General features: G+C 55.1%; 52 protein-coding genes, 5 tRNA genes and 1 riboswitch (2 of these 58 cut by a window edge). Of the genes, 41 read left to right on the forward strand and 16 right to left on the reverse strand.

Annotated elements, in window-relative coordinates; all coding sequences use genetic code 11:
- The 4 genes from sucA to sucD form a co-directional block, all read left to right on the forward strand.
- A protein-coding gene (sucA, locus tag AB6731_RS10825) for a 2-oxoglutarate dehydrogenase E1 component (RefSeq protein WP_014169171.1) crosses the window boundary here: on the forward strand, positions 1-381 show its end. The gene continues 2,427 nt to the left of window position 1, outside the view; 381 of the gene's 2,808 nt are visible here — the last part of the coding sequence; the start codon falls outside the window, past its left edge; it ends in the stop codon at positions 379-381.
- A gap of 14 nt (positions 382-395) precedes the next feature.
- Complete coding sequence (odhB, locus tag AB6731_RS10830) at positions 396-1,622, forward strand: 2-oxoglutarate dehydrogenase complex dihydrolipoyllysine-residue succinyltransferase (RefSeq protein WP_025204653.1); 1,227 nt, start codon at positions 396-398, stop codon at positions 1,620-1,622.
- 85 nt (positions 1,623-1,707) lie between these two features.
- Positions 1,708-2,874: an ADP-forming succinate--CoA ligase subunit beta gene (gene sucC / locus AB6731_RS10835; protein ID WP_006809579.1), complete on the forward strand. Its 1,167-nt coding sequence runs from the start codon at positions 1,708-1,710 to the stop codon at positions 2,872-2,874.
- Entirely contained in the window at positions 2,874-3,743 is an 870-nt protein-coding gene (sucD, locus tag AB6731_RS10840; protein WP_014169173.1) for a succinate--CoA ligase subunit alpha, read from the forward strand. The genes sucC and sucD overlap by 1 nt, the downstream gene beginning before the upstream one ends.
- An 83-nt stretch (positions 3,744-3,826) precedes the next feature.
- Here the strand turns inward: sucD and AB6731_RS10845 are convergent, their stop codons facing one another.
- A complete protein-coding gene (locus tag AB6731_RS10845; protein ID WP_025204652.1) occupies positions 3,827-4,543 on the reverse strand; it encodes a GntR family transcriptional regulator in 717 nt (238 codons plus the stop codon).
- A gap of 169 nt (positions 4,544-4,712) precedes the next feature.
- Between AB6731_RS10845 and mngA the strand changes: the two genes are divergently transcribed.
- From mngA to pnuC, 20 genes are all read left to right on the forward strand, one after another.
- The gene (gene mngA, locus AB6731_RS10850) at positions 4,713-6,629 is read left to right on the forward strand and encodes a PTS 2-O-a-mannosyl-D-glycerate transporter subunit IIABC (RefSeq protein WP_371006353.1); all 1,917 of its coding nucleotides are present in this window, start codon (positions 4,713-4,715) and stop codon (positions 6,627-6,629) included.
- Positions 6,630-6,650: 21 nt separating this feature from the next.
- On the forward strand, positions 6,651-9,287 hold the full coding sequence (mngB, locus tag AB6731_RS10855; RefSeq protein WP_371006354.1) for a mannosylglycerate hydrolase: 2,637 nt from the start codon (positions 6,651-6,653) through the stop codon (positions 9,285-9,287).
- A gap of 678 nt (positions 9,288-9,965) precedes the next feature.
- A complete protein-coding gene (cydA, locus tag AB6731_RS10860; protein WP_020884962.1) occupies positions 9,966-11,534 on the forward strand; it encodes a cytochrome ubiquinol oxidase subunit I in 1,569 nt (522 codons plus the stop codon).
- 15 nt (positions 11,535-11,549) lie between these two features.
- Positions 11,550-12,689, forward strand: a complete 1,140-nt coding sequence (gene cydB / locus AB6731_RS10865; protein WP_014169180.1) for a cytochrome d ubiquinol oxidase subunit II — start codon at positions 11,550-11,552, stop codon at positions 12,687-12,689.
- 14 nt (positions 12,690-12,703) lie between these two features.
- A complete protein-coding gene (gene cydX, locus AB6731_RS10870; protein ID WP_014169181.1) occupies positions 12,704-12,817 on the forward strand; it encodes a cytochrome bd-I oxidase subunit CydX in 114 nt (37 codons plus the stop codon).
- Entirely contained in the window at positions 12,817-13,107 is a 291-nt protein-coding gene (ybgE, locus tag AB6731_RS10875; RefSeq protein ID WP_020884961.1) for a cyd operon protein YbgE, read from the forward strand. The genes cydX and ybgE overlap by 1 nt, the downstream gene beginning before the upstream one ends.
- 148 nt (positions 13,108-13,255) lie before the next feature.
- Positions 13,256-13,660 carry a tol-pal system-associated acyl-CoA thioesterase gene (ybgC, locus tag AB6731_RS10880; RefSeq protein ID WP_014169183.1) on the forward strand — a complete coding sequence of 135 codons (405 nt, stop codon included), beginning with the start codon at positions 13,256-13,258 and terminating at the stop codon, positions 13,658-13,660.
- Positions 13,657-14,349, forward strand: coding sequence for a Tol-Pal system protein TolQ (gene tolQ, locus AB6731_RS10885; protein ID WP_014169184.1), 693 nt, complete (start codon positions 13,657-13,659; stop codon positions 14,347-14,349). The genes ybgC and tolQ overlap by 4 nt, the downstream gene beginning before the upstream one ends.
- Positions 14,350-14,352: 3 nt before the next feature.
- Positions 14,353-14,781 carry a colicin uptake protein TolR gene (tolR, locus tag AB6731_RS10890; RefSeq protein WP_014169185.1) on the forward strand — a complete coding sequence of 143 codons (429 nt, stop codon included), beginning with the start codon at positions 14,353-14,355 and terminating at the stop codon, positions 14,779-14,781.
- 28 nt (positions 14,782-14,809) lie between these two features.
- Entirely contained in the window at positions 14,810-16,096 is a 1,287-nt protein-coding gene (tolA, locus tag AB6731_RS10895; RefSeq protein WP_025204649.1) for a cell envelope integrity protein TolA, read from the forward strand.
- Between the two features lie 133 nt (positions 16,097-16,229).
- Complete coding sequence (gene tolB / locus AB6731_RS10900; protein WP_025204648.1) at positions 16,230-17,522, forward strand: Tol-Pal system beta propeller repeat protein TolB; 1,293 nt, start codon at positions 16,230-16,232, stop codon at positions 17,520-17,522.
- 35 nt (positions 17,523-17,557) lie between these two features.
- A complete protein-coding gene (pal, locus tag AB6731_RS10905; protein WP_003858578.1) occupies positions 17,558-18,079 on the forward strand; it encodes a peptidoglycan-associated lipoprotein Pal in 522 nt (173 codons plus the stop codon).
- Positions 18,080-18,088: 9 nt separating this feature from the next.
- Positions 18,089-18,883 carry a cell division protein CpoB gene (gene cpoB / locus AB6731_RS10910; protein ID WP_040016950.1) on the forward strand — a complete coding sequence of 265 codons (795 nt, stop codon included), beginning with the start codon at positions 18,089-18,091 and terminating at the stop codon, positions 18,881-18,883.
- 161 nt (positions 18,884-19,044) lie between these two features.
- A tRNA-Lys gene (locus tag AB6731_RS10915) sits at positions 19,045-19,120 on the forward strand.
- A 27-nt stretch (positions 19,121-19,147) separates the two neighbouring features.
- Positions 19,148-19,223: transfer RNA gene (locus AB6731_RS10920), tRNA-Val, on the forward strand.
- Positions 19,224-19,227: 4 nt separating this feature from the next.
- Positions 19,228-19,303: transfer RNA gene (locus tag AB6731_RS10925), tRNA-Lys, on the forward strand.
- Between the two features lie 139 nt (positions 19,304-19,442).
- Positions 19,443-19,518 (forward strand) — tRNA-Lys (locus AB6731_RS10930).
- 31 nt (positions 19,519-19,549) lie between these two features.
- Positions 19,550-19,625 (forward strand) — tRNA-Lys (locus AB6731_RS10935).
- A gap of 235 nt (positions 19,626-19,860) precedes the next feature.
- A complete protein-coding gene (gene nadA / locus AB6731_RS10940; RefSeq protein ID WP_020884958.1) occupies positions 19,861-20,904 on the forward strand; it encodes a quinolinate synthase NadA in 1,044 nt (347 codons plus the stop codon).
- A 22-nt stretch (positions 20,905-20,926) separates the two neighbouring features.
- The gene (gene pnuC / locus AB6731_RS10945; RefSeq protein ID WP_086532779.1) at positions 20,927-21,646 is read left to right on the forward strand and encodes a nicotinamide riboside transporter PnuC; all 720 of its coding nucleotides are present in this window, start codon (positions 20,927-20,929) and stop codon (positions 21,644-21,646) included.
- On the opposite strand, the gene zitB is transcribed toward pnuC, so the two are convergent.
- On the reverse strand, positions 21,643-22,581 hold the full coding sequence (zitB, locus tag AB6731_RS10950; protein WP_020884956.1) for a CDF family zinc transporter ZitB: 939 nt from the start codon (positions 22,579-22,581) through the stop codon (positions 21,643-21,645). The two genes, pnuC and zitB, sit on opposite strands and share 4 nt — an antisense overlap.
- 106 nt (positions 22,582-22,687) lie before the next feature.
- A complete protein-coding gene (locus AB6731_RS10955; RefSeq protein WP_025204646.1) occupies positions 22,688-23,068 on the reverse strand; it encodes a YbgS-like family protein in 381 nt (126 codons plus the stop codon).
- Positions 23,069-23,372: 304 nt separating this feature from the next.
- Between AB6731_RS10955 and aroG the strand changes: the two genes are divergently transcribed.
- A complete protein-coding gene (gene aroG, locus AB6731_RS10960) occupies positions 23,373-24,425 on the forward strand; it encodes a 3-deoxy-7-phosphoheptulonate synthase AroG (RefSeq protein ID WP_014169194.1) in 1,053 nt (350 codons plus the stop codon).
- A 61-nt stretch (positions 24,426-24,486) separates the two neighbouring features.
- Here the strand turns inward: aroG and gpmA are convergent, their stop codons facing one another.
- From gpmA to modE, 7 genes are all read right to left on the reverse strand, one after another.
- Positions 24,487-25,239 carry a 2,3-diphosphoglycerate-dependent phosphoglycerate mutase gene (gpmA, locus tag AB6731_RS10965; protein WP_020884954.1) on the reverse strand — a complete coding sequence of 251 codons (753 nt, stop codon included), beginning with the start codon at positions 25,237-25,239 and terminating at the stop codon, positions 24,487-24,489.
- A 206-nt stretch (positions 25,240-25,445) separates the two neighbouring features.
- On the reverse strand, positions 25,446-26,489 hold the full coding sequence (galM, locus tag AB6731_RS10970) for a galactose-1-epimerase (RefSeq protein ID WP_032677707.1): 1,044 nt from the start codon (positions 26,487-26,489) through the stop codon (positions 25,446-25,448).
- On the reverse strand, positions 26,483-27,631 hold the full coding sequence (galK, locus tag AB6731_RS10975; protein ID WP_025204645.1) for a galactokinase: 1,149 nt from the start codon (positions 27,629-27,631) through the stop codon (positions 26,483-26,485). The genes galM and galK overlap by 7 nt, the downstream gene beginning before the upstream one ends.
- Positions 27,632-27,634: 3 nt before the next feature.
- A complete protein-coding gene (gene galT / locus AB6731_RS10980; protein ID WP_014169198.1) occupies positions 27,635-28,681 on the reverse strand; it encodes a galactose-1-phosphate uridylyltransferase in 1,047 nt (348 codons plus the stop codon).
- A 9-nt stretch (positions 28,682-28,690) separates the two neighbouring features.
- Positions 28,691-29,707, reverse strand: coding sequence for a UDP-glucose 4-epimerase GalE (galE, locus tag AB6731_RS10985; RefSeq protein WP_020884951.1), 1,017 nt, complete (start codon positions 29,705-29,707; stop codon positions 28,691-28,693).
- 202 nt (positions 29,708-29,909) lie between these two features.
- Positions 29,910-31,382: a molybdate ABC transporter ATP-binding protein ModF gene (gene modF / locus AB6731_RS10990; protein ID WP_032677710.1), complete on the reverse strand. Its 1,473-nt coding sequence runs from the start codon at positions 31,380-31,382 to the stop codon at positions 29,910-29,912.
- A 67-nt stretch (positions 31,383-31,449) separates the two neighbouring features.
- Positions 31,450-32,238, reverse strand: a complete 789-nt coding sequence (gene modE, locus AB6731_RS10995) for a molybdenum-dependent transcriptional regulator (protein ID WP_025204643.1) — start codon at positions 32,236-32,238, stop codon at positions 31,450-31,452.
- Between the two features lie 127 nt (positions 32,239-32,365).
- On the opposite strand from modE, the gene AB6731_RS11000 reads away from it, so the two are divergent.
- The 4 genes from AB6731_RS11000 (at position 32,366) to modC (ending at position 35,218) form a co-directional block, all read left to right on the forward strand.
- Positions 32,366-32,515: an AcrZ family multidrug efflux pump-associated protein gene (locus AB6731_RS11000; RefSeq protein ID WP_020884948.1), complete on the forward strand. Its 150-nt coding sequence runs from the start codon at positions 32,366-32,368 to the stop codon at positions 32,513-32,515.
- A 179-nt stretch (positions 32,516-32,694) separates the two neighbouring features.
- Positions 32,695-33,468, forward strand: coding sequence for a molybdate ABC transporter substrate-binding protein (gene modA, locus AB6731_RS11005; RefSeq protein WP_371006356.1), 774 nt, complete (start codon positions 32,695-32,697; stop codon positions 33,466-33,468).
- Entirely contained in the window at positions 33,468-34,157 is a 690-nt protein-coding gene (gene modB / locus AB6731_RS11010) for a molybdate ABC transporter permease subunit (protein WP_020884946.1), read from the forward strand. Before modA ends, modB begins: the two co-directional genes overlap by 1 nt.
- Positions 34,158-34,159: 2 nt before the next feature.
- Complete coding sequence (gene modC, locus AB6731_RS11015; RefSeq protein ID WP_371006357.1) at positions 34,160-35,218, forward strand: molybdenum ABC transporter ATP-binding protein ModC; 1,059 nt, start codon at positions 34,160-34,162, stop codon at positions 35,216-35,218.
- Here the strand turns inward: modC and AB6731_RS11020 are convergent, their stop codons facing one another.
- A complete protein-coding gene (locus AB6731_RS11020; protein WP_025204641.1) occupies positions 35,219-36,037 on the reverse strand; it encodes a pyridoxal phosphatase in 819 nt (272 codons plus the stop codon).
- A gap of 140 nt (positions 36,038-36,177) precedes the next feature.
- Between AB6731_RS11020 and pgl the strand changes: the two genes are divergently transcribed.
- Positions 36,178-37,173: a 6-phosphogluconolactonase gene (gene pgl, locus AB6731_RS11025; protein WP_371006358.1), complete on the forward strand. Its 996-nt coding sequence runs from the start codon at positions 36,178-36,180 to the stop codon at positions 37,171-37,173.
- 91 nt (positions 37,174-37,264) lie between these two features.
- On the opposite strand, the gene AB6731_RS11030 is transcribed toward pgl, so the two are convergent.
- A complete protein-coding gene (locus tag AB6731_RS11030) occupies positions 37,265-38,548 on the reverse strand; it encodes a putative acyl-CoA thioester hydrolase (protein WP_014169207.1) in 1,284 nt (427 codons plus the stop codon).
- A 224-nt stretch (positions 38,549-38,772) separates the two neighbouring features.
- Here AB6731_RS11030 and hutI point away from each other — a divergent pair, with 224 nt between their 5' ends.
- The 5 genes from hutI (at position 38,773) to hutH (ending at position 45,027) form a co-directional block, all read left to right on the forward strand.
- Positions 38,773-39,996 carry an imidazolonepropionase gene (hutI, locus tag AB6731_RS11035; RefSeq protein WP_371006359.1) on the forward strand — a complete coding sequence of 408 codons (1,224 nt, stop codon included), beginning with the start codon at positions 38,773-38,775 and terminating at the stop codon, positions 39,994-39,996.
- Positions 39,993-40,931, forward strand: a complete 939-nt coding sequence (gene hutG, locus AB6731_RS11040) for a formimidoylglutamase (protein WP_106503846.1) — start codon at positions 39,993-39,995, stop codon at positions 40,929-40,931. Before hutI ends, hutG begins: the two co-directional genes overlap by 4 nt.
- A gap of 19 nt (positions 40,932-40,950) precedes the next feature.
- Positions 40,951-41,685 carry a histidine utilization repressor gene (locus AB6731_RS11045; protein WP_014169210.1) on the forward strand — a complete coding sequence of 245 codons (735 nt, stop codon included), beginning with the start codon at positions 40,951-40,953 and terminating at the stop codon, positions 41,683-41,685.
- 136 nt (positions 41,686-41,821) lie between these two features.
- Complete coding sequence (gene hutU / locus AB6731_RS11050; protein ID WP_041162501.1) at positions 41,822-43,507, forward strand: urocanate hydratase; 1,686 nt, start codon at positions 41,822-41,824, stop codon at positions 43,505-43,507.
- Positions 43,507-45,027 (forward strand): histidine ammonia-lyase, encoded by a 1,521-nt coding sequence (gene hutH, locus AB6731_RS11055; RefSeq protein ID WP_041162502.1) that lies wholly within the window; start codon positions 43,507-43,509, stop codon positions 45,025-45,027. The genes hutU and hutH overlap by 1 nt, the downstream gene beginning before the upstream one ends.
- 42 nt (positions 45,028-45,069) lie before the next feature.
- Here hutH and AB6731_RS11060 read toward each other — a convergent pair whose 3' ends face one another.
- Both AB6731_RS11060 and bioA read right to left on the reverse strand, forming a co-directional pair.
- A complete protein-coding gene (locus AB6731_RS11060) occupies positions 45,070-45,546 on the reverse strand; it encodes a kinase inhibitor (protein ID WP_014169213.1) in 477 nt (158 codons plus the stop codon).
- Positions 45,547-45,618: 72 nt separating this feature from the next.
- The gene (bioA, locus tag AB6731_RS11065) at positions 45,619-46,926 is read right to left on the reverse strand and encodes an adenosylmethionine--8-amino-7-oxononanoate transaminase (protein ID WP_371006360.1); all 1,308 of its coding nucleotides are present in this window, start codon (positions 46,924-46,926) and stop codon (positions 45,619-45,621) included.
- 68 nt (positions 46,927-46,994) lie between these two features.
- Here bioA and bioB point away from each other — a divergent pair, with 68 nt between their 5' ends.
- The 4 genes from bioB to bioD are packed head-to-tail and all read left to right on the forward strand — an operon-like array spanning position 46,995 to position 50,622.
- Positions 46,995-48,035: a biotin synthase BioB gene (gene bioB, locus AB6731_RS11070; RefSeq protein ID WP_014169215.1), complete on the forward strand. Its 1,041-nt coding sequence runs from the start codon at positions 46,995-46,997 to the stop codon at positions 48,033-48,035.
- The gene (gene bioF, locus AB6731_RS11075) at positions 48,032-49,189 is read left to right on the forward strand and encodes an 8-amino-7-oxononanoate synthase (RefSeq protein ID WP_371006361.1); all 1,158 of its coding nucleotides are present in this window, start codon (positions 48,032-48,034) and stop codon (positions 49,187-49,189) included. Before bioB ends, bioF begins: the two co-directional genes overlap by 4 nt.
- Entirely contained in the window at positions 49,173-49,928 is a 756-nt protein-coding gene (gene bioC / locus AB6731_RS11080) for a malonyl-ACP O-methyltransferase BioC (protein WP_032677719.1), read from the forward strand. The genes bioF and bioC overlap by 17 nt, the downstream gene beginning before the upstream one ends.
- The gene (gene bioD / locus AB6731_RS11085; protein ID WP_063934396.1) at positions 49,921-50,622 is read left to right on the forward strand and encodes a dethiobiotin synthase; all 702 of its coding nucleotides are present in this window, start codon (positions 49,921-49,923) and stop codon (positions 50,620-50,622) included. Before bioC ends, bioD begins: the two co-directional genes overlap by 8 nt.
- Here bioD and AB6731_RS11090 read toward each other — a convergent pair.
- The gene (locus tag AB6731_RS11090) at positions 50,585-51,307 is read right to left on the reverse strand and encodes an ATP-binding cassette domain-containing protein (protein WP_104440280.1); all 723 of its coding nucleotides are present in this window, start codon (positions 51,305-51,307) and stop codon (positions 50,585-50,587) included. The genes bioD and AB6731_RS11090 overlap by 38 nt on opposite strands.
- Positions 51,308-52,058: 751 nt before the next feature.
- Here AB6731_RS11090 and uvrB point away from each other — a divergent pair.
- On the forward strand, positions 52,059-54,074 hold the full coding sequence (uvrB, locus tag AB6731_RS11095; protein WP_079231254.1) for an excinuclease ABC subunit UvrB: 2,016 nt from the start codon (positions 52,059-52,061) through the stop codon (positions 54,072-54,074).
- A gap of 86 nt (positions 54,075-54,160) precedes the next feature.
- On the opposite strand, the gene yvcK is transcribed toward uvrB, so the two are convergent.
- Positions 54,161-55,069 (reverse strand): uridine diphosphate-N-acetylglucosamine-binding protein YvcK, encoded by a 909-nt coding sequence (gene yvcK, locus AB6731_RS11100; RefSeq protein ID WP_371006362.1) that lies wholly within the window; start codon positions 55,067-55,069, stop codon positions 54,161-54,163.
- Positions 55,070-55,295: 226 nt separating this feature from the next.
- Positions 55,296-55,430, forward strand: a riboswitch (molybdenum cofactor riboswitch).
- Here yvcK and moaA point away from each other — a divergent pair.
- A protein-coding gene (moaA, locus tag AB6731_RS11105; protein WP_371006363.1) for a GTP 3',8-cyclase MoaA crosses the window boundary here: on the forward strand, positions 55,418-56,335 show its 5' portion. 72 nt of this gene lie beyond the right edge of the window; only the first 918 of its 990 coding nucleotides appear in the window; the start codon lies at positions 55,418-55,420; its stop codon lies off the right edge, out of view. (Overlaps the previous riboswitch by 13 nt.)

The following is a 56,335-nucleotide window of genomic DNA, read 5'->3' on the forward strand; positions in this document are numbered from 1 at the left end:
GAACTGGATCCGCAGGCCGTTAAGCGTGTTGTGATGTGTTCTGGTAAGGTTTATTACGACCTGCTGGAACAGCGCCGTAAGAACGACCAGAAAGATGTCGCCATCGTGCGTATCGAACAGCTTTATCCATTCCCGCACCAGGCGGTGCAGGAAGCGTTGAAACCGTATGCTCACGTGCATGATTTTGTCTGGTGCCAGGAAGAGCCGCTCAACCAGGGCGCCTGGTACTGCAGTCAGCATCATTTCCGTGAAGTCATTCCATTTGGGTCTGCCCTGCGTTATGCAGGTCGCCCGGCCTCCGCCTCTCCGGCGGTAGGGTATATGTCCGTTCACCAGAAGCAGCAACAAGATCTGGTCAATGACGCGCTGAACGTCGATTAATTAAAGGATACATAATGAGTAGCGTAGATATTCTTGTTCCCGACCTGCCTGAGTCCGTAGCAGATGCGACCGTCGCCACCTGGCACAAAAAACCGGGCGATAGCGTTAAGCGCGATGAAGTGCTGGTAGAAATCGAAACTGACAAAGTGGTACTGGAAGTACCGGCTTCAGCGGATGGCATTCTGGATGCAGTCCTGGAAGACGAAGGGACAACCGTAACCTCCCGTCAGATTCTGGGTCGCCTGCGTGAAGGCAACAGCGCGGGCAAAGAGTCCAGCGCGAAGTCTGACGAAAAAGCGTCTACCCCAGCCCAGCGTCAGCAGGCCTCTCTGGAAGAGCAGACTAACGACGCGCTCAGCCCGGCGATCCGTCGCCTGCTGGCCGAGCACAACCTGGATGCGGCTGCCATTAAAGGCACCGGTGTCGGTGGTCGTCTGACCCGTGAAGATATCGAGAAGCACCTGGCGAAAGCCCCTGCTCAGGCAGAAGCTAAAGCGCCAGCAGCGGCAGCGGCGCCGGCAGCACAGCCTGCGCTGGGTGCCCGTAGCGAAAAACGCGTGCCGATGACTCGCCTGCGTAAGCGTGTGGCTGAGCGTCTGCTGGAAGCGAAAAACTCCACCGCGATGCTGACCACTTTCAACGAAGTGAACATGAAGCCAATCATGGACCTGCGTAAGCAGTACGGTGACGCGTTTGAAAAACGTCACGGTATCCGTCTGGGCTTTATGTCCTTCTACGTGAAAGCGGTTGTTGAAGCGCTGAAACGCTACCCGGAAGTTAACGCCTCTATCGATGGCGATGACGTGGTTTATCACAACTACTTCGACGTCAGCATGGCAGTCTCTACGCCACGTGGTCTGGTTACCCCGGTTCTGCGTGATGTCGATACTCTGGGTATGGCTGACATCGAGAAAAAGATTAAAGAGCTGGCTGTAAAAGGTCGCGACGGCAAGCTGACCGTAGACGATCTGACCGGCGGTAACTTCACCATTACCAACGGCGGCGTTTTCGGTTCACTGATGTCTACCCCGATCATCAACCCGCCGCAGAGCGCGATCCTGGGTATGCATGCCATTAAAGATCGTCCAATGGCGGTAGACGGCAAAGTGGAGATCCTGCCAATGATGTATCTGGCACTCTCTTACGATCACCGTCTGATCGACGGCCGCGAGTCCGTGGGCTTCCTGGTTGCCATTAAAGAGCTGCTGGAAGATCCAACGCGTCTGCTGCTGGACGTCTAGTTTTAGCAGTCTTGCCCGGCGGCGCGTTGTCTGCCGGGCCTACAAAAGCACTACCTAACGATTACCTGAAGGATGGATAGAACACATGAACTTACATGAATATCAGGCCAAACAGCTGTTTGCCCGGTATGGCTTACCGGCTCCGGTGGGTTATGCCTGTACTACCCCGCGTGAAGCAGAAGAAGCCGCATCTAAAATCGGTTCCGGCCCTTGGGTAGTTAAGTGTCAGGTTCACGCTGGTGGCCGTGGTAAAGCGGGCGGTGTGAAGGTTGTTAAGAGTAAAGAAGAGATTCGTGCGTTTGCTGAACATTGGCTCGGCAAGCGTCTGGTAACGTACCAGACAGATGCGAACGGCCAGCCTGTCAACCAGATCCTGGTTGAAGCTGCAACTGACATCGCGAAAGAACTGTACCTGGGCGCGGTTGTTGACCGTAGCTCCCGTCGTGTGGTGTTCATGGCGTCTACCGAAGGCGGCGTGGAAATCGAGAAAGTGGCAGAAGAGACGCCACACCTGATCCACAAAGTGGCGATCGATCCGCTGGCAGGCCCTATGCCTTACCAGGGTCGTGAGCTGGCGTTCAAACTGGGCCTGGAAGGCAAGCTGGTTCAGCAGTTCACCAAGATCTTCATGGGTCTGGCCACCATCTTCCTGGAGCGCGACCTGGCGCTGATCGAGATCAACCCGCTGGTCATCACCACTCAGGGCGACCTGATCTGCCTCGACGGCAAACTGGGCGCTGACGGCAACGCACTGTTCCGCCAGCCGGATCTGCGTGAAATGCGCGACCAGTCTCAGGAAGACCCGCGTGAAGCGCAGGCTGCACAGTGGGAACTGAATTACGTGGCGCTGGATGGCAACATCGGCTGCATGGTTAACGGCGCAGGCCTGGCGATGGGCACCATGGACATCGTTAAGCTGCACGGCGGTGAGCCTGCAAACTTCCTCGACGTGGGCGGTGGCGCAACCAAAGAGCGTGTAACCGAAGCGTTCAAAATCATCCTGTCTGACGACAACGTCAAAGCCGTGCTGGTTAACATCTTCGGCGGTATCGTGCGTTGCGACCTGATCGCAGACGGTATCATCGGTGCGGTAGAAGAAGTGGGTGTTAACGTCCCGGTTGTGGTGCGTCTGGAAGGTAACAACGCTGAACTCGGCGCGAAAAAACTGGCTGACAGCGGCCTGAATATTATTGCAGCGAAAAGTCTGACGGATGCAGCTCAGCAGGTTGTTGCCGCAGTGGAGGGGAAATAATGTCAGTTTTAATTAATAAAGATACCAAGGTTATCTGCCAGGGCTTCACCGGTAGCCAGGGGACTTTCCACTCCGAACAGGCGATTGCCTACGGCACGCAGATGGTTGGTGGCGTAACGCCAGGTAAAGGCGGCACCACGCACCTGGGCCTGCCGGTATTCAACACCGTGCGCGAAGCAGTTGAAGCGACGGGCGCGACCGCGACCGTTATTTACGTTCCGGCTCCGTTCTGCAAAGACTCGATTCTGGAAGCGATTGACGCGGGCATCAAGCTCATCATCACCATCACCGAAGGTATCCCGACGCTGGATATGCTGACCGTGAAAGTGAAGCTGGATGAAGCGGGCGTGCGCATGATCGGCCCGAACTGCCCGGGCGTTATCACCCCAGGCGAATGCAAAATCGGCATCATGCCGGGTCACATTCACAAACCGGGTAAAGTGGGTATCGTCTCCCGTTCCGGTACGCTGACCTATGAAGCGGTTAAGCAGACTACCGACTACGGTTTCGGCCAGTCCACCTGTGTGGGCATCGGTGGTGACCCCATCCCAGGTTCTAACTTCATTGATATCCTGAAAATGTTCCAGGAAGATCCGCAGACCGAAGCGATCGTGATGATCGGTGAGATCGGCGGTAGCGCAGAAGAAGAAGCGGCTGCGTATATCAAAGAACATGTGACCAAGCCGGTTGTCGGTTATATCGCAGGTGTGACAGCGCCGAAAGGTAAGCGTATGGGTCACGCAGGCGCGATTATCGCAGGCGGTAAAGGTACGGCTGATGAGAAATTCGCCGCGCTGGAAGCCGCAGGCGTGAAAACCGTTCGCAGCCTGGCGGATATCGGCGAAGCACTGAAATCCATCATTAAGTAAATCCTCTCTGCTCCCTGTAAAAGGGAGCGTTGAAGTAATAAGTGTCCGTTTCGACATGGTTGGCCGCTGTAAAGCGGCCTTTTTTAATGCCTGCGTTTCGCGACCAGCGTGAATTTGTAATCGTCGCTGTTAAACACGTTACGGCTGTATTCAAACACCCGCCCATCCTTCAGAAAGCCGCGTGACACCTTTTCCAGTATCGGTTTTGCCGGATCCAGCGCCAGCGCGTCGATCGCCTCCTGTGAGGGCACGATCGGAACCAGTTCCTGTTCACTGCGATCGATAACCATCTTCTTGATCTGTTCGATGTAGTGATATTTGGAATTTTCCATCACCTCCCAGGTGAGGTCGGCGAACATCGCCAGCGGCATCCACGTCTCTTCCAGATTCACCGGTTTTTGCTTAATAAAGCGGACCCGTTTGACATGCCACACTTTGTCATCCGGGCGAATGTTAAGCGTCTCAGCCAGTTTCACATCCGCTTTGATCACTTCGAATGTTTTTACGTCGCTGTGGGTATCGACGTTTCGGTCCGCCAGTTTTTCATAAAAGCCGGTAAGCTGATAAATGTCGTAATTGACGCGCTCCTCTCTCACATAGGAGCCGCTGCCCTGAATGCTCTCGATAATCTGCTCTTCAGTGAGGAGCTTCAGTGCCTGCCTCACCGTGACGCGGCTGACGCTAAATGTCTCCTGCAGGCTGGATTCCGTCGGTAACGCATCACCGGGTTTTAACTCACCGGCGGTAATTTTCTCGCGAAGCGCATCCGCTATCTGCCGGTACATCGGTTTATTGCCCATGTCGTCTGCCTTTTAATACCTTTTCACGGAATTATGCCTCCAGCACAGGATTTGTAAATAATACAAATTAAATACAAATTGTTGGTGTTAGTGAAAATGATCACATAAAGGTATCAGTTTGTCTGTCACAATCGATCCTGAATAATTCCCCTTGAGTGTGAGGATCCTGATGAACCTGACGACCCTGACCCATCCCGACGCTGTTTGCGTGCAGGCGCAGTACACCAGTCGTGATGAAGCAATACGCCAGCTCACGATGCGGCTGGTGACGCTCGGCAAAATTACCGACGGCAATGTGTTTTTAACCGAAGTCTTTCATCGGGAATCGCTAGGCCCTACCGCGCTCGGCGAAGGGCTGGCAGTCCCGCATGGTAAATCAGCGGTGGTGAAAGAGGCGGTTTTTGCCGTAGCCACCCTGAGTGAACCGCTGAGCTGGGAAGGCGTGGATGGCCCGGAAAATGTCGAGCTGATTTTCCTGCTTGCCATTCCGCCGGCTGAAGCTGGCTCAACCCATATCCAGGTGCTGACGGAACTTACTTCTCGTCTGGCGGATGAAACTCTTCGGGCGCGCGTCATGGCGGCTACCACGGCAGCAGCGCTACTCGCCGCGCTGGACGATGTGCCACAGGAAGATGACGTTGTCGCGTTCGTGGATGCGCCAACCATCGTTTGTGTAACTGCATGCCCCGCCGGTATTGCGCATACCTATATGGCAGCTGAGTATCTGGAAAAAGCGGGGCGTAAGCTTGGCGTAAACGTGGTGGTGGAAAAGCAGGGGGCGAACGGTATCGAAGGGCGGTTGACCGCGCAGCAGTTACGCACTGCGCAGGCCTGTATCATTGCCGCAGAAGTGGCTCTCAAAGAGAGCGAGCGTTTTCAGGGCATCCCGACGCTGTCCGTGCCGGTCGCGGAACCGCTTCGCCATGCCGAAGCGCTTATTAAGCGTGCGTTGGCCTTACCCCCCGCGGAAACGGATCGCCAGGTGCACACCGGCAATGATGTGAGCAAGAGCCTTAAGACGGAGCTTAAGCAGGCCCTGCTCAGCGGTATTTCCTTTGCCGTGCCGCTGATTGTGGCGGGAGGCACGGTGCTGGCCGTCGCGGTATTGCTGGCACAGATGTTGGGATTACAGCATCTGTTTGAGCAGGAGAACTCATGGCTGTGGATGTATCGCAAACTCGGCGGGGGAATGTTAGGCACGTTAATGGTGCCGGTGCTGGCCGCGTATACCGCCTACTCGCTGGCAGATAAACCTGCTCTGGCGCCGGGTTTTGCGGCCGGTCTTGCCGCCAATATGATCGGTTCAGGTTTTTTAGGGGCGATTGCAGGTGGCCTGATTGCCGGCTATCTGATGCGCTGGGTGAAAAATCATATCCGTCTGAGTCAGCGTTATAACGGCTTTTTAACCTATTACCTCTACCCGGTGATTGGCGTGCTGGGCGCGGGCAGCCTGATGCTGTTCGTGATCGGCGAGCCGGTCGCGTGGATCAACTCCTCCCTCACGGCATGGCTTAACGGGCTCTCCGGTGCCAATGCGCTGCTACTGGGCACTCTGCTCGGTTTTATGTGCTCGTTCGATTTGGGGGGACCGGTCAACAAAGCGGCCTATGCGTTCTGTCTGGGGGCGATGGCCAACGGCGTTTACGGGCCGTATGCCATTTTTGCTTCCGTCAAAATGGTCTCGGCTTTTACCGTCACGGCTTCAACCATGCTGGCACCGCATCTCTTTAAACCGTTTGAAATCGAAACCGGCAAGTCGACGTGGCTGCTGGGCCTTGCGGGGATCACCGAAGGGGCAATTCCGATGGCCATTGAAGATCCGCTGCGGGTGATTGGCTCGTTTGTTGTTGGCTCGATGGCAACAGGGGCGATTATCGGTGCAATGGGTATCGGGTTGTCTACGCCGGGGGCGGGCATCTTCTCTCTCTTTTTACTGCATGACGCGGGGATGGGTGGCGTGATTGCGGCGGCAGGCTGGTTTGGCGCAGCGCTGGGGGGAACGATGCTCTCTACGCTCATCTTACTGTTCTGGCGACGTCTGGGCGTAAAAAAAGGCAAATACCTGACGGAAGACGTCACGCCATAAATTCATTTACAGGAAACGAAGATGAAAGCTGTATCTCGCGTTCATATCACGCCACATATGCACTGGGACCGTGAGTGGTATTTCACCACCGAAGCGTCGCGGATCCTTTTGGTCAATAACATGGAGGAGATCCTGACCCGTCTGGAGCAGGACGAAGAGTATAAATACTACGTTCTCGATGGACAGACCGCGGTACTGGAGGATTACTTCGCCGTTGTGCCGGAAAACCGGCCCCGGGTAAAAGCGCTGGTTGAGCGCGGAAAGCTGATTATCGGGCCGTGGTATACCCAGACCGATACCACGATAGTCAGCGGCGAATCGATCGTTCGCAACCTGATGTACGGGATGCGCGACTGCATGGAATTCGGTGAGCCGATGAAAATAGGGTATCTGCCGGATTCGTTTGGCATGTCCGGGCAACTTCCGCATATCTATAACGGCTTTGGTATCACCCGCACGCTGTTCTGGCGCGGATGTTCTGAGCGTCACGGCACCGATAAAACAGAATTTTTATGGCAGAGCGCAGACGGCAGCGAAGTCACGGCGCAGGTACTACCGCTGGGCTACGCGATTGGTAAGTACTTACCGGAGGATGAAGCGGGGCTGCGTAAACGGCTCGATACCTGGCTTACATTGCTGGAGAACGCTTCCGTGACGAAAGAGATTCTGCTGCCTAACGGTCACGACCAGATGCCCCTCCAGCAGAACATTTTCGCGGTGATGGATACCCTTCGAAAGATGTACCCGCAGCGGAAATTTGTGATGAGCCGGTTCGAGGAGGTCTTTGAGCATACTGAAGCGCACCGTGACGAACTGGCGACGCTGAAAGGGGAGTTTATCGACGGCAAATACATGCGTGTACACCGGACAATCGGCTCCACACGGATGGACATCAAAATTGCCCACGCCCGCATTGAAAACAAAATCGTGAATATCCTCGAACCGCTGGCGGCGCTCGCCTGGATGCTGGGCTTCGAGTATCACCACGGTTTGCTGGAGAAAATGTGGAAAGAGATCCTTAAGAATCATGCTCACGACAGCATTGGCTGCTGCTGCAGCGACAAAGTGCATCGTGAGATTATGGCCCGGTTTGCGCTCGCTGAAGACATGGCCGATAACCTCACGCGCTTCTCGATGCGCAAGATTGTCGACAATATGCCGCAAAGCGAGGCCGACAAGCTGGTGATGTTCAATCTGATGCCCTGGCCCCGTGAAGAGGTGATTAACACCACCCTTCGTCTGCGCGCGAGCCAGTTCCGGTTGCGGGATGATAAAGGCAATGAGATCCCCTGTTTTATTCGCCGCGCCCGGGAAATTGACCCGGGGCTGATTGATCGGCAAATCGTGCACTATGGTAATTACGATCCGTTTATGGAGTTTGATATCCAAATCTGTCAGATCCTGCCCGCGATGGGATACCGCACGCTTTACATCGAGCCCCAAGCTCCTGAAAAGAGGCTTCCCGCGAGGGCAAAAACGGATGCTCTGCTGGAAAACGCCTTCTGGCAAATTGATATAAATGACGATGGCACGCTGCGCCTGCGTGATAAAGAATCCGGACTTATTTATGACCGCGTACTGGAAATTGAAGAGGGGTCGGATGATGGCGATGAGTACGACTACTCGCCTTCCCGGGAAGAGTGGCGGCTCACTTCAGCGCACGGGCAGCATCATGTTGAGGTGATACAGGAAGCCTGGCAGAGCAGGGCGGTGATCCAGCATCGCATCGCCGTTCCGGCAAACCTGGCCGAGCGGTCGGCCCGCCTGTGCAATGGCGCTCTTGCGGTTGAATTTGAGGTTACTCTCAGCCATAACAGCAGGCGTGTAGATGTTGTGGCGCGTCTGGATAATCAGGCTGACGATCACCGGGTCCGCGTACTTATCCCGACGCCGTTTATGACGCAGCAGGTACTGTCAGATACGCAGTTTGGCTCCATAGCGCGCCCGGTTCGCGATGACGCGATGGCTAACTGGCAAGAAGAGGGCTGGAAAGAGGCACCGGTTCCCGTCTGGAATTTACTTAACTACGCCGTGCTGCAGCAGGAACGAAACGGGCTTGCCCTGTTCACAGAAGGGTTACGCGAATTTGAAGTGGTGGGGGAGGCGGAAAAAGCGTTTGCTCTGACCCTTCTACGCGGTGTGGGCGTGTTGGGAAAGGAAGATTTGCTGTTGCGCCCGGGCCGACCGTCCGGCATAAAAATGGCCGTTCCGGACTCGCAGCTTCGGGGCAGGCTCGATTGCCGTTTTAGCCTTCTGAGTTTTAGCGGCTCTCCCGAGAACGCCGGCGTTGCTCAGCAGGCGAAAGCGTGGCTTACCCCCGTCCAGTGTTATAACAAAATCCCCTGGGATGCCATGAAGCTTAACCGTGCGCCGTTCAGCACGCCGGACAGATACAGCCTGCTGACCCTTTCGCCGACAGGCTGTGTTATGAGCGCGATAAAAAAGGCGGAGGATCGGGACGCGCTTATCCTTCGTCTGTTCAATCCGTCGGAATCTGTGTCCTGTGATGCCTCTTTATCGTGGAATCAGGCGCTTAAAGGCTGTTGCGAGACGAATTTAAATGAACAGGTACTGGCAGGTAGGGGAGAAGAAAAGGGCATTACGGGCCTGTTCAGGCCTGGGCAATCGCGGACTTTTAGCCTGAAAACGGAAAGGTAGCGTCTGAAGTGAACAAAAGGCTGCGCTCAGGGCAGCCTTTTTTATTGAATAGTCACATTGTGGTGTTAATTTTAAGCGTGTCGCAGGTAAAATAAATGTAATTATCTGCGGCTATCGTCGCACAATGGAAAAAAAACGCGCTGACGACTACCTTTATACGTTAACGCGAATGTAAAGATGCGTTGTTCTTCAGCGTTAAAATAAATCACGTCTGTTTATATTCTTTCTTGCTTTTGATAACTCCAAATATCTCGTCGTACACATAGCATTAACAAGGTTTTTACCATTCTCACCACATTTAAACATGGTTAACAGAAACGGTGCTTTTTGATTTAAATCAAAGTTTAATCCTTGGAAAAAGGTGTCGAAAGGCGGTAAATTGTCCCCGATCAAAATGGCTGAAAAGTGGTAATTTTGCTATAAATTGATCGCCGTCGAAAAACGTAAATGTGATTCAATAAAAACCTGTTTATTGTAAGGGTTTTGCAGCGTATTATATTTGCGGGATCAATTTGAGTTTTTTATTAACGTATTTGTAACCTATCGTCATTGCTTTTATCCTTTCTCAGGCTAAGCGCGACGACATGGATGCGAATAATTTGTATTGGGGCATGTGTGTGAATCCTTTTCTAACGGGGTTCACTCTCGGAGTCTTCATGCGATGAGCAAGGAGTCATGATGTTAGATATAGTCGAACTGTCGCGCTTACAGTTTGCCTTGACCGCGATGTACCACTTCCTGTTTGTGCCACTAACGCTCGGTATGGCGTTCCTGCTGGCCATCATGGAAACGGTCTACGTCCTCTCCGGCAAACAGATTTATAAAGATATGACCAAGTTCTGGGGCAAGTTGTTTGGTATCAACTTTGCACTGGGCGTGGCTACCGGTTTGACCATGGAGTTCCAGTTCGGGACTAACTGGTCTTACTATTCTCACTACGTTGGGGATATCTTCGGTGCGCCGCTGGCCATTGAAGGTCTGATGGCCTTCTTCCTCGAATCCACCTTTGTAGGTCTGTTCTTCTTCGGTTGGGACCGTCTGGGCAAAGTCCAGCATATGGCGGTGACCTGGCTGGTGGCACTCGGTTCGAACCTGTCCGCACTGTGGATCCTGGTCGCGAACGGCTGGATGCAGAACCCTATCGCGTCTGATTTCAACTTCGAAACCATGCGTATGGAGATGGTCAGCTTTGCCGAGCTGGTGCTGAATCCGGTCGCACAGGTTAAATTCGTTCACACCGTGGCGTCTGGCTATGTGTGCGGCGCGATGTTTGTACTGGGCATCAGCTCTTACTACATGCTGCGTGGTCGTGACTTCGCGTTTGCTAAGCGCTCCTTTGCTATCGCTGCAAGCTTCGGTATGGCTGCAATCCTCTCTGTTATCGTGCTGGGTGATGAATCCGGTTACGAAATGGGTGACGTGCAGAAAACCAAACTGGCCGCTATCGAAGCCGAATGGGAAACCCAACCCGCGCCTGCTGCCTTTACTCTGTTCGGTGTTCCCGACCAGGATGCACAGGAAAACCGCTTCGCCATTCAAATTCCTTACGCGCTCGGCATCATTGCTACCCGCTCCGTCGACAAGCAGGTGACGGGTCTGAAAGAGCTGATGGTGCAGCATGAAGGCCGTATCCGTAACGGTATGAAAGCTTACGCGCTGCTGGAGCAGCTGCGTGCGGGTTCTACCGACCAGGCCGTGCGTGACCAGTTCAACGATGTGAAGAAAGATCTGGGTTACGGTCTGCTGCTGAAACGCTATACCCCGAACGTCTCCGACGCGACGGAAGCGCAGATCCAGATGGCGACCAAAGACTCCATTCCACGCGTTGCGCCACTGTACTTCGCATTCCGTATCATGGTGGGCTGCGGCATCATCATGCTGCTGATCATTGCGGCGTCCTTCTGGTCCGTGATTCGTAACCGCATCGGTGAGAAAAAATGGCTGCTGCGTACCGCGCTGTATGGTATCCCACTGCCGTGGATTGCTATCGAATCCGGCTGGTTTGTTGCGGAATATGGCCGTCAGCCATGGGCGATCGGTGAGGTGCTGCCAACAGCGGTAGCGAACTCCTCTCTGACTGCCGGCGATCTGATCTTCTCCATGCTGCTGATTTGTGGTCTGTACACCCTGTTCCTGGTGGCTGAACTGTTCCTGATGTTCAAGTTCGCGCGCCTTGGCCCAAGCAGCCTGAAAACCGGTCGCTATCACTACGAGCAGTCCGGTGCGACTACTCAGCCGGCACGCTAAGACAGGAGTCATCAAATGATCGATTATGAAGTATTGCGTTTTATCTGGTGGCTGCTGGTCGGTATTCTGCTGATCGGTTTCGCAGTCACTGACGGTTTCGACATGGGGGTGGGGATGCTCACCCGTTTCCTCGGTCGTAATGACACCGAGCGTCGAATCATGATTAACTCCATCGCCCCGCACTGGGACGGTAACCAGGTGTGGCTGATCACCGCAGGCGGCGCGCTGTTCGCTGCCTGGCCGATGGTCTACGCGGCTGCGTTCTCCGGTTTCTATGTGGCGATGATTCTGGTGCTGGCTTCTTTATTCTTCCGTCCGGTTGGTTTCGACTACCGTTCCAAGATTGAAGACACCCGCTGGCGCAACATGTGGGACTGGGGCATCTTCATTGGTAGCTTCGTTCCACCGCTGGTGATTGGCGTGGCGTTCGGTAACCTGCTGCAAGGTGTACCGTTCCACATCGATGAATACATGCGTCTTTACTACACCGGTAACTTCTTCCAACTGCTGAATCCGTTTGGTCTGCTGGCAGGCGTGGTGAGTGTGGCAATGATCATTACTCAGGGTGCGACCTATCTGCAGATGCGTACCGTAGGTGAATTGCATCTTCGCTCTCGTGCAACGGCGCAGGTTGCTGCGCTTATTACCCTGGTGTGCTTCGCACTGGCCGGCGTATGGGTGATGTACGGTATCGACGGTTATGTCATTACGTCTGCAATTAACCACACGGCACCGTCTAACCCGCTGACGAAAGAAGTGGCACGACAGGCTGGCGCGTGGCTGGTGAACTTCAACAATATGCCTGTTCTGTGGGCTATTCCGGCTCTGGGTGTGTTGCTGCCGCTGCTGACGATACTGACGTCACGTCTGGAAAAAGGTGCCCTGGCATTTGTATTTTCCTCACTGACGCTGGCGTGCATTATTCTGACTGCAGGTATCGCGATGTTCCCATTCGTCATGCCGTCCAGCACGATGATGAATGCAAGCCTGACCATGTGGGATGCAACGTCCAGCCAGCTGACGCTTAACCTGATGACGTATGTTGCTTGCGTGTTCGTACCGATTATCCTGCTGTACACCGCCTGGTGTTACTGGAAAATGTTCGGTCGTATCACGAAAGAAGATATTGAAAGCAACACTCATTCTCTGTACTAAGTAAGGAGCTGAATATGTGGTATTTCGCATGGATTTTAGGGACGCTTCTTGCCTGTGCATTTGGTGTCATTACTGCCCTGGCGCTTGAGCACGTCGAAGCGTCTAAAGCAGGTGAAGACAAACACTAATGAACATTATCGCGACGCTTTACGCGGTAATGGATAAGCGCCCGTTAAGGGCGCTTTCTTTAGTGATGGCATTACTGCTGGCAGGTTGTATCTTCTGGGACCCTTCGCGCTTTGCAGCGAAGACCAGCGAGCTTGAGATCTGGCACGGCTTCCTCATTATGTGGGCGGTGTGCGCAGGTGTGATCCACGGCGTAGGCTTTCGTCCGAAAGCGTTGCACTGGCAGGGGATTTTCTGCCCACTTATCGCCGATCTGGTGCTTCTCGCTGGCTTGATTTTCTTCTTCTTCTGAATAAGAAATGTCCGTTAATGATATGGGCTTACCCTGGCCCATAAAAATTTACTCTCCGTTTACTTTCTCCCATTCCAAACCATCTTTCCCGCGCGTATAGTAGCGAAGTTTAAAAGCTCTAACTTTTGTTGCATTACCGGGATGTAAAGTGAATACAACGCTGTTTCGATGGCCGGTTCGTGTCTATTACGAAGATACCGATGCCGGGGGTGTGGTTTACCACGCCAGCTACGTTGCTTTTTATGAACGGGCACGCACAGAGATGCTGCGCCATCATCACTTTAGTCAACAGGAGCTGTTGGCTGAGCGAGTTGCCTTCGTGGTTCGCAAGATGACGCTTGAGTATTTTGCGCCTGCCAGACTCGACGATATGCTCGAAGTCCAAACTGAAATTACATCAATGCGCGGAACCTCAATGGTTTTCACGCAGCGGATAGTCAATGCAGAAAATACGGTACTGAACTCAGCTGAAGTCCTGATCGTCTGTGTTGATCCAACCATAATGAAGCCTCGTGCGCTTCCTAAGTCTATTGTCGCGGAGTTTAAGCAGTGACTGACATGAATATCCTTGATTTGTTCCTGAAGGCAAGCCTTCTGGTTAAACTTATCATGTTGATTTTGATTGGTTTTTCAATCGCATCCTGGGCCATCATCATCCAGAGAACGCGTATCCTCAATGCGGCTGGCCGTGAAGCAGAAGCGTTTGAAGATAAGTTCTGGTCGGGTATTGAGCTTTCTCGTCTGTATCAGGAAAGCCAGGGACGCCGTGATAACCTCGTAGGCTCCGAACAGATTTTCTATAGCGGATTCAAAGAGTTTGCTCGTTTGCATCGCGCAAACAGCCACGCGCCTGAAGCGGTTGTGGAAGGTGCCTCGCGTGCGATGCGTATCTCCATGAATCGCGAGCTGGAAAACCTTGAAACGCATATTCCTTTCCTGGGAACCGTTGGTTCCATCAGCCCGTATATCGGTCTGTTTGGTACGGTCTGGGGGATTATGCACGCCTTTATCGCCCTGGGGGCGGTGAAGCAGGCGACGTTGCAGATGGTTGCCCCGGGTATTGCAGAAGCACTGATTGCGACCGCTATCGGTCTGTTTGCGGCGATCCCGGCGGTTATGGCTTACAACCGTCTGAACCAGCGCGTGAATAAACTGGAACTGAACTACGACAACTTTATGGAAGAGTTCACCGCAATTCTGCACCGTCAGGCGTTTACCAGTACCGAGAGTAACAAGGGGTAAACCATGGCCAGATCGCGTGGACGAAATCGTCGCGAGCTCAAGTCCGAAATCAATATCGTTCCACTGCTGGACGTTCTGTTGGTACTGCTGCTGATCTTCATGGCGACAGCACCCATCATTACCCAGAGCGTGGAGGTTGATCTGCCGGATGCGACAGAATCACAGGCGGTAAGCACCAATGACGATCCTCCGGTCATCATTGAGGTTTCCGGTGTAGGGCAATACAGCGTAGTGGTAGAAAAAGATCGTATGGATCAACTGCCACCTGAGCAGGTTATTGCTGAAGCGCAGCGACGCCTGGAGTCAAATCCGAAAACGGTCTTCTTAATCGGTGGCGCGAAAGACGTACCATACGATGAAATTATTAAAGCGCTGAACTTGCTACATAGCGCGGGCGTTAAGTCAGTTGGCTTAATGACTCAGCCTATTTGATCATCTGCGTAGTTTTTGGGAACCGATAGTGTCAAAGGCAACCGAACAGAACGACAAGCTTAAGCGAGCGATAATCGTCTCCGCAGTGCTGCACGTTATTCTTTTTGCAGTGCTGATCTGGAGTTCGTTCGACGAGCACATTGATGCATCATCGGGCGGCGGTGGAGGCTCTTCCATTGACGCCGTCATGGTGGATCCCGGTGCGGTAGTGCAGAACTATAACCGCGAGCAACAGCAGAAGGCGAGTGCAAAACGGGCTGAAGAGCAGCGTGAAAAACAGGCGCAACAGCAAGCGGAAGAACTGCGTGAAAAGCAGGCCGCTGAGCAGGAGCGACTGAAGCAGCTTGAGAAAGAACGTTTGCAGGCGCAGGAAGCGGCGAAAGAGCAGGCGGAACAGCAGAAGCAAGCTGAAGAGGCCGCGAAGAAAGCTCAGGAACAGCAGAAGCAGGCGGAAGAGGCGGCAGCCAAAGCCGCGGCGGACGCGAAAGCACAAGCTGATGCCCAGGCAAAATTAGCGGCGGAAGCGGCGAAGAAAGCCGCAGCCGATGCTCAGAAGAAAGCTGAAGCCGAAGCGGCGAAGAAAGCCGCTGCTGATGCTCAGAAGAAAGCTGAAGCGGAAGCGGCAAAAAAAGCTGCTGCTGATGCTCAGAAAAAAGCTGAAGCGGAAGCCGCGAAGAAAGCTGCTCAGGAAGCAGAGAAGAAAGCTGCTGCCGATGCTGCGAAGAAAGCGGCTGCTGCCGAGAAGGCTGCAGCAGAAAAAGCGGCCGCTGCTGAAAAAGCCGCAGCAGAGAAGAAAGCCGCCGCCGAGAAAGCGGCTGCTGACAAAAAAGCTGCAGCAGAAAAAGCCGCTGCCGATAAGAAAGCTGCTGCAGAGAAAGCCGCCGCCAAAAAAGCGGCCGCCGCTGAGAAAGCCGCGGATGCCGCTGGCGTTGACGATCTCCTGGGCGACCTGAGTTCTGGTAAGAATGCGCCGAAAGCGGGCGGTGGTGCGAAAGGAAACAATGCAGCACCAACAGGAAGTGGTAACACTAAGAGTAACGGTGCTTCTGGTGCAGAAATCAACGGTTATGCCGCGCAGATTAAATCCGCTATCGAAAGCCGATTCTATGATGCGTCTTCCTACACCGGTAAAACGTGCACGCTGCGTATAAAACTGGCGCCGGATGGCATGCTCCTTGATATTAAGTCCGAAGGTGGCGATCCCGCTTTATGTACTGCAGCACTTGCCGCAGCGCGTCAGGCTAAGATGCCTAAGCCGCCGTCACAGGCAGTCTACGAAGTCTTTAAAAATGCACCGCTGGACTTCAAACCTTAAGTTACATTTTCCCCGTGCAAACGGGGAAAAATAGACCAGGGTTAGTCACAGGGTTTAGTAGTTTTGTCTATTTGGGTTTGTTAACATTCTGCTAAATTATCGTGGGTAAGGTTACCCGGATAAGGGAGATATGATGAAGCAGGCATTACGTGTAGCATTTGGTTTTTTAATGCTGTGGGCAGCAGTACTGCACGCAGAAGTACGTATCGAGATCACCCAGGGGGTGGATTCGGCACGCCCAATCGGTGTTGTTCCGTTCCAGTGGGCCGGCCCTGGCGCTGCGCCTGAAGATGCCGGTGGCATCGTTGCGGCTGACCTGCGTAACAGCGGTAAATTCAACCCATTAGATCGTTCTCGTCTGCCTCAGCAGCCGGGCAGCGCGCAGGAAGTACAGCCTGCCGCATGGTCTGCACTCGGTATCGATGCTGTCGTTGTTGGTCAGGTTACACCTAACCCGGACGGCTCTTACAACGTTGCATGGCAGCTGGTTGATACCGGCGGTGCACCGGGTACCGTTCTGGCACAGAACTCTTACAAGGTCACTAAACAGTACCTGCGCTACGCGGCACACGCTGCCAGCGATGCGGTATTTGAAAAACTGACCGGCATTAAAGGTGCGTTCCGTACCCGTATTGCTTATGTGGTACAGACCAATGGCGGTCAGTTCCCGTATGAGCTGCGCGTATCTGACTACGATGGTTACAATCAGTTCTTGGTGAAACGTTCTTCTCAGCCGCTGATGTCTCCAGCCTGGTCTCCGGACGGTTCTAAACTGGCTTATGTTACCTTCGAAAGCGGTCGTTCAGCGCTGGTTATCCAGACGCTGGCTAACGGTGCTGTTCGCCAGGTTGCGTCGTTCCCTCGTCACAACGGTGCGCCTTCGTTCTCTCCGGACGGTACCAAACTGGCGTTTGCGCTCTCTAAAACCGGTAGCCTGAACCTGTACGTGATGGACATTGGCTCAGGTCAAATTCGCCAGGTGACCGATGGTCGCAGCAACAACACCGAACCGTCCTGGTTCCCGGACAGCCAGAACCTGGCATTTACGTCTGACCAGGCAGGTCGTCCACAAATCTATAAAGTGAACGTCAACGGCGGTGCTCCACAGCGTATTACCTGGGAAGGTTCGCAGAACCAAAACGCGGACGTGAGCAGCGACGGTAAATTTATGGTAATGGTCAGCTCCAACGGTGGGCAGCAGCACATTGCCAAACAAGATCTGGTAGCGGGTGGCGTTCAAGTTCTGTCGTCAACGTTCCTGGATGAAACGCCAAGTCTGGCACCTAACGGCACTATGGTAATCTACAGCTCTTCTCAGGGGATGGGATCTGTGCTGAATCTGGTTTCTACAGATGGGCGTTTCAAAGCGCGTATTCCGGCAACTGATGGACAGGTAAAATCACCTGCCTGGTCGCCGTATCTGTAAATAATAATTAATTGATTACTAAAGGAATCATAGAAATGCAACTGAACAAAGTGCTGAAGGGGCTGATGATCGCTCTGCCTGTAATGGCAATCGCAGCGTGTTCTTCTAACAAGAATGCAAGCAATGACCAGAGCGGCGAAGGCATGATGGGTGCCGGTACCGGTATGGACGCGAATGGCAATGGCAACATGTCTTCTGAAGAGCAAGCGCGTCTTCAGATGCAGCAGCTGCAGCAGAACAACATCGTTTACTTCGATCTGGATAAATACGACATCCGTTCTGACTTCGCTGCGATGCTGGATGCTCACGCTAACTTCCTGCGTAGCAACCCGTCTTACAAAGTCACCGTAGAAGGTCACGCGGACGAACGTGGTACTCCAGAGTACAACATCTCCCTGGGTGAACGTCGTGCTAACGCCGTTAAAATGTACCTGCAGGGTAAAGGCGTTTCTGCTGACCAGATCTCCATCGTTTCTTACGGTAAAGAAAAACCTGCAGTACTGGGTCACGACGAAGCGGCTTACTCCAAAAACCGTCGTGCCGTACTGGTTTACTAAGAGAATTGCATGAGCAGTAACTTCAGACATCATCTGTTGAGTCTGTCGTTACTGGTTGGAATAGCGGCCCCCTGGGCCGCTTTTGCTCAGGCACCAATCAGTAGTGTCGGCTCAGGCTCGGTAGAAGACCGGGTCACTCAACTCGAGCGTATTTCTAACGCTCACAGTCAGCTTTTAACCCAACTCCAGCAACAACTTTCCGACAACCAAAACGATATTGACTCTCTCCGTGGTCAGATTCAGGAAAGCCAGTATCAGCTTAACCAAGTTGTGGAACGTCAGAAGCAAATCTTGCTGCAGATGGATAGCCTCAGCAGCGGTGGCGCAGCTGCGCAGCCAGCAGCAGGCGATCAGAGCGGTGCGGCGACGTCGACCCCTGCTCCTGCGGCAGATGCTTCGGCCTCGACGGGAGCGCCTGTTCAGAGCGGTGACGCGAATACGGACTACAACGCGGCCATTGCCCTGGTACAGGATCAATCTCGTCAGGATGACGCTATCGCTGCGTTTCAGAACTTTGTGAAGAAATACCCTGATTCCACTTATCTGCCCAATGCAAATTATTGGCTGGGTCAGCTGAATTACAACAAGGGTAAAAAGGACGATGCGGCGTTTTATTTTGCCTCAGTGGTGAAAAATTACCCGAAATCGCCAAAAGCGCCTGATGCGATGTTTAAAGTCGGCGTCATCATGCAGGACAAAGGTGACACTGCGAAAGCGAAAGCGGTTTATCAGCAGGTGGTTGCTAAATTCCCTGGCACCGAAGGTGCGAAGCAGGCGCAAAAACGTCTGAATTCGATGGGATGATTATCGCATGACCAGAAATCGCGTTATTTCTGGTCGTGCAGCATGATTCGTAAGCAGTTAAGTGATCTTCATCGAAATTTTTGTTGCGCTGAATTCTTAAATCAGTAATATATGCCGCCGTTGCCACGGGATATCAAACAACGTGAAAACAGCGTAAAAGTGGGTCGTTAGCTCAGTTGGTAGAGCAGTTGACTTTTAATCAATTGGTCGCAGGTTCGAATCCTGCACGACCCACCACTTAAAGCAGTTCCGGTAGTACAGAGTGGGTGATTAGCTCAGTTGGTAGAGCATCTCCTTTACACGGAGGGGGTCGGCGGTTCGAGCCCGTCATCACCCACCACTCCGGGTCGTTAGCTCAGTTGGTAGAGCAGTTGACTTTTAATCAATTGGTCGCAGGTTCGAATCCTGCACGACCCACCAATTTTAATGTCTTACTCAGATGTTAAACGTGAAGGATAACGTTGCAACAGCAACGGCCCGTAGGGCGAGGCGAAGCCGAGTCATCCTGCACGACCCACCAGGTTATTGGTATGAGTAAAAATTCAGGCAACACCCAAGCGGGTCGTTAGCTCAGTTGGTAGAGCAGTTGACTTTTAATCAATTGGTCGCAGGTTCGAATCCTGCACGACCCACCAGCCTGAATAGATTTGCTGTACATCCCGCAAGGGGTCGTTAGCTCAGTTGGTAGAGCAGTTGACTTTTAATCAATTGGTCGCAGGTTCGAATCCTGCACGACCCACCAATGTAAAAAAGCGCCCTAAAGGCGCTTTTTTGCTATCTGTATTCCGCATATTTTGACCTTGCAGGTCGGCTCCGGCGAAGACGCCATCCGATGCGTGCTACGCACACCTATTTCCGGTGACTTTTTCTCGCAAATTCGCTATCTTGTTTAGTATACAAAACACATTTGCCGTCCGTTTTGCTATGTCATGCAAAAGAAAGGCAATAATGTTAAGCCAGTAAAACGAGAAGCCATAATGAGCGTGATGTTTGATCCAGAAGCCGCAATCTATCCCTTCCCGCCAAAGCCTGTCCCGCTGAGTCAGGATGAGAAGCAGTTTTACCGTGAGAAGATCAAACGTCTTCTCAAAGAGCGAGATGCAGTGATGGTTGCACATTACTACACCGACCCGGAAATCCAGCAACTGGCGGAAGAGACCGGGGGCTGCATCTCTGACTCTCTGGAGATGGCACGCTTTGGTGCCAGACATCCTGCTTCCACGTTACTGGTCGCAGGCGTTCGCTTTATGGGTGAAACCGCAAAGATTCTCAGCCCTGAAAAAACCATTCTGATGCCAACGCTACATGCGGAGTGTTCACTCGACCTCGGCTGTCCGATTGATGCGTTCTCGGCCTTCTGCGACGCCCATCCGGACCGTACCGTGGTGGTCTATGCCAATACCTCTGCCGCAGTGAAAGCGCGGGCAGACTGGGTCGTGACGTCAAGCATCGCCGTTGAACTGATTGAGCATCTGGACAGCCTGGGCGAGAAAATCATCTGGGCGCCTGACCGCCATCTCGGTAATTACGTGCAGAAGCAGACCGGCGCTGACGTGCTTTGCTGGCAGGGTGCCTGTATTGTTCATGACGAATTTAAGACGCAGGCGCTCTCGCGCATGAAGGCGCTTTACCCGCACGCTGCGATCCTTGTTCACCCGGAATCACCGCAGTCCATTGTCGACATGGCGGATGCCGTGGGATCCACAAGCCAGCTTATCAATGCCGCCAGGACGCTGCCGCACAAGCAGCTCATCGTGGCAACCGACCGCGGTATTTTCTATAAGATGCAGCAGGCCGTGCCTGAGAAAGAGCTGCTTGAAGCACCAACGGCGGGCGAGGGGGCGACGTGTCGTAGCTGCGCGCACTGCCCGTGGATGGCGATGAACGGCCTGAAAGCTATTGCTGAGGGGCTGGAGAAAGGCGGAGCAACGCATGAAATCCATGTGGATGCTGCTCTGCGTGAAGGTGCGTTAATTCCGCTTAACCGCATGCTGGATTTTGCGGCTACACTACGTACTTAATTCAATACGCCCTGGGGAAAAGATGGATTTTTTTAGCACACAGAACATTCTGGTTCATATACCGATTGGTGCAGGTGGCTATGACCTGTCATGGATTGAGGCCGTGGGTACGCTGGCTGGGTTATTGTGTATCTGGCTGGCAAGCCTGGAGAAGATCAGCAACTACGCGTTCGGGTTAATTAACGTTACGCTCTTTGCGATTATCTTCTTCCAGATCCAGCTGTACGCCAGCCTGCTTTTGCAGTTGTTCTTCTTTGCGGCGAACATTTACGGTTGGTACGCGTGGTCGCGGCAGAACAGCCAGCAGGAGGCAGAGCTGCAAATCCGCTGGCTGCCCTTACCGAAAGCCATCGCCTGGTTTGTCGCCTGCGTTGTCGCCATTGGTTTAATGTCCGTCTATATCAACCCGGTGTTTGCATTCCTGACCCGTGTCGCGGTGTCGGTCATGTCTGGCCTCGGGCTGAATGTCGCTATGCCATCACTCCAGCCGGATGCTTTCCCGTTCTGGGACTCCTGCATGATGGTGCTGTCGATTGCTGCGATGATCCTGATGACCCGTAAATACGTTGAGAACTGGCTGCTCTGGGTCGTCATTAACGTCATTAGCGTGGTTATTTTTGCACGTCAGGGCGTCTATGCGATGTCGCTGGAGTATCTAATGCTGACCTTCATTGCCCTGAACGGGAGCCGGATGTGGATTAACAGCGCGCGTGAGCGAGGCTCTCGCGCGCTTTCGAACTAATGATGGTGATGATGTGAATGTCCGGACTGCGCCTCGTTCAGGTGGCAGTCCGGGCCGTTACAGGGCTGGTACTCCATCTGGATGGTGGCGTGGCCAATCTCATAGTGATGTTCGAGAAAGTGCTGGATGCGCTCAAGCAGGCCATCATGGTCATGGGTAGGGATCACCTGGACGTGCAATGTCATGACCGGTTTCTCACCCACCAGCCAGACGTGAACATGATGCACATTGCGCACTTCGGGCACGGAACGACGCAGGTTGCGTTTAAGCTCGGCAATGTCCACGGATGCCGGCGCCCCTTCAAGCAGTTCATTCACGCTCTCCTTCAGCAGCCGCCAGGCACTGCGCAATACCAGACACGATACCAGCACGGACAGAATCGGGTCGACGGGCGTCCAGCCGGTATAAAGGATCACCAGCGCGGCCACAATAGCGCCGACGGAACCCAGTAAATCGCCCATAACATGCAGAGCCGCAGCGCGCACGTTGAGGTTCTTTTCCCCGCTGCCGCGATGCAAGATCCAGAACGCCAGAAGATTCGCCAGCAGACCTGCTACGGCGATAACCATCATTGTCGCTCCGGCGACCGGCTGAGGGTGACGAAAGCGCTGTATGGCTTCCCAGACGATAAGAAGGGTGATAACCACCAGAGCAATAGCGTTAACAAACGCCGCCAGAGTGGTTAGCCGCAGCCAGCCAAAGGTATGACGCGCGTTAGGCGGACGACGGGCAAACTGCACGGCCAACAGAGCGAAGAGCAGGGCGGCGGCATCGGTAAGCATATGTCCGGCATCCGCCAGAAGCGCCAGAGAGCCGGAAACCAGGCCACCAATGACCTCGATAACCATAAACGTTGCCGTGACGCCGAAGGCCAGCATAAGGCGTTTAGCGTTGTCATCGCCAGGAGATGGGGTGTGTGAATGCGTGTGCGCCATATCAGCTTTCCTTTTTGTTATTGTTTTTAGTGTAGCGTTTTTAATGGCTTACTCCAAAAAGAAAGGAGAGCCAGAGCTCTCCTTTTACGTTTACATCCGTAACGGATTATTGGGTTGTGCCATCCGTTTTGGTATTGGCATCGTCGCCCACTTTGTCATTCGAATTCGGACACTTACCGTCTTTGCACATGGTGTTCTTATGCATCTCATCGGTACTCATCGTGTCATGATTCATGGTGCCAGAGCCGCTACTGTCCGGATGCAACATCGTGCCTCCGGTATTGGTGTTCCCGGTATTGATCTGGCTGTTATCGACATTATTCGGGGCGATATTCTGTTTTGCATCAGGGGCGACCTGTCCCGCCGCCGCCGCGGCATTCGCGTCACCGTTGTTATCTGTTGAGCCCGTCTCAGCGGCAAGGACGCTGCCGCTTGCCAGGGTAAGGGAGGCTGTGAGGAAGAGGGTTGCCAGTTTCGTCATTTTCATCTTGGTGCTCCTGTTCTTGTCGTTACGCTGGATAACATTTTCCAACAGTGCATCTTTTTCAGAGGCGAAAGATTCCGTCATACGGACTTACGTCAGTATGGAATCGCGTTTAATCAAACAAAAGTGGTTGTTACAGTTAAAAATCTTAGGTTAGATCTCGTTTTTCGCTATTTTATGGCGATTTTTAGGTGAATTCCAGGAATTATCTGCGTGAAGTGTAAAACCGTGTTTACACTTTCTGGTCGGCAAGTTAGATTGAAAGGATTGCTTTCATTACTAAAGATATGGCAGAGCTGGAAAGAAAATGAATTATCAGAACGACGATTTACGTATTAAAGAGATCAATGAGTTATTACCTCCTGTAGCACTCCTTGAGAAATTCCCCGCCACTGAAAATGCCGCAAACACGGTGTCTCATGCTCGTAAAGCGATCCATAAGATCCTGAAAGGTAATGACGATCGTCTTCTGGTGGTGATTGGCCCTTGCTCAATTCACGATCCTGCTGCGGCCAAAGAGTACGCAGCAAGATTGCTCCAGCTTCGCGAAGAACTGCAAGGCGAGCTGGAAATTGTCATGCGTGTTTACTTCGAAAAGCCGCGTACGACCGTTGGCTGGAAAGGGCTGATTAACGACCCGCATATGGATAACAGTTTCCAGATCAACGACGGTCTGCGTATTGCGCGCAAACTGCTGCTGGAGATCAACGACAGCGGTTTGCCGGCTGCCGGTGAGTTCCTCGACATGATTACGCCGCAATATCTGGCGGATCTGATGAGCTGGGGCGCAATCGGTGCGCGTACTACAGAATCTCAGGTTCACCGCGAACTGGCGTCAGGTCTCTCGTGTCCGGTTGGTTTTAAAAACGGTACCGATGGCACCATTAAGGTGGCAATTGACGCCATCAATGCCGCCGGGGCACCGCACTGCTTCCTGTCCGTCACCAAATGGGGTCACTCCGCCATTGTAAATACCAGCGGTAACGGTGACTGTCATATTATTCTGCGTGGCGGTAAAGAGCCGAACTACAGCGCAAAACATGTGGCAGACGTGAAGGTCGGGCTGGAAAAAGCGGGTCTGCCACAACAGGTGATGATCGACTTCAGCCATGCCAACTCCAGCAAGCAGTTTAAAAAGCAGATGGAAGTCGGCGCCGATGTTTGTCAGCAGATTGCCGGCGGTGAGAACGCGATTATTGGCGTGATGATCGAAAGCCATCTGGTGGAAGGTAACCAGAATCTGGAAGGCAGCGAGCCGCTGGTCTACGGTAAAAGCGTCACGGACGCCTGCATCGGCTGGGACGATACGGATGCCCTTCTGCGTCAGCTGGCGAATGCGGTAAAAGCGCGTCGCGGCTGAGTTTCAGGAGCCAAATAAAAAAGCGTGGATTGCTCCACGCTTTTTTTATGTCCAGCGAAAATTATTTCGCTTTACCCTGGTTCGCTACAGCCGCGGCTTTTGCAGCGATCTCATCAGCGTTGCCCAGATAGTAATGTTTGATTGGTTTGAAGTTTTCGTCGAACTCATACACCAGCGGAACGCCAGTTGGGATGTTCAGTTCGAGGATCTCGTCTTCACCCATGTTGTCCAGGTATTTCACCAGCGCACGCAGGGAGTTACCGTGAGCTGCGATGATCACGCGCTCGCCGCTTTTCAGGCGTGGCAGAATGGTTTCGTTCCAGTAAGGCACAACGCGGTCGATGGTCAGCGCCAGGCTCTCGGTCGTTGGCAGCTCAGCATCCGTCAGTTTCGCGTAACGCGGGTCGTGGCCCGGGTAGCGCTCGTCATCTTTGGTCAGCTCTGGTGGGGTTACCGCGAAGCCGCGACGCCACTGTTTAACCTGCTCGTCACCGTATTTTTCAGCGGTTTCCGCTTTGTTCAGACCCTGCAGCGCACCGTAGTGACGCTCGTTCAGTTTCCAGGATTTCTCAACCGGCAGCCAGGCCTGATCCAGTTCGTCCAGAACGTTCCACAGAGTATGGATGGCACGTTTCAGCACAGAGGTGTAAGCAAAATCAAAGCTGAAGCCTTCAGCCTTCAGCAGTTTACCTGCTGCTTTTGCTTCGCTTACGCCTTTTTCTGACAGATCAACGTCGTACCAACCGGTAAAGCGGTTTTCGTTGTTCCACTGGCTTTCGCCATGACGCACCAGGACCAGCTTAGTTACAGCCATATCGTACTCCTCATAAGCTTTATTGAATGATAACAATTCTCATTATATTGCCGTGACAGTGCCAGCAGCAACGCTTAACCCTAACCATAGCGAAAATAGTCTCTGAGTGTAAGATGCTTGTGAATCCAGGGTTATGATTTTGTCTGCGATCGGCGCTATTTTCAGCAAGACGGAGAGAAAAAGCCCTCCGCAAGGAGGGCTGGGAATTATGAATGCGGGATGAAATGATATTCTGTCACGCTAACGTACTCTTCACCCGGGCGCAGCACACAGTCCGGCTGTGGCCATTCTGGATGGTTCGGGCTGTCCGGCAGGAACTCGCTTTCCAGCGCCAGACCTTGCCAGTCGCTGTACTCTTCATGTTCGCGTGCCGTGGTACCGCCAAGGTAGTTGCCTGAATAGAATTGCAGGGCAGGGGCCGTGGTGTAGACCGTCATCTGCAGTTTCTCATCTGCAGACCAGACCTGCGCGGCAGGCTGAGTCACATCACCTTTCGCCTGCAGCAGGAACGCGTGGTCATAGCCTTTCACCTTGCGCTGATCGTCATCGCTCAGGAAATCCTGTGCGATGGTTTTTCCGCTGCGGAAATCAAAGCTGGTACCGCTGACGGCCTTGAGCCCCTGATACGGGATCCCCATTTCATCCACCGGCAGATAGGCATCGGCCAGGATCTGGAGCGTGTGATTACGCACGTCGCACTGGTTGCCGTCCAGGTTGAAATAAGCGTGGTTGGTCAGATTGACCGGGCACGGCTTATCAACTTTCGCGCGATATTCAATGGCGATACGGTTATCGTCAGCCAGCGTGAAATGCGCGAACGCGGTGAGGTTACCGGGGAATCCCTGGTCACCGTCACGCGAGTCCAGTGAGAACAGCACTTCGCGGTCGTTTTGCTGAACGATTTTCCAGCGGCGCTTATCGAATCCTTCAGGTCCACCGTGTAACTGGTTTTCGCCCTGACTGGAAAGCAACGAGTAACGCTCGCCATCAAGTTCGAAAGCGCTTTTCGCGATGCGGTTAGCATAACGGCCGACAGACGCGCCAAGATAGGCGGACTGATTGACATACTGCTCAGGCGACGCGCAGCCAAGCAGGGTTTCACGTACGCTGCCATCAGGCATTGGTACGCGAGCGGATAGCAAAGTGGCACCCCAGTCCATTAACGTAACCACCATTCCTGCGCTGTTGCGCAGGGTTAACAGGCGATACGGCAGGCCATCCGGGGCAAGGGTTGGCGTTTCGTTTAGCACTGTCCTGCTCCTTGTGATGCTTTACACACGTAGAAAGTTTCTTTAATACCTGTTTTCGCTTCGTACTGTTTTTCCACCGCCTGCTGGACGGCAGGGACGAGCTCTTCCGGCATCAGGGCAACAATGCAGCCACCGAAGCCGCCGCCGGTCATGCGCACACCGCCTTTATCGCCAATCGTGGCTTTGACGATGTCCACCAGGGTATCGATTTGCGGAACGGTGATTTCAAAATCATCGCGCATGGAGGCGTGAGATTCTGCCATCAGTTCACCCATACGTTTCAGGTCGCCTTTCGCCAGCGCGGACGCCGCTTCAACGGTACGGGCATTTTCCGTCAGCACATGACGAACGCGTTTCGCCACTACCGGATCCAGTTCGTGCGCCACTTTATTGAACTCGTTGAGCGAAACGTCACGTAGCGCAGGTTGCTGGAAGAAACGTGCGCCGGTTTCACACTGCTCGCGGCGGGTGTTGTACTCGCTGCCCACCAGCGTGCGTTTAAAGTTGCTGTTAATAATTACCACAGCTGCGCCTTTTGGCAAGGGAACGGCTTTGGTGCCCAGAGAGCGGCAGTCGATAAGCAAGGCATGCTCTTTTTTACCCAGCGCAGAGATCAGCTGGTCCATGATGCCGCAGTTACAGCCCACAAACTGGTTTTCCGCTTCCTGACCATTCAGGGCGATTTGTGCCCCGTCCAGCGGCAGATGATAAAGCTGCTGGAAGACGGTACCCACGGCGACTTCCAGCGACGCGGACGAGCTTAACCCGGCGCCCTGAGGCACGTTTCCGCTGATGACCAGATCAGCGCCGCCCACGTTTTTATTACGTTTCTGCAGGTGTTTTACCACGCCGCGCACGTAGTTAGACCATTGCTGGCTGTCGTGGGTAACGATGGGTGCATCGAGGGAAAACTCATCCGTCTCATTGTTGTAATCCGCTGCAATAACGCGGACTTTGCGATCATCGCGCTTAGCGCAGCTAATGACAGTCTGGTAATCAATGGCGCACGGCAGAACGAAACCATCGTTATAGTCGGTATGTTCACCAATCAGGTTCACGCGGCCAGGCGCCTGAATGACATGGGTGGCAGGGTAGCCAAATTTCTCAGCAAACAGGGATTGTGTTTTATCTTTCAGACTCATTTTTTAGACTCCTGATTCGCGATAATGGACGTCACTCACAGCACGCAGGCGTTCTGCAGCCTGTTCTGCCGTCAGGTCACGCTGGGTTTCTGCCAGCATTTCATAGCCCACCATGAATTTACGTACCGTCGCAGAGCGCAGCAGCGGCGGATAGAAATGGGCATGCAACTGCCAGTGTTGATTCTCTTCACCGTTAAACGGAGCGCCATGCCAGCCCATTGAGTACGGGAAGGAGCACTGGAACAGGTTGTCATAACGGCTGGTCAGTTTCTTCAGTGCCAGGGCGAGGTCATCGCGCTGTGCGTCGCTCAGATCGGTGATGCGCAGAACCTGTGCTTTTGGCAGAAGCAGCGTCTCAAATGGCCATGCTGCCCAGTAAGGTACGACGGCCAGCCAATGCTCGGTTTCCACCACCGTTCGGCTGCCATCGGCCAGTTCACGACGGGTGTAATCCACCAGCATCGGCGATCCGTTTTCCGCGAAATAGGCTTTTTGCAGACGGTCTTCACGCTCGGCTTCGTTTGGCAGGAAACTGTTGGCCCAGATCTGACCGTGCGGGTGCGGGTTAGAGCAGCCCATTGCCGCGCCCTTGTTTTCGAACACTTGTACCCACGGGTAGGTCTGGCCCAGTTCAGCAGTTTGCGTCTGCCAGGTGCTGACGACCTCTTTCAGCGCGTCAACACTCAGCTCCGGCAGCGTTTTGCTGTGGTCGGGCGAGAAACAGATAACACGGCTGGTGCCGCGTGCGCTTTCACAGCGCATCAGCGGGTCCTGGCTATCCGGCGCGTCGGGCGTGTCGGTCATCAGGGCGGCAAAATCGTTGGTGAAAACGAAGGTGCCTTTGTAGTCCGGGTTTTTATCGCCCGTCACACGCGTGTTGCCCGGACACAGGAAGCAGTCCGGGTCGTGCTGGGGAAGCGTCTGTTTTGCAGGCGTCTCTTGCGCCCCCTGCCAGGGGCGCTTGGCGCGATGCGGAGAAACCAAAATCCATTGCCCGCTTAGCGGGTTAAAACGACGATGCGGATGATCGACGGGATTGAACGAAGTCATGACGGATCCTTAGTCCGGATAACCTTGTGGATGGCGAGACTGCCAGTGCCAGGTATCCTGTGCCATTTCATCAAGCGTGCGGGTGACACGCCAGTTAAGCTCTTTATCGGCTTTGGAGGCATCGGCCCAGTAAGCCGGGAGGTCGCCTTCACGGCGCGGTGCGAAGTGATAATTCACAGGCTTACCGCAGGCCTTACTGAAGGCATTCACGACGTCCAGCACGCTGCTGCCGATCCCGGCGCCGAGGTTATAAATATGCACGCCTGGCTTATCGGCCAGCTGCTGCATTGCCGCCACGTGGCCGTCGGCCAGATCCATGACGTGGATATAATCACGCACACCGGTACCGTCTTCGGTTGGATAATCATTACCGAAAATAGCCAGAGACTCACGGCGGCCAACGGCCACCTGGGCGATGTACGGCATCAGGTTATTCGGGATGCCCTGTGGATCTTCACCCATATCGCCTGACGGATGGGCACCAACCGGGTTGAAGTAGCGCAGCAAGGCGATGCTCCATTCAGGCTGTGCTTTTTGCAGATCGGTGAGGATCTGCTCCACCATCAGTTTGCTTTTGCCATACGGGCTTTGCGGCGTACCGGTCGGGAAGCTTTCAACGTAAGGGATTTTTGGCTGATCGCCGTAGACGGTTGCGGAAGAGCTGAAGATAAAGTTTTTGACGTTCGCTGCGCGCATGGCGGAGATCAAACGCAGGGTACCGTTGACGTTGTTGTCGTAATACTCCAGCGGTTTCGCGACGGATTCACCCACCGCTTTCAGGCCGGCGAAATGGATCACCGTCTCAATGGCATGGTCGTGAAGGATCTCGGTCATCAACGCTTCATTGCGGATGTCGCCTTCCACGAAGGTTGGTTGTTTACCGCCAAGACGTTCAATCACAGGCAGCACGCTGCGCTTACTATTGCACAGGTTGTCGAGGATGATGACATCATGACCGTTTTGCAGCAGCTGCACGCAGGTATGACTACCAATGTAACCGCTACCACCTGTTACCAGAACTCGCATATTTCGCTCCATTGGGCTTATGGTATGTAATAACCATAGCATAACAGAGACGCGAAAAGTGTGACATGGGATAAAATAGTGGAATCGTTTACACTGCTTTTAAAATTCGTTTTTTGGCGGCAATGCGACATTGTAGATCAAAGGGATAGGGAAGTCTTTGTGCAGGTTATCCGAAAAAACGGAGGGGCAGAGCCCTCCGGGGTTAATCGATTTTGCTCAGCAGGTACTGATAGCGTTCACCGTCGGGCACAAACTCGAGGCGATGCGTAATGCAGGACGGGGCATCTTCGGCATGATGGGAAACGAACAGCAGCTGCGTTTCGCCTTCGCTAATCAGGACATCCACAAAACGGCGGATCAGCTGGCGGTTTAATGGGTCCAGCCCCTGTAGCGGTTCGTCGAGGATCAGAAGGGTCGGGTGTTTCACCAGCGCGCGAACGATCAGCGCCAGACGCTGCTGTCCCCATGAAAGGCTATGAAACGGCGCGTCAGCGACCCGGTTATCCATCCCCAGAATATCCAGCCACTGCTGGGCCAGCTTATGCTGTTTGTCCGAGACCGCCTGATAAATGCCGATGGAATCAAAATACCCGGACAGGATCACATTGCGCACCGTGGTGCTGACCCGGTAATCCAGATGCAGGCTGCTGCTGACATAGCCGATATGCTTTTTGATATCCCAGATCGTTTCACCGCTTCCGCGGCGGCGGCCAAACAGGGTGAGATCGTTACTGTAGCCCTGAGGGTGATCGCCGGTGATCAGGCTCAGCAGCGTTGATTTTCCCGCGCCGTTGGGGCCAACAATTTGCCAGTGTTCACCCGGGTTGACCGTCCAGCTGAGATGATTAAGGATCGGTCGATCGTCATACGCTACCACGCCATCACGCAGTACGATGCGCGGCTGGTGGGGATCTAACGCGTGGCGGGCAGAAGGTGCGTCCGGTTCCGGCAGCGTGATGCCGTCCAGGTTTTCACTGTGCGCCAGCTGGGCAATTAACGCCTGCTTAAGTAACGCCGATTTTTCGCCGGTTTCAGTCAGGTTGCAGTCAGCGAGCACGCCAGCGTTCTGAATAAACTCAGGAATTTCATCAAAACGGTTAAGCACCAGTACCAGCGTATAGCCCTGCTGGTTAAGCGAGCCGAGCAGGGTGGCCAGCTGTGCGCGGGACTGCACGTCGAGACCGTCGAACGGTTCATCCAGAATCAACAGTTCCGGCTCGCTCATCAGCGCCTGACACAGCAGCGTTTTCCGGGTTTCACCGGTCGAGAGGTATTTAAAGCGCCGGTTCAGCAGGGAAGTGATGCCAAACTGTTCTGCCAGATACGCACAACGGGCAGGATTGTTGACCTCATCCTGAATAATGTCTGCCGTCGTGCGGCCCGTATCCTCTTCGCCCGGGCTGAGTAAATCGGTGTTATTGCGCTGCCATTCATCGCTCACCAGCTTTTGCAGCTGTTCAAATGACAGGCGCGTCAGGCGCGTAAAGTTACACTGGTATTCCCCTTTAAGGTGCGCGAGCTCTCCGCTCAGCGCACGGGCCAGCGCTGATTTCCCGCTTCCGTTTGTACCGACAAACGCCCAGCTTTCACCGGCGCGTATTGTTAAATCAGAAATCGTCAGCGTTCGGGTGTCGCTAAGACGAAACGTGCCTTGCGAAATATGCAATGATGACATGACTTATCCCATTTTTTGCAGCAACAGATGTCAGGGATACTCACTGTCGACACGCTTGTCAATGTGCTCAGCACAATGTGGCGATAATCACCCGGTCGGCGTTGAAATATGCGGTCACCACAGCACCTTCTTCTAATTCTGCGGCATCGCTGAGGGGAAGGGTTGCGCAGAGTTCTTGCCCGTCCGGCAGGGTCATCAGTACTTCACACTGCTCTTCACCGCGTTCAACGTGGCGGATGGCACCGCGTAGCTGGTTATCAGCGGCTTTTGCTTTTTCGGCATCGGCAGTGATATTCACCCATGGCGCTTTCAGTAACACCAGCACCTCTTTACCTTCATTCAGCGCCAGTCGGTCTGCGCTTTGTGCGGTAATCGCGGCTTTCAGACGGGTTGTTCCATCGGCAAGCAGGATCTCAATATGACGCTGCACCTGGGCGTTATCGCCCGCCATCACCGTACCAAACCACTGGTTACGGGCGCTGGTTTGCAGCGAAAAGCGGGAAATGGCAGCCAGCAGGCTGTCCAGCGGGAGATTATCGTCGTCACTTAACACATCAAACGCTTTTTGCTGGATCTGCGCCAGCAGATCATACAGCTGAACCAGGCGCTGGCCGTAACGTGTCAGGATCGCACCTCCACCGCCTTTGCCGCCCGTGGCCCGGTCAACCAGCGTTTGCTCGCTCAGGGTGTTCATGTCGTTGATGGCATCCCAGGCGCTTTTATAGCTAATGCCAGCGTTCTTAGCCCCCTGGCTTATTGAACCGGTTTGTTCTATTTGTTTAAGCAGGGCGATACGTCGCGGATCGGCGAAAAGCTTCTGCTGTAGTCGTAGAGTGAGGAGAATTTCGGCCTGCATAACACTGTCCTGGCAAAAAGTGCATTGTGACCCAAATGGCGAAGGTCGCAAAGGGCACCGCACAAAAGGGGATGTTTTTCTCACTTTTCAGGGTAGAATAAGCCATTCACAATATCTGGAGAAAACCATGTTGGAATTGTTGAAAAGTCTGGTATTCGCCGTGATCATGGTACCAGTAGTGATGGCCGTTATCCTCGGTGCCATCTACGGCCTGGGTGAAGTGTTCAACGTATTTTCGAACATTGGTCACAGAGACCAGGCTAAAAAGCAGCATTAATTTCCCCCCGAAACGCCCGGCTTGCCCGGGCGTTTTGCTCTCAAGTATTTCCCTTTCTCGCCGATATTATTTAAAGCATCAGCTTGCTGTACCCCTTGAGCGGTACGATTTAACGCTGGGATCTCCCCGGAGTTACCGTTATATTAGTGTGTATATAACGATACTCACAGGAGCTACAAATGGCACGTACATGGATACGCCTTTTCGCAGGGGCAACGCTGACACTTTCGCTGAGCGGACACGCGCTGGCTGACGAGGGTAAAATTACCGTCTTTGCGGCAGCGTCGTTGACTAACGCGATGCAGGATATCGCGGCAGCGTATAAAAAAGAGAAGAACGTCGAGGTGGTCTCCTCATTCGCTTCTTCATCGACGCTGGCACGTCAGATTGAAGCGGGAGCGCCGGCCGATCTGTTCATCTCTGCAGACCAGAAGTGGATGGATTACGCGGCTGAAAAGAAATCGATTGATGCGACAACCCGCGAAACATTGCTGGGGAATAGCCTCGTCGTGGTGGCGCCGAAAGCCAGTCAGCAAGGCGAAATCACTATCAACAACGAGACTCCCTGGACCCGGTTGCTGAACGGAGGACGCCTGGCCGTTGGCGATCCGGAGCATGTACCGGCGGGGATCTACGCCAAAGAAGCATTGCAAAAACTGGGTGCCTGGGAGACGTTATCGCCCACACTGGCTCCGGCTGAAGATGTGCGCGGTGCTCTGGCGCTGGTTGAACGTAATGAAGCGCCGCTGGGGATAGTCTACGGGTCGGACGCCGTCGCCAGTAAAGGGGTGAAAGTGGTTGGTACGTTCCCGGAAGACTCCCACAAGAAAGTGGAATATCCTGTTGCGATTGTTGATGGACATAAAAATGCGACCGTGACGGCCTTCAGCGAATACCTGAAGGGACCCGAAGCGTCCGCAATCTTTAAACGTTACGGATTTACGACTCACTAATGATATTGACCGATCCTGAATGGCAGGCTGTCCTGCTGAGCCTGAAAGTCTCTTCCCTGGCGGTTACGCTGAGTTTGCCCTTTGGGATCTTCTTTGCATGGTTACTGGTTCGCTGTAAGTTTCCCGGCAAAGCCCTGCTGGATAGCGTTCTTCATCTTCCCCTCGTGTTGCCACCGGTGGTGGTTGGCTACCTGCTGCTGGTGTCGATGGGGCGGCGCGGTTTTATTGGCGAATGGTTATATGACTGGTTTGGGCTGACGTTTGCGTTTAGCTGGCGAGGGGCGGTACTGGCGGCGGCGGTGATGTCATTCCCGCTGATGGTCAGGGCTATTCGCCTGGCGCTGGAAGGGGTTGATATCAAACTGGAACAGGCTGCCCGCACGCTGGGTGCCGGGCGCTGGCGCGTTTTTTTCACCATCACGCTCCCGCTTACGCTGCCGGGCATTATTGTCGGCACGGTACTGGCGTTCGCCCGCTCGCTGGGTGAGTTTGGTGCCACGATTACCTTTGTGTCGAATATCCCCGGTGAGACGCGAACGATCCCGTCAGCAATGTACACCCTGATTCAGACGCCGGGTGGAGAAGGTGCCGCGGCGCGGCTGTGCATTATCTCAATTGTGCTGGCGCTGGTCTCGCTGCTGGTTTCGGAATGGCTGGCGCGACTCAGTCGCGAGCGGATGGGGAAATAGTCATGCTCGAACTTCAGTTCACCCAGACGCTGGGAAATCATACCCTGACCCTTAACGAGACGCTGCCTGCGAGCGGCATTACCGCCATCTTTGGCGTATCTGGTGCAGGGAAAACCTCATTGATCAATGCCATCAGCGGACTGACGCGGCCGCAGTTCGGACGGATTGTGCTCAACGATCGCGTCTTAAACGACGTTGAGAACAAAATTTACCTGGCACCGGATAAGCGGCGAATTGGTTATGTTTTTCAGGATGCGCGATTATTTCCGCATTACAGCGTGCGCGGTAATCTTCGCTACGGCATGGCCAAAAGCATGGCCGCGCAATTTGATAAGCTGGTGGCGCTGCTGGGCATTGAGTCACTGCTGGACCGGCTCCCTTCATCGCTTTCTGGTGGTGAAAAACAGCGCGTGGCGATAGGCCGCGCGTTGCTCACCGCGCCAGAACTGCTGTTGCTCGACGAACCGCTGGCCTCGCTGGATATTCCGCGAAAACGTGAACTGCTGCCCTATCTTCAGCGCCTTGCGCGTGAAATCAATATCCCGATGCTCTACGTCAGCCACTCGCTGGATGAGATCCTGCATCTGGCCGATAAAGTGCTGGTACTGGAAGAGGGCAGCGTTAAGGCATTCGGTAATCTGGAAGAGGTGTGGGGCAGCAGCGTGATGCACCCGTGGTTACCGAAGGAGCAGCAGAGCAGTATCCTTAAGGTGAGCGTGCTGGAACATCACCCGCATTATGCGATGACCGCACTGGCGCTGGGCGACCAGCATTTGTGGGTCAACAAAATCGACAAACCGCTGCAGTCTGCGTTGCGTATACGCATTCAGGCTTCAGATGTCTCTCTGGTGCTGCAAGCACCGCTGCAGACCAGTATTCGCAATATCCTGCGCGCGAAAGTGGCGGAGTGTTTTGATGATAACGGACAGGTTGAGGTAAAGCTCGAGGTGGGCAGCAAGACGCTCTGGGCGCGCATCAGTCCGTGGGCCAGAGATGAGTTAGGGATCAAGTCTGGCCTGTGGCTTTACGTGCAAATCAAGAGCGTCTCCATCACCACCTGATTACAGCAGGTGGGTATAAATATACTGCGCGATGCTGTCGGTGGTATTATCACCAATCACGACGTTAGCACGCGCTTTTACCGCATCGTCGGCGTTGCCCATTGCCACGCCTGTACCGGCGGCCTCCAGCATGCTGATGTCGTTGTAGTTATCGCCAAAGGCAATCACATCCTGCATTGACCCACCCTGAGACTCCACGAACTGCGTCAGACGCTTGCCTTTGCTGTTGCCTTTGCGGGCGATATCGACCTGGTCGTGCCAGGACCACTCGCACTCCAGACCCAGCGTTTGTTCAACGTGCGTCGCGAAGGCATTCAGTTTGGTGGTATCTTCATCCGTCAGCGCAAATTTCCAGATAGCATCGACATCCTGAGCCGCCTGGCGCAGGGAGGAAACCTGGGTAAAGACCGGACGCTGCGCTTCAGGCAGAGACAATGCCCAGTTGCTGGTGCGGATCACGTGGCCTGTCGGACGTTCATACACCATTGCGTTATCTACATACATCAGGCCGTGAATGGCATGCTCATCAAGCAGATCAATCAATTGCAGCGCCTGAGGCACGGGCAGCGGATCGGATTCTAAAACCTTTTTTGCCTGATAATCATACAAATAAGTGCCATTACAACAAATTGCAGGTGTATCTAACGCCAGTGCCTGATAAAAAGGATGAATGGCAACGTGATGTCGACCCGTTACGATAAGGAGTTGATATCCCACTTCCTGCGCGCGTTTGAGTGCTTCAAGGGAAGAGGGGAGAAGGGTTTTCTGCGGAGTAAGTAAGGTACCGTCTAAATCCAGAGCAATTACACGCGAGGTCATTTGTTTTTCCGGGTTAATATTGAATTTACGTTCTGAAGGGATGGTACACCGAGAGGCAAAGGCTTCAAAATTCCCGATGACAATTCAGCATTCACCGTCAAAAGTTAACTACTTTCATGCGCAGTGAGGAGTGAATATTCATGAAACAAACCGTTTATACCGCCAGTCCTGAAAGCCAGCAGATCCACGTCTGGCGTTTAAATACCGAGGGTACCCTCACGCTGGTTCAGGTTGTTGATGTGCCAGGTCAGGTGCAGCCGATGGTTATCAGCCCGGATAAACGTTTCTTGTACGTGGGTGTGCGCCCGGAGTTTCGCGTGCTGGCCTACCGCATCTCGCCGGACGACGGCGCGCTGACTTACACTGCGGAAGCACCTTTACCGGGCAGCCCAACGCATATCTCCACCGATCACAAAGGCAACTTCATCTTCAGCGGCTCTTACAATGCCGGCTGTGTCAGCGTAACGCGTCTGGAAGCGGGCCTACCGGTTGAAACCGTGGAGGTGGTTGACGGGCTGGAAGGTTGCCACTCGGCGAATATTTCTCCGGATAACCGTACGCTGTGGGTCCCTGCGCTGAAACAGGATCGTATCTGCCTGTTTACCCTGAGCGATGACGGGCACCTGGTGGCGCAGAATCCTGCAGAAGTGACCACCGTTGAGGGCGCGGGCCCGCGCCATCTGGTGTTCCACCCGAACCAGCAGTACGCCTATGTGGTGAACGAGCTGAACAGTTCTGTGGACGTATGGGAACTGAAAGATCCTAACGGCAAGATTGAGTGCGTGCAGACGCTGGATATGATGCCGTCTGACTTCTCTGACACCCGCTGGGCGGCTGATATTCACATCACACCGGATGGGCGTCATCTGTATGCCTGCGACCGTACCTCCAGCCTGATTACGGTATTCAGCGTTTCTGAAGACGGTAGCGTGCTGGCGATTGAAGGTTTCCAGCCTACCGAAACCCAGCCACGCGGGTTTAATATCGATCACAGCGGTAAATACCTGATTGCGGCGGGGCAAAAATCCCACCACATCGCGCTGTACGAAATCAAAGGTGCGCAGGGGCTGCTGGAAGAGAAAGGGCGTTACGCCGTCGGCCAGGGGCCAATGTGGGTGGTGGTAAACGCACACTAAAAGGCTTAAAACAAAAAACCTCGCAAATGCGAGGTTTTTTTATGCCCGGTGGGCGCCGGGCGAGTACAGCAAAAGACATCAACGCATTCTTTTATTGCTTAGGCTCAGCAACCACTTTGCTACCCAGACCGCGGTTGTTGTATTCCCACATGCGGTTGAAGTTAGCGTCATTCAGGTTGCGCTGCACGTTACCTTTATCATCCACGCTACCGGTATTGCCGGAGAAAGGACGTTTGGAGATAGCGGCATCGGCCCATGGCTTAGCCATGTTGAAACCTTCGTTGATCACGCTGTCACGAATAACAACCTGACCGTTGGTGGCAGAGTCCACATCCAGCGAGCGGCCCAGCTGCGCGACGCCGTCACCGGACGCGTTAAAGCGGCTGTTAACGGCCAGGAAGCCGTAGAACAGGTTGGATTGCGTGGCCGGGGCAAACACATAACCTTCCTGCTGAGTGCGTGAATTCACCACGCGGAAATCGGTGTTCTCAAACACCACCGCGCCGCGACCGGAGACCAGATCCACGTCACCTTCAACGTAGCTGTTAGTGACCAGCGTACGGGTCAGACGGTTATTCTGCAGCGTGTTCTGAACACCGCTGTTCGTCACGAAGAAGGTGTTCTGACGGCCGAGAATATTCACGTTGTTGATCTGCACTTTATCGCCATCGCTACGCAGTGCAACGGCCTGGTGGTTACCGGCATCCACGCTATCGCCCAGGGTATTCTGAATGGTCAGATTCTGCAGCTGCAGGCCATTATTCTGAGACCAGACGACCGCAGAACACATCACGCCGATGGTAGCTGCACGCTTGCTCTGGCAGTTGTCAAACATGTACCACGCCGGTTTGCCTGGCATGTATTTACCCGCCGGGTTGACCAGGCGACGCCAGGTGTTGCTGTCGATTTCAGAATCAATCGCCAGACCAATTTTCACGTCGACCGCTTTCTCGCCCGTCCCGTAAAGGGTGATGCTGCCCGGTGCTGCCGGAACGTAAACGGTGCCTTCATATTCCCCAGGCAGGATCGCGATGTACTGGCGAGAGGCGCTGTGTTTGGTGATTGCCGCGTCAACCGCAGCCTGAATCGTTGTGTGGGTCACGCCCTGCGTACCTGCCGGACCGACAACGAAGTCAGGTTGTTTCGGCAGGTTAATAGAAGACGGTGTCCACGGCGCAGCGTTAGGGTCCATCGCCGAGAAGTAGTGTGCACGGTCAAAGTTCTTCGCTTCATCAGCGGACAAAATCGGGCGAGAGGCGGTACCCGGTGCAACCTGCTCAGAAGGCTGCTGGTCCGGTGGGGTAGAACTGCATGCGGATAATGTCACGCCAAAGGCGAGCGCTAACGCCAGACGGGAAATCCTGGAAATGTTCAAGGTAAAGCTCCTGGGTATGCAAGTCTTAACGGGATAGACGAAATAGCCTGCTTTTTTATACTAAGTTGAGCGAAACGGGAAGATAAAAAGGGTAAAAGATGCATTTTTTACCCGCGGGAGGCGGGAAAGTCATCACAAATAAATAACATTTTCCGCCAGAGCGGTTGACAGCAGGGGGCAGATGAAAATAAATGTCTATACAACCCATGACAAGTGGAATGCCCATGCAGCAGCTTCATCCCGACGATGTAATATGGCGCAATGCGCGACTGGCGACAATGATCCCGGACGACCGCACGCCTTATGGCCTGAAAGCGCAGCACGCCCTGGTGGTGCGCGGCCAGACGATTCTGGCCGTTATTCCCGAATCCGACATCCCTTCCGGCCACCGTCACTGTGTCGATCTGCACGGTCGTCTGGTCACCCCCGGGCTGATTGACTGCCATACCCACCTGGTGTTCGGTGGCGATCGTGCGGCAGAGTGGGAGCAGCGTCTGAACGGCGTCTCTTATCAAACCATCAGCGCGCAGGGCGGCGGGATTAACGCGACCGTGACGGCGACGCGGAGCAGTTCGCCCGAGACCCTGCTCAGGCTGGCGCAAAAGCGTCTGCAGCGGCTGATCGATGAAGGGGTGACCACGGTTGAAATCAAGTCGGGATATGGTCTCAACGCCGAAGCGGAAGAGAAGATGCTGCAGGTCGCCCGCCAGCTGGGCCAGAACAATCCGGTAGAGATCAGCCCAACGCTTCTGGCTGCGCATGCGGTTCCGGCGGAATACCGCCACGACGCGGACGCGTATCTCACCAGGGTGTGCGAGCAGATGATGCCCACGCTGTGGCAAAAAGGCTTATTCGAAGCCGTGGATGTGTTTTGCGAAAACGTCGGCTTCACGCCAGCGCAAACCGAGCGGCTTTTCCGCGCTGCCACTGCCCTGGGGATTCCGGTCAAAGGACACGTGGAACAGCTTTCAAATCTTGGCGGCGCGGCGCTGGTCAGCCGCTTTAAGGGGCTTTCCGCCGATCATATTGAATATCTCGACGACGCCGGTATTCAGGCGATGGCGCACAACGGCACGGTTGCGGTATTACTGCCGGGGGCGTTCTATTTTCTTCAGGAACGTCAGCGTCCGCCGGTTGAACAGCTCAGAAAAGAGGGCGTTCCCATGGCTGTCGCCACCGACTATAACCCCGGCACCAGCCCGTTCGCGAGTATTCATCTCGCGATGAATATGGCCTGCGTGCAGTTTGGCCTGACGCCTGAAGAGGCCTGGGCTGGCGTGACGCGACATGCTGCCCAGGCGCTGGGACGCGGGGCCACGCACGGGCAGCTGCAGGCTGGATTCGTGGCTGACTTTGTCGTCTGGGATGCACATCACCCGGTCGAAATGGTCTACGAGCCGGGACGCAATCCGTTGTATCAACGTATTTTCCGTGGGGAGAGCGTATGAGACTCTGGCGGCCGGTTGCCGAGACCGTCTGGCAGGGGCGCGACGACAGCGCCGAGGCCAGCAATGCAAAACGTATTTTTCAGACCCTGCGACAGATGCCGGTATTTACCCCTCAGTCATCCGGCATCGCTTTGATAGGGTTTGAATGTGATGAAGGGGTAAAACGCAATCAGGGCAGGCCCGGCGCCGTACAGGCCCCGGAGGTGCTTCGCAAAGCGCTGGCGAACATGGCAAGTCATCATGGACATGACCGGCTGGTGGATATGGGATCGGTGTATGTCGAGGGCGATAACCTGGAAGCGGCTCAGCGGGCGTTAAGCGATGCCGTGCAGGCCTGCCAGCAGTCCGGCATGCGTACGCTGGTTTTTGGCGGGGGACACGAGACCGCCTGGGCGCATGGCCGCGGGGTTCTGGATGCTTTCCCGAACGCGCGCGTGGTGGTGATAAATCTGGATGCACACCTTGACCTGCGCAAGGCGGACCACGCGACCTCCGGCACGCCGTTTCGTCAGCTGGCACACTACTGTGCGGAACAGGCGCGCGATTTTCAGTATGCCTGCCTGGGCGTCAGCCGGGCGGCGAACACGCAGGCGCTGTGGGATGAAGCTGAGCGACTAAACGTCACGCTGGTGGAAGACCTTCATTTCAGGCGAGATGCGTTATCGGCTCTGGACAAAGTCCTGGCCCAGGCCGACCGAGTTTACCTCACCATTGACCTCGATGTTTTGCCTGCTGGCGAAATGCCAGCCGTCTCAGCGCCCGCGGCGTTAGGGGTACCCGCGCTGGATCTTCTGCCGGTGATTGAACATATCTGCCGCAGTGGAAAACTGCAGGCTGCCGATCTGGTAGAATTTAACCCGCAGTACGATCGGGACGGACAGGGGGCAAAGCTTGCCGCCCGTCTGGCCTGGCAAATTGCTCACTGGTGGGCATAACAACGTTTAAGGAGTCAGGATGTTTTCACGCTCACCGCTGTCGCAGTCCAGCCCTCCCGCGCCTTTCTACGAAAAGGTAAAGCAGGCCATCAGCGAAAAAATCGCAACCGGCGTCTGGCGGCCGCACGATCGCATTCCGTCCGAGGCCGAACTGGTCGCACAGTTTGGTTTTAGCCGAATGACCATCAACCGGGCGCTGCGCGAGCTGACCGATGAGGGCCTTCTGGTGCGTCTGCAGGGGGTCGGAACCTTCGTTGCGGAGCCGAAAGGGCAATCAGCGCTGTTTGAGATCAGAAGTATTGCCGATGAGATAGCCTCGCGTAACCATCAGCACCACTGTGAAGTGCTGGTGCTCGAAGAGACACAGGCCAGCGCTGAGCAGGCCGTGGAGCTGAATGTCAAAGAGGGAAGCCGCATCTTTCATTCCGTGATGGTGCATTATGAAAACGACATCCCGGTGCAGATTGAAGATCGCTGCGTGAACGCCGATCGGGTGCCCGAGTACCTGGATCAGGATTACACCCAGACCACACCGCATGCCTATCTTTCGCTCATCGCGCCGCTGACGGAAGGGGAACATATTGTGGAAGCGGTTCGCGCTACGCCGCAGGAGTGCGAACTGTTGCGGATCAAAGAGCACGATCCTTGCCTGCTCATTCGTCGCCGTACCTGGTCTTCGTCGCATATTGTGTCGCATGCCAGACTGCTGTTCCCGGGAAATCGATACCGGCTGCAGGGCCATTTCATGTCGTAAGGGTCATACGTTTTAAAAGCGTGATAGCTAACGCAATATAACAAAATTGTATCTTTTTTGTTAAATCTGACCTTGTGTGTGCTTGTCTATACAAGTATATCTGAATACATCATCTGTCCCGTATGAGGAGCACACAATGTCGTCAGGTAAATACCGCCAGCAGGATGTCCGCGCCGCGCGCGGCACCACACTTACCGCCAAAAGCTGGCTCACCGAAGCCCCGCTGCGCATGTTGATGAATAACCTCGATCCTGAGGTCGCGGAGAACCCCCACGAGCTGGTGGTGTATGGCGGCATAGGCCGCGCCGCGCGCAACTGGGAGTGCTATGACGCGATTGTTGAATCCCTGACTCATCTGGAACATGACGAAACCCTGCTGGTGCAATCCGGCAAACCGGTCGGCGTGTTCAAAACCCACAAGAATGCACCGCGCGTGCTGATCGCCAACTCTAACCTTGTCCCGCACTGGGCGACCTGGGAACACTTTAACGAGCTGGACGCCAAAGGGCTGGCGATGTATGGCCAGATGACGGCGGGAAGCTGGATCTACATCGGCAGTCAGGGGATTGTGCAGGGCACCTACGAAACCTTCGTGGAAGCCGGCCGTCAGCACTATAACGGTTCGCTGAAAGGTCGCTGGGTACTGACCGCCGGTCTGGGGGGAATGGGGGGCGCACAGCCGCTGGCCGCGACACTTGCCGGTGCCTGCTCCCTGAACATTGAATGTCAGCAGAGCCGCATTGATTTCCGACTGCGTACCCGTTACGTCGATGAACAGGCTGAAAGCCTGGATGACGCGCTGGCACGCATCAAAAAATACACGTCAGAAGGCAAAGCGATGTCGATTGCGCTCTGCGGCAACGCGGCTGACATTCTCCCTGAACTGGTGGCCCGTGGCGTACGCCCGGATCTCGTCACCGACCAGACCAGCGCACACGACCCCCTTCACGGCTACCTGCCATCGGGCTGGACGTGGGAAGCGTACCAGCAAAAAGCCGAAAGTGACCCGGAAGGCACGGTGCTCGCCGCTAAACGTTCCATGGCGGAGCACGTGAACGCCATGCTGGCCTTTAGCCAGATGGGCATTCCGACATTTGATTACGGCAACAATATTCGCCAGATGGCGAAAGAGATGGGCGTGAGTAACGCCTTCGACTTCCCGGGGTTTGTGCCTGCCTATATTCGTCCGCTGTTCTGTCGCGGTATTGGTCCGTTCCGCTGGGTGGCCCTGTCCGGCGACCCGGAAGATATCTACAAAACCGACGCCAAAGTGAAGGAGATCGTCGCCGACGACGAACATCTGCACCACTGGCTGGATATGGCTCGCGAGCGCATTAACTTCCAGGGCTTGCCGGCGCGGATCTGCTGGGTCGGGCTGGAGTGGCGACAAAAACTGGGTCTGGCCTTTAACGAAATGGTGCGCAGCGGTGAAGTCTCCGCGCCGATTGTTATCGGACGCGACCATCTCGACTCGGGCTCTGTTGCCAGCCCGAACCGTGAAACCGAAGCCATGCGCGACGGCTCCGATGCCGTCTCCGACTGGCCACTGCTGAATGCCTTACTGAATACCGCCAGCGGGGCGACCTGGGTGTCGCTGCATCACGGTGGTGGCGTAGGAATGGGCTTCTCCCAGCACTCGGGAATGGTCATCGTGTGTGATGGTACAGATGAAGCGGCAGCGCGTATCGCTCGCGTGCTGCATAACGACCCGGCAACCGGCGTAATGCGCCACGCGGATGCCGGTTACGAGATTGCGATTGAATGTGCCAAAGAGCAGGGCCTGAACCTGCCGATGATCCCTGCCACACAAGGAAAGCATTAATGAACGCCTTAACCCTCACTCCCGGCTCACTGACGCTCAAACAGCTGCGTAACATCTGGCGTCAACCGGTTACGCTCTCACTTGATGAAAGCGCCCACGCCGCGATTAACGACAGCGTTGCCTGCGTTGAAGCCATTATTGCCGAAGGACGTACCGCCTACGGCATCAACACCGGATTTGGTCTGCTGGCGCAGACGCGTATCGCCACGCACGATCTGGAAAATTTACAGCGCTCGCTGGTGCTTTCGCATGCGGCGGGTGTCGGTCAACCGCTGGATGATGACATTGTCCGCCTGATGATGGTGCTCAAAATCAACAGTCTGGCACGTGGGTTCTCCGGAATTCGCCTCAGCGTGATCGAGGCGCTGATGGCGCTGGTGAATGCGGAAGTCTATCCGTGGATCCCGGCAAAAGGTTCCGTCGGTGCATCCGGCGATCTTGCGCCGCTGGCCCATATGTCGCTGCTGCTGCTCGGTGAAGGTCAGGCTCGCTGGAAGGGCGAGTGGCTCCCTGCGAAAGAGGCGCTGAAAAAAGCCGGGTTAACCCCGATAACGCTGGCGGCGAAAGAAGGGCTGGCGCTGCTTAACGGGACCCAGGCCTCGACGGCGTTTGCGTTGCGTGGTCTGTTTGAAGCCGAGGATCTTTTCGCCTCCGCGGTCGTGTGCGGTGCGCTGACCACCGAGGCGGTGCTTGGCTCACGTCGTCCGTTTGACGCCCGTATCCACGAGGTGCGCGGCCAGCGCGGGCAGATTGACGCCGCGGCGATGTACCGTCACCTGCTGACCGAGACCAGCGATATTGCAGACTCTCACCATAACTGTGACAAGGTACAGGATCCGTATTCGCTTCGCTGTCAGCCCCAGGTGATGGGAGCCTGTCTGACGCAGCTGCGCCACGCGGCAGAAGTGCTGCTGGTGGAGGCGAATGCGGTGTCTGATAACCCGCTGGTGTTCGCTCAGGAAAACGAAGTGGTCTCCGGGGGGAATTTCCACGCCGAGCCTGTGGCGATGGTGGCGGATAATATCGCGCTGGCGATTGCGGAGGTGGGGGCCTTATCCGAACGTCGCATCGCGCTGATGATGGATAAACATATGTCCCAGCTGCCACCGTTCCTGGTCCGCAACGGCGGGGTTAACTCCGGTTTTATGATTGCCCAGGTGACGGCCGCGGCGCTGGCGAGCGAGAACAAGGCCCTGTCGCATCCGCACAGCGTGGACAGTCTGCCAACGTCAGCGAACCAGGAAGATCATGTTTCTATGGCCCCGGCCGCTGGACGTCGTCTGTGGGAGATGGCCGCCAACACCCGTGGCGTGCTGGCGGTGGAATGGCTGGCCGCATGTCAGGGCGTTGATCTGCGTGAAGGTCTGAAGTCCAGCCCGCTGCTGGAACAGGCGCGTCATCTGCTGCGTGAACAGGTCGCGCATTACGATGATGACCGTTTCTTTGCGCCGGATATTGATAAAGCGATCGCGCTGCTGGAGAAGGGAAGCCTGGTGGGCTTACTGCCTTCGGTGCTCTAAGATTTGCCCGGTGGCCCGGACACGTTCAGGCCACCGGTTTTTTTACGAATACATTGCCGTGATCGATGCGCTGCCCAGCGAATGAAAATGGACGTTAAAGCCGACCATTGCGCCACTCGCGCCCTCATCCACCTCAATCTTGTCCACATCCAGCGCGTGAACCGTGAAGATATAGCGGTGCGTTTCCCCTTTTGGCGGCGCGGCGCCACCGTAACCCGCTTTGCCAAAATCGGTTCGGGTCTGGATAGCGCCTTCAGGTAGCGCCACCAGGTCAGAGCCGGAACCTTGCGGCAGAACGCGCGTATCCGCAGGCAGGTTCGCCACTATCCAGTGCCACCACCCTGAGCCTGTAGGGGCATCCGGGTCATAGCAGGTGACAACAAAGCTTTTGGTTCCCGCCGGAACATCGTCCCACGCCAGATGCGGAGAGATATTATCCCCCTGATAACCCATGCCGTTAAAAACGTGGCGTTCAGGCAGTTTTTCCCCGTCGCGCAGATCTTTACTGATGATTTTCATACGATTTACCTCGGTACCCGATTATGCAAAAAGTGTAATGCATAAACAGAGTACCGACGTTAACGCTCAGGGTTAAATCGCAAAATGTGCGGGAATGTTAACGGCGTCAACTACCGCAGCCGTTAACTGACGCAGCTGAGCCGACGAGATAACATAAGGCGGCATCAGATAGATAAGCTTGCCGAAAGGACGCACCCACACCCCCCGTTCCACGAAGAAACGCTGCAGCGCCGCCATGTTAACCGGATGGGTGGTCTCAATCACGCCGATGGCACCCAGCACGCGCACATCCGCCACGAATTCAGCCGCTGACGCTGCGCTCAGCTCCTGGCGAAGCTGCGCTTCAATCGTCGCGACCTGCGTTTGCCACTCGCCGCTCTCGAGAATGGCCAGGCTTTCGCTCGCCACCGCGCAGGCCAGCGGGTTGCCCATAAACGTCGGGCCGTGCATAAAGCAGCCCGCGTCGCCGTCGCTGATGGTGTCGGCAACGTGGCGCGTTGTCAGCGTGGCGGACAACGTCATGGTGCCGCCGGTCAGCGCTTTACCCAGACACAGAATATCCGGTGCGATCCCCGCATGCTCGCAGGCGAACAGCTTGCCGGTGCGGCCAAAGCCGGTGGCGATCTCATCGGCAATCAGCAGAATGCCCTCGCGATCGCACATCTTACGAATGCGCGTCAGCCACGCCGGGTGGTACATCCGCATCCCGCCTGCACCCTGCACAACCGGCTCAAGAATAACGGCGGCAATCTCATGGCGGTGGGCAGCCATCAGCCGCGCAAAACCGACCATGTCCATTTCATCCCACTCCCCGTCAAAACGGCTTTGCGGTGCCGGGGCAAAGAGGTTCTCTGGCAGATAGCCCTTCCACAGGCTGTGCATGGAGTTATCCGGATCGCACACCGACATCGCGCCGAACGTGTCGCCGTGATAGCCGTTGCGGAAGGTGAGGAACCGCTGGCGGGTCTCACCTCTGGCGTGCCAGTACTGCAGCGCCATTTTCATCGCCACTTCCACGGCAACAGAGCCGGAATCTGCAAGGAAAACGCACTCCAGCGGGGCCGGGGTCATCCCGACCAGACGCCGGCACAGGTCAACCGCAGGCTGATGGGTGATACCGCCAAACATCACGTGCGACATCTGGTCAATCTGCGCTTTCATCGCCGCATTCAGACGCGGGTGGTTATACCCGTGAATAGCCGCCCACCAGGATGACATGCCGTCCACAAGCGACTCACCGCTGCTCAGGGTCAGTTCGCACCCGTGAGCCGAGGCGACCGGGTAAACGGGGAGGGGGCGGGTAGTGGAAGTATATGGGTGCCAGATATGCTGCTTGTCGAAGGCGAGATCGTCCTGGGTCATAATCGACTTGTAAACCATTTTGAAAAGTTTTAGGTTTACGAGTATAAACCGATCTGAAAATTAACAAAACCCTTTGGAGAAGCCCCATGGCTCACCACGCACGCTGGACGATGTCGCAAGTTACTGAATTATTCAATAAACCTTTCCTTGAGCTGATGTTTGAAGCCCAACAGGTGCATCGTCAGCACTTCGATCCACGCCATGTGCAGGTCAGTACGCTGCTGTCAATCAAGACCGGCGCATGCCCAGAAGATTGCAAATACTGCCCGCAGAGTGCGCGCTATAAAACCGGGCTTGAATCTGAACGTCTGATGGAAGTGGAGCAGGTGCTCGACTCTGCCCGTAAGGCGAAAAATGCAGGCTCAACCCGATTCTGTATGGGCGCGGCATGGAAAAACCCGCACGATCGCGACATGCCGTATCTGGAGCAGATGGTGAAAGGGGTGAAAGAGATGGGGCTGGAAGCCTGCATGACCCTTGGCACGCTGAACGAAGAGCAGGCGCAACGCCTTTCCGCAGCAGGGCTGGATTACTACAACCACAACCTCGACACCTCCCCTGAATTTTACGGCAATATCATCACCACGCGGACCTATCAGGAGCGTCTCGACACGCTGGATAAAGTGCGTGACGCCGGCATCAAAGTCTGTTCCGGTGGGATTGTGGGGCTGGGCGAAACGGTGAAAGACCGTGCGGGTCTTCTGCTGCAGCTGGCGAACCTGCCCACGCCGCCGGAAAGCGTGCCGATCAACATGCTGGTGAAAGTTAAAGGTACGCCACTGGCGGATAACGAAGACGTGGATGCATTTGATTTTATCCGCACCATTGCGGTGGCGCGTATCATGATGCCGACCTCCTACGTGCGCCTCTCGGCGGGTCGTGAGCAGATGAGCGAGCAGACGCAGGCGATGTGCTTTATGGCCGGGGCCAACTCCATCTTCTACGGCTGCAAACTGCTGACCACCCCGAACCCGGAAGAGGACAAAGACGTCCAGTTGTTCCGCAAGCTGGGGCTGAACCCGCATCAGACCGACGTCCTGACGGGGGATAACGAGCAACAGCAGCAGCTGGAGCAGCAGATTTTCAACGCCGATACTGACCAGTTCTACAACGCGGCAACCGTATGACCTGGCAGGCACGTATCCATTCTGCGCTCGAAGAACGGCGGGCGGCAGATGCCTTTCGCGTTCGCAACGTGGTAGAAAACGGCGCAGGCCGTTTTCTCACCCGCGAGGGCCGGCAGTTTTGCAATTTCTCCAGCAATGATTATCTCGGGCTGAGCCAGCACCCGGCAATCGTCCGCGCCTGGCAGCAGGGGGCGGAGCGGTTTGGCGTCGGCAGCGGCGGTTCGGGGCATGTCAGCGGCTACACCACGGCGCATCAGGCGCTGGAGGAGGCCCTTGCCGACTGGCTGGGGTATCCGCGTGCGTTGCTGTTCATTTCAGGTTTTGCCGCCAACCAGGCGGTCATCACCGCGCTAATGGGCAAGGACGACCGCATTGTTGCCGACCGCTTAAGTCACGCCTCGCTGCTGGAAGCGGCAAGTTTAAGCCCTGCGCAACTCCGCCGCTTTGCCCATAACGATGCGGCTCAGCTTGCTGGCCTGCTCGATAAGCCCTGCACCGGACAGCAACTGGTAGTCACAGAAGGGGTGTTCAGCATGGACGGCGACAGCGCACCGCTGCGTCCGCTGCATGAGACGGCGCAGCGACAAAACGCCTGGCTGCTGGTTGATGATGCGCATGGTATTGGCGTGATGGGTGAGGAAGGGCGCGGTAGCATCCATCAGCAAAACGTGAAGCCGGAACTGCTGGTGGTGACTTTCGGGAAAGGTTTTGGCGTGAGCGGGGCGGCTGTGTTGTGCAGCGAGTCTGTCGCCGACTATCTGCTGCAGTTCGCCCGTCATCTCATTTACAGCACCAGTATGCCGCCCGCACAGGCCGTGGCGCTGTCTGTATCACTGGCGGTGATCCGCAGCGCTGAAGGTGCGGAACGACGGGCGCGTCTGGCGGAACATATCCGGCGTTTTCGCCAGGGGTTACGCCGTCTCCCGTTCCAGAGCACCGATTCGCAGAGCGCAATCCAGCCGGTGATGGTGGGGGAAAACGGTCTGGCTCTCACGCTGGCGCAGACGCTTCGCGAGCGGGGGATATGGGTGACGGCTATCCGTCCACCAACCGTACCGCCAGGCACTGCCCGACTGCGTCTGACGCTCACGGCGGCGCACGAAGCAGAGGATATCGAGGCACTTCTGGAGGCGCTGCATGACACCCGTGAATAAACAGGCGATCGCGGCGGCATTTGGCCGGGCCGCGCGCAGCTATTCGCAGCACGATGAACTCCAGCGTCAGAGCGCGCAGGGGCTGCTTGCTTTACTCAACGAGACCCGGTTCCCTCAGGTGCTGGACGCCGGGTGTGGGCCGGGTGCCAATAGCCGACACTGGCGTGCGGCCGGCAGCGAGGTGACGGCTATCGATCTGTCGCCCGATATGCTTGAGGAGGCCCGTCAGCAGCAGGCCGCGCACCACTATCTGGTTGCCGATATTGAGTCCATTCCGCTGCCGGATGCGCGGTTTGATCTGGTCTGGAGCCATCTGGCGGTACAGTGGTGCAGTAGTCTCCCGCAGGCATTAAACGAGCTTTATCGCGTGGCGCGCCCGGGTGGATGCGTGGCCTTCACCACGCTGCTGGAAAGCTCTTTACCGGAGCTCAATCAGGCGTGGAAAGCGGTGGATGAACAACCTCACGCTAACCGTTTTTTGCCGCACGAGCAGGTCATCCACGCGCTGGCGGGATGGCGCTATCGCTGTGCTGAGCAGACCATTACGCTGAATTTCGACGATGCCTTCAGCGCAATGCGCTCCCTGAAGGGCATTGGCGCGACCCATCTGCATGCGGGGCGTGAAAAGAAACCTCTTACCCGCGGCCAGTTGCAGCGTCTGGAGCTGGCGTGGCCGCAGCAGCGGGGGCAGTTCCCGCTCTCATATCAACTTTTTCATGGGATTATTGAACGTGACTGAACGTTATTTTGTCACCGGAACAGATACCGAAGTGGGCAAGACGGTTGCCAGCTCAGCGCTGCTGCAGGCGGCGCGCATGCAGGGAAAAACCACCGCCGGATATAAACCTGTCGCCTCCGGCAGCGAGATGACGGCGCACGGGTTACGCAATACCGACGCGCTGGCGCTTCAGCGCAACAGCACGCTTGAACTTGCCTATTCAGCGGTGAATCCGTACACCTTTGCCGAGCCCACCTCGCCGCATATTATCAGCGCCGATGAAGGTCGCCCGATTGATTTTGCCGTGCTTTCTGCCGGGTTACGCGCCCTTGAATGCCAGGCTGACTGGGTGCTGGTGGAGGGCGCCGGTGGCTGGTTTACGCCACTTTCGGCGGACCAGACCTTTGCTGACTGGGTGCAAATCGAGCAACTGCCGGTAATCCTGGTGGTAGGGGTCAAACTCGGCTGTATCAACCATGCGATGCTGACCGCCCAGGCCGTTCAGCAGGCCGGGCTGCGCCTGGCCGGCTGGATAGCCAACGACGTGGTTGCGCCGGGCAGGCGACATCAGGAGTATCTGGCAACGCTGAAGCGGGTGCTTCCTGCGCCGTTTCTTGGGGAGATCCCGTGGCTGGCTGACACTGCCGGGTGCGCTGAAACCGGGCATTACCTCGATCTCAGCGTCTTGCCTCCAGCGACATCCAGTGGGCGATAAGCTCGTCATCCAGCTCGTTAACGTGGCCCTGGGCCACGTTACGCCCGCGATACAGCATGCAAAAGCGCTCCGCGACCCAGCGGATAAACGACAGCTGCTGCTCAGCTAACAACACCGTCATTCCCAGTTCCCGGTTTAACCGCACCAGCAGCTGGCTCAGCTTCTGGGCGAAGCTGTGGCCCGCGCCATGCATCGGTTCATCCAGAATCAGCATCCGCGGACGGATGACCAGTGCATTGGCCAGCGCCAGCTGATACTGGTCGTCTGGCGAAAGCGTGTTGGCCCGGGTTTGTCGCAGCGCATAGAGTTCCGGAAAGAGGTCGTAAACGTCACTTTTCGCTTCAGGGTCAGGTTTCCCTGTCGCCCGCATGGCGATATGCAGATTTTCATCAATGGTTAGCTGGGAGAAAATCCGCCTGTCCTGCGGGACATAGCCTATTCCCGGGCCAGCGAAGGGTTCTGGCGTCTGGCTAAGCAAATCTCGCGGCGGTGCACCGGCTTCGTGCCAGATGATGGTGCCGCTGTCGACAGGCACTTTCCCGGCGATGCAATTCATCAGGGTCGTTTTGCCCATCCCCGGCAGGCCAACAACGCCTGTACACATGCCTTTGGGAAAATCTAAATCCACGTTCCATAGCGTATGTTGGCTTCCGTAAAACTGGTTAACTGCACGCAGACTCAACATCTTTCTCTCCTTAAAAATCTGTGTGGATGAGGCTCATTGTGGGATGTGCAAAACTCCTGCCAGAAACCCTAAATTGATTAAAAAAGAGGCTTTTTTAGGAATTTGTCCTGGATAAGCGGTGTGTGATTACCCCCTTTGCACATCCGCGGTGCCGGACGTGATGAGTTGTGGTGCAGGGTTAAAATGGTGGAAATGTGAGCAAGATCGCATCGGTTGGTTATGAATGACACAACTGTTTATCAGCAAAAAATAGCTATAAAAAATTTTTGCTGCCGTTTCGTGGGAAAAGTCGGGAATTTGCTGAGCGGCGGTCTGCACGGGCTGGAAGCAGTTATCCACTATTCCTGTGGATAACCATGTGCATTAGAGTTAGAAAACACGCGATAAGCGAGAGAAGACGCGGGTTACGACCAAATTGGCGCGAAACGCGGCTTTAGAAAATATCGCTTAATATTTAATTGGTTATATAAAAGCAATTGCCGTAATGAAAGTGTCACCTGTTGCCATAAAACTATCATTACCTGGCTTGACAAATGTTAAAAAAGAAAAAGTTCTGGGGATAACCCGTCCTGACTGGTGTTTTATGTTGTCACGGTCCAAATTTTGACCGCTATCGCGCTAATCACCCTGCCGGTACTCTAAATATCCTGACATGCTACTGGTTTTTCATCCAGTGTTTTTTACTGGCATTCCTGGCAGCAACGAGTAAAATTACTCACCTGCCGCTTATAACGTCATCAGGTTGTCGCCCATGAGTAAACCGTTCAAATTGAATTCTGCATTCCGTCCTTCCGGCGATCAGCCTGAGGCGATCCGACGTCTCGAAGAGGGGCTGGAAGATGGGCTGGCGCACCAGACGCTGCTGGGGGTAACCGGTTCGGGCAAAACGTTTACCATTGCCAACGTTATCGCCGATCTGCAGCGCCCCACGATGGTGCTGGCCCCAAACAAAACCCTGGCCGCTCAGCTTTACGGCGAGATGAAAGAGTTCTTCCCGGATAACGCCGTGGAATATTTTGTCTCCTACTACGATTACTACCAGCCTGAAGCGTATGTCCCGAGCTCTGACACCTTCATTGAGAAAGATGCCTCGGTAAACGAACACATTGAGCAGATGCGTCTGTCGGCGACGAAGGCGCTCCTTGAGCGTCGCGATGTGGTGGTGGTGGCGTCAGTGTCGGCTATCTACGGTCTGGGCGATCCGGATCTCTATCTCAAGATGATGCTGCACCTGACCCAGGGGATGATCATCGATCAGCGCGCTATTTTACGCCGTCTGACAGAGCTGCAGTACACCCGTAACGATCAGGCGTTCCAGCGCGGTACCTTCCGCGTGCGCGGCGAGGTGATTGATATCTTCCCGGCAGAGTCGGACGATGTCGCCCTGCGCGTTGAGCTGTTTGACGAAGAGGTTGAACGCCTGTCGCTGTTTGACCCGCTGACCGGCCACGTCGAGTCGGTCGTTCAGCGCTATACCATCTACCCGAAAACGCACTACGTGACGCCACGCGAGCGTATCGTGCAGGCGATGGAAGAGATCAAAGTTGAGCTGGCAGACCGCCGTAAGGTGCTTCTGGCGAATAATAAGCTGCTGGAAGAGCAACGCCTGAGCCAGCGCACCCAGTTTGACCTGGAGATGATGAACGAGCTGGGTTACTGCTCAGGTATCGAAAACTACTCACGTTTCCTCTCCGGGCGTGGTCCGGGCGAGCCACCGCCGACGCTGTTTGATTATCTGCCGGCAGACGGTCTGCTGGTGATCGACGAATCTCACGTGACTATCCCGCAAATTGGCGGGATGTATCGCGGTGACCGGGCGCGTAAAGAGACGCTGGTGGAGTATGGTTTCCGTCTGCCATCGGCACTGGATAACCGTCCCATGAAGTTTGAAGAATTTGAGGCGCTGGCACCGCAAACCATCTACGTCTCGGCTACGCCGGGCAACTACGAGCTTGAAAAATCGGGCGATGAGGTGGTTGACCAGGTCGTGCGTCCGACCGGGCTGCTGGATCCGATTATCGAGGTGCGTCCGGTCGCCACTCAGGTTGACGATCTGCTGTCAGAAATCCGTATCCGCGCGGCCATCAACGAGCGTGTGCTGGTAACGACGTTGACCAAGCGTATGGCGGAAGATCTCACCGAGTATCTTGAGGAGCACGGTGAGCGGGTGCGTTACCTGCACTCGGATATCGATACCGTCGAGCGTATGGAGATCATCCGCGACCTGCGTCTGGGCGAGTTTGACGTGCTGGTGGGTATCAACCTGCTGCGAGAAGGCCTGGATATGCCAGAAGTCTCGCTGGTGGCGATTCTGGATGCCGACAAAGAGGGCTTCCTGCGTTCTGAACGCTCCCTGATCCAGACCATTGGCCGTGCCGCGCGTAACGTTAACGGTAAAGCGATCCTTTACGGTGACAAAATTACCCCGTCAATGGCGAAAGCAATTGGCGAAACGGAGCGTCGTCGTGAGAAACAGCAGCGTTACAACGAAGAGCACGGTATTACGCCGCAGGGCCTGAACAAGAAAGTGGTGGATATTCTGGCGCTGGGTCAGAACATTGCGAAGACCAAAGCGAAAGGGCGCGGGAAGGCGCGTTCAGTGGTTGAGCCGGATACCGTCGAGCTGACGCCAAAAGCGCTGCAGCAGAAAATCCACGAACTGGAAGGGCAGATGATGCAGCATGCGCAGAACCTCGAATTCGAAGAGGCCGCGCAAATCCGCGACCAGCTGCATCAGCTGCGCGATCTGTTTATCGCCGCCTCCTAGGTAAAAGCAAAATGACAGCCACAGGCTGTCATTTTTTTAGTGTTTGCTCTCTCCCGTGGGAGAGAAGTTGGGTGAAGGCATAATCTCTATCCCAGGTCCTGAATCGCCTTCTCCAGCGCTTCACGCAGCAGGTGACGGTCGTGGCGATATTTAATATCGCTCGCTTCCAGCAGCTCCTGAACCACCACGCGATCGCCAATCCCTGATACATCAACTTTCGGGCCGACCACCACGCCATCGATGATTTTCTTCCCGACGTACTGCTCCATCAGATTCAGTTTGTCCGCCAGCGACAGGCTCGCCGCCGCCGGGCTCAGCTCACGGCCTAAATTGCCGATGTAAACCATGGGGGCGGGCGTTCTGCGCAGAGCCTGTGCCAGCTCTTTGACCAGTAAAATGGGCATCAGGCTGGTGTAAAAACTGCCCGGCCCAATCAAAATCAAATCCGCTTCGCCGATGGCCTCAATGGCTTCACGCGTGGCGGGCACGCTTGGGTAGGTCATCAGCTCTTTTGGCGGCACGGTAAGCTGGTCGATGTTCACTTCGCCATAAACCTCGTGCCCTTCCGCATCGATTGCCATCAAATCGACCGGTTGTTCGGACATCGGGATCAGGAACGCGTCAACCTTGAGCAGGTTTCGGATCAAATTGATGGCTTCCAGCGGGCGCACTGACAGGTGATCCAGCGCTTTAAGCATCAAATTTCCAAGGTTATGCCCGGAAAGTTCGCCGTTACCGCCAAAACGGTACTCAAACATCGCCGAAGCGACGCTCGGCTCGGTAATTAACTGGTTCAGACAATTACGCATATCGCCCCAGGCGATACCCCCTTCCGCGCGTCGAATACGCCCGGTGGAGCCGCCATTATCCGTGGTTGTCACTATCCCTGTCAGCCTTGAGCCAAGTGAGGACAGAGAAGACATCACTCGCCCCAGACCATGGCCTCCGCCAAGAGCGACAACACGGTCAAGATCCGCAAAAGTGCGATTGCGCATACACATTCCTTATCACGTTCGATCTGCGTAACACTACCCTAACTACCCCTAAAAGACGATGCCTCACCCGGCGCAAAATGACGTATATCAATGTGAATATGCTGTTTTTCGGTATTCTGTAGCGAAAATACACGATTATGTCGTTATGTATATTGTTATATAGCGTTAAGTGATAATGGCGAAGGGAAGATTTCCGCGCTACTATCGCCATAACCACGTTTTCAAATTTGAAAACATACACTCGAGCCCTGGCGCCTGTGTCGAAAGATATGGCGCCCTGGCCGTGGCGAATATGCCACCAGGGTACAGAAAGAAATGACTGTGCCTCCCGTCTCTGGAAAGGTGTACATGGCTTCACAACTTACTGATGCATTCGCGCGTAAGTTTTTTTACTTACGTCTGTCGATTACCGATGTGTGCAACTTCCGTTGCACCTACTGTCTGCCCGATGGCTACAAACCGGGCAGCGTCACCAATAACGGCTTTCTCTCCGTGGACGAAGTGCGCCGCGTCACGCGCGCATTCTCTGAACTCGGCACGGAAAAGGTCCGCCTGACCGGAGGGGAACCCTCTCTGCGTCGTGATTTCCCCGATATCATTGCTGCGGTGCGTGAGAACGATCGTATCCGTCAGATTGCGGTCACCACCAACGGGTACCGCATGGCCCGTGACGTTGCGGCCTGGCGCGACGCGGGCTTAACCGCCATCAACGTCAGCGTGGACAGCCTTGATGCCCGCCAGTTTCATGCCATTACCGGCCAGGATAAATTCCGCCAGGTGATGGATGGAATTGACGCGGCATTCAGTGCCGGGTTCCAGAAGGTCAAAGTCAATACGGTGCTGATGCGTGACGTCAACCATCACCAGCTTGATACCTTCCTGGCGTGGATCAAATCCCGCCCCATCCAGTTGCGTTTTATCGAGCTGATGGAAACCGGCGAGGGCAGTGAGCTGTTCCGTCGGCATCACATCTCCGGGATGGTGTTGCGTGATGAGCTGCTGAAACGCGGCTGGATCCACCAGATCCGTCAGCGCAGCGACGGCCCGGCGCAGGTCTTTTGTCACCCGGATTACGAAGGGGAAATCGGGCTTATCATGCCGTATGAGAAAGACTTCTGTGCCAGCTGTAACCGTCTTCGCGTCTCCTCCGTTGGTAAGCTGCATCTGTGCCTGTTCGGGGGTGGCGGTGTCGACCTTCGCGATCTGCTGGCGGAAGACGCCCAACAGGCCGCGCTTGAAGCGCGGATTTCTGAAGCTCTGACGCAC

This window comes from Enterobacter sp. RCC_40, from assembly GCF_041360735.1.
GTDB classification, from domain to species: domain Bacteria; phylum Pseudomonadota; class Gammaproteobacteria; order Enterobacterales; family Enterobacteriaceae; genus Enterobacter; species Enterobacter ludwigii.

What these genes read in the sequence shown, in the direction of transcription:
- odhB (WP_025204653.1), top strand. Translation starts at nt 396, where the DNA reads ATGAGTAGCGTAGATATTCTTGTTCCCGACCTGCCTGAGTCCGTAGCA.
- sucC (WP_006809579.1), top strand. Translation starts at nt 1,708, where the DNA reads ATGAACTTACATGAATATCAGGCCAAACAGCTGTTTGCCCGGTATGGC.
- sucD (WP_014169173.1), top strand. Translation starts at nt 2,874, where the DNA reads ATGTCAGTTTTAATTAATAAAGATACCAAGGTTATCTGCCAGGGCTTC.
- AB6731_RS10845 (WP_025204652.1), bottom strand. Translation starts at nt 4,543, where the DNA reads ATGGGCAATAAACCGATGTACCGGCAGATAGCGGATGCGCTTCGCGAG.
- mngA (WP_371006353.1), top strand. Translation starts at nt 4,713, where the DNA reads ATGAACCTGACGACCCTGACCCATCCCGACGCTGTTTGCGTGCAGGCG.
- mngB (WP_371006354.1), top strand. Translation starts at nt 6,651, where the DNA reads ATGAAAGCTGTATCTCGCGTTCATATCACGCCACATATGCACTGGGAC.
- cydA (WP_020884962.1), top strand. Translation starts at nt 9,966, where the DNA reads ATGTTAGATATAGTCGAACTGTCGCGCTTACAGTTTGCCTTGACCGCG.
- cydB (WP_014169180.1), top strand. Translation starts at nt 11,550, where the DNA reads ATGATCGATTATGAAGTATTGCGTTTTATCTGGTGGCTGCTGGTCGGT.
- cydX (WP_014169181.1), top strand. Translation starts at nt 12,704, where the DNA reads ATGTGGTATTTCGCATGGATTTTAGGGACGCTTCTTGCCTGTGCATTT.
- ybgE (WP_020884961.1), top strand. Translation starts at nt 12,817, where the DNA reads ATGAACATTATCGCGACGCTTTACGCGGTAATGGATAAGCGCCCGTTA.
- tolR (WP_014169185.1), top strand. Translation starts at nt 14,353, where the DNA reads ATGGCCAGATCGCGTGGACGAAATCGTCGCGAGCTCAAGTCCGAAATC.
- tolB (WP_025204648.1), top strand. Translation starts at nt 16,230, where the DNA reads ATGAAGCAGGCATTACGTGTAGCATTTGGTTTTTTAATGCTGTGGGCA.
- pal (WP_003858578.1), top strand. Translation starts at nt 17,558, where the DNA reads ATGCAACTGAACAAAGTGCTGAAGGGGCTGATGATCGCTCTGCCTGTA.
- cpoB (WP_040016950.1), top strand. Translation starts at nt 18,089, where the DNA reads ATGAGCAGTAACTTCAGACATCATCTGTTGAGTCTGTCGTTACTGGTT.
- nadA (WP_020884958.1), top strand. Translation starts at nt 19,861, where the DNA reads ATGAGCGTGATGTTTGATCCAGAAGCCGCAATCTATCCCTTCCCGCCA.
- pnuC (WP_086532779.1), top strand. Translation starts at nt 20,927, where the DNA reads ATGGATTTTTTTAGCACACAGAACATTCTGGTTCATATACCGATTGGT.
- zitB (WP_020884956.1), bottom strand. Translation starts at nt 22,581, where the DNA reads ATGGCGCACACGCATTCACACACCCCATCTCCTGGCGATGACAACGCT.
- AB6731_RS10955 (WP_025204646.1), bottom strand. Translation starts at nt 23,068, where the DNA reads ATGAAAATGACGAAACTGGCAACCCTCTTCCTCACAGCCTCCCTTACC.
- aroG (WP_014169194.1), top strand. Translation starts at nt 23,373, where the DNA reads ATGAATTATCAGAACGACGATTTACGTATTAAAGAGATCAATGAGTTA.
- gpmA (WP_020884954.1), bottom strand. Translation starts at nt 25,239, where the DNA reads ATGGCTGTAACTAAGCTGGTCCTGGTGCGTCATGGCGAAAGCCAGTGG.
- galK (WP_025204645.1), bottom strand. Translation starts at nt 27,631, where the DNA reads ATGAGTCTGAAAGATAAAACACAATCCCTGTTTGCTGAGAAATTTGGC.
- galT (WP_014169198.1), bottom strand. Translation starts at nt 28,681, where the DNA reads ATGACTTCGTTCAATCCCGTCGATCATCCGCATCGTCGTTTTAACCCG.
- galE (WP_020884951.1), bottom strand. Translation starts at nt 29,707, where the DNA reads ATGCGAGTTCTGGTAACAGGTGGTAGCGGTTACATTGGTAGTCATACC.
- modF (WP_032677710.1), bottom strand. Translation starts at nt 31,382, where the DNA reads ATGTCATCATTGCATATTTCGCAAGGCACGTTTCGTCTTAGCGACACC.
- modE (WP_025204643.1), bottom strand. Translation starts at nt 32,238, where the DNA reads ATGCAGGCCGAAATTCTCCTCACTCTACGACTACAGCAGAAGCTTTTC.
- AB6731_RS11000 (WP_020884948.1), top strand. Translation starts at nt 32,366, where the DNA reads ATGTTGGAATTGTTGAAAAGTCTGGTATTCGCCGTGATCATGGTACCA.
- modA (WP_371006356.1), top strand. Translation starts at nt 32,695, where the DNA reads ATGGCACGTACATGGATACGCCTTTTCGCAGGGGCAACGCTGACACTT.
- modB (WP_020884946.1), top strand. Translation starts at nt 33,468, where the DNA reads ATGATATTGACCGATCCTGAATGGCAGGCTGTCCTGCTGAGCCTGAAA.
- modC (WP_371006357.1), top strand. Translation starts at nt 34,160, where the DNA reads ATGCTCGAACTTCAGTTCACCCAGACGCTGGGAAATCATACCCTGACC.
- AB6731_RS11020 (WP_025204641.1), bottom strand. Translation starts at nt 36,037, where the DNA reads ATGACCTCGCGTGTAATTGCTCTGGATTTAGACGGTACCTTACTTACT.
- pgl (WP_371006358.1), top strand. Translation starts at nt 36,178, where the DNA reads ATGAAACAAACCGTTTATACCGCCAGTCCTGAAAGCCAGCAGATCCAC.
- hutI (WP_371006359.1), top strand. Translation starts at nt 38,773, where the DNA reads ATGCAGCAGCTTCATCCCGACGATGTAATATGGCGCAATGCGCGACTG.
- hutG (WP_106503846.1), top strand. Translation starts at nt 39,993, where the DNA reads ATGAGACTCTGGCGGCCGGTTGCCGAGACCGTCTGGCAGGGGCGCGAC.
- AB6731_RS11045 (WP_014169210.1), top strand. Translation starts at nt 40,951, where the DNA reads ATGTTTTCACGCTCACCGCTGTCGCAGTCCAGCCCTCCCGCGCCTTTC.
- hutU (WP_041162501.1), top strand. Translation starts at nt 41,822, where the DNA reads ATGTCGTCAGGTAAATACCGCCAGCAGGATGTCCGCGCCGCGCGCGGC.
- hutH (WP_041162502.1), top strand. Translation starts at nt 43,507, where the DNA reads ATGAACGCCTTAACCCTCACTCCCGGCTCACTGACGCTCAAACAGCTG.
- AB6731_RS11060 (WP_014169213.1), bottom strand. Translation starts at nt 45,546, where the DNA reads ATGAAAATCATCAGTAAAGATCTGCGCGACGGGGAAAAACTGCCTGAA.
- bioA (WP_371006360.1), bottom strand. Translation starts at nt 46,926, where the DNA reads ATGGTTTACAAGTCGATTATGACCCAGGACGATCTCGCCTTCGACAAG.
- bioB (WP_014169215.1), top strand. Translation starts at nt 46,995, where the DNA reads ATGGCTCACCACGCACGCTGGACGATGTCGCAAGTTACTGAATTATTC.
- bioF (WP_371006361.1), top strand. Translation starts at nt 48,032, where the DNA reads ATGACCTGGCAGGCACGTATCCATTCTGCGCTCGAAGAACGGCGGGCG.
- bioC (WP_032677719.1), top strand. Translation starts at nt 49,173, where the DNA reads ATGACACCCGTGAATAAACAGGCGATCGCGGCGGCATTTGGCCGGGCC.
- AB6731_RS11090 (WP_104440280.1), bottom strand. Translation starts at nt 51,307, where the DNA reads ATGTTGAGTCTGCGTGCAGTTAACCAGTTTTACGGAAGCCAACATACG.
- uvrB (WP_079231254.1), top strand. Translation starts at nt 52,059, where the DNA reads ATGAGTAAACCGTTCAAATTGAATTCTGCATTCCGTCCTTCCGGCGAT.
- yvcK (WP_371006362.1), bottom strand. Translation starts at nt 55,069, where the DNA reads ATGCGCAATCGCACTTTTGCGGATCTTGACCGTGTTGTCGCTCTTGGC.